Origin of the sequence: Mucilaginibacter sp. SMC90, assembly GCF_022811725.1 — a bacterium.
Lineage (GTDB): Bacteria > Bacteroidota > Bacteroidia > Sphingobacteriales > Sphingobacteriaceae > Mucilaginibacter.
In genome coordinates, this window is record NZ_CP094527.1 from 7,318,698 (window position 1) to 7,375,347 (window position 56,650).

Sequence of the window (56,650 nt, forward strand, 5' to 3'; positions counted from 1 at the left end):
GCTTCTTCGCCTCCAGTTGCTTGAGCACTTTGGGCGTATCCTCGATGAAGAGGAACTGGTTGTAGATATGGTTGCAGTCCAGCAGAAGGTTAAGCTGGCTGGCAAATCCTACCGGGAACTTCGTCTGGTCGGTGCTGTACTTTTCATAAGTGATCCTGCTGCCGCACATCGAGGGCATATCCTCGGCATCCCCCAGCGTATAGATACGCACATGATCATCTCCGATCCGGATGCCGTCTTTCAGGTGTACATCCTTCAGCACAGGCCGTGCCCCGCCATCCAGCAAAAAGCAATATTGTTCCAGCAACCCGGCATGTTCCATCGTACCGGCCAGTTCATCATCTTGGATCCGGCGAAGCGATAATAAACCGCAATCGCTGAGGATCCGCGTAAACTGCCCGGCTTTCTCCTCGAACTCCAGTAATTCCCTGTCGTCGGTAACCTGGCGCGGAACAAGGTGCTTCCGGAACAATCCGGAAAATGCGCTGCTGGCCTGCTTGCGGTCACCGGCTTTTTTGGTCAGCATCAGGTAACAGTCATGGTCGAGATAGGGCCTTCCCCGGAAGTGCCTGTCAGCGGCCCGGTTCAGAAAGCTGCTTTCCGCCAGGCCGTTACCCAGATACTGTTGCTTGATGAACCGGTCCTGTTTGTGAATGATACTTTGCTTCGGTAATACCTTAACGGCACGTATCCAGGCCTGGTGATAGGCTTCGTACTCGTTATCCGCTAACGTAAATATTTCGGGCAGCATCAGTTGATAGGCTATGGTGATGTCGCCCTGCGCGGAAACGAGGCAGTCATGTTCCACTTTATAAACCGGGAATATGCGCGCTGCATGTTGAAATGTCGCCATGGCTTATTGTTTTAAGTGAAGGAATAATTTGCGAGAACTGAACTTCAGGTAGCCGGGAATATAGCGTTTCGCCGTCTTTTTCATCAGGCCATGCTCTCCGTACCGATTACTGAGCTGGAAAACCTGGTAAAACAACCCTCCGCCGGCGGCGGCAAGTACCAGAATGCAGAGATAGACCGGAATGCCCGAAATGTAAAGGATCGCGAAGAGGACCAGCAGGGCCACCAGCCCGCCTCCGAGGTAGCCGATATACTGGGCCTTGAGCCCCTTAAATTCAATGGACCTGTTAATGCCTTTATTGATTTGATAAATCGCCATGTTACTGCTCTCCTTTTCTGTTTAAATCCCGAAAAATGATTTGAGCACAGTGGCTACGACCACCAGGAAAATACAGCTGCCAAACCAGGCGGAAGCCATCTTCCCGGTATCATGTTCGCCGTCGTTCCATTTTTTATAGACCTTGATCGCACCCACCAGTCCGCTGACCGCCCCGATCGCATACATCAGGTTGGTGCCCGTATCGAAATAGCCTTTAACCTGGTTTGTCGCTTCGGAAATACCCGCGTTACCATCCGCCGCCCACAGGTCCTGTATGGAAAGGGCGATAACGGAAATCACCAGGAACGCGATCTTAACAATGGCAGTGATCCTGCCTTTCGCATGTTTTAAAACTGAGATTTTCATATGGATATGTTTAAGGGTTAATGATTCGTCCAGTAACTTTCCAGTTCCCCGGCGCTAAGCTCGAAGGGGAATTGGCCTTCACTTTCTTCCAGCAGCGTTTTGGTCACCTGCTGACGATAAGGGGATTCGCCGAGTTCCGGGTATTTTTCCACCAGGATCCTGAACAGCATTTCGAAATTTTCTTTGCTTTCTCCGGATTCGTTGATCACCCGGATCAGCGTTCTGCACTCGGACATCATCCCGGAGAACGATGCGGCCACTTCTGCGCTTGCCTCTGCCATAGCGGCATTTAAGGTGTTGTCATCCCCATCTTCGTCCGGATTATCAGACGGTCCGAACTGAAGTTCTTCTTCTTCCGCTGCTTCCCGGAGGTTTCGGGCAGATCCCATCACCGTATAAGCCGGCTCGGGGACAAACCCGGTTTTAGCCGGATCGGTCACCGCCTGGCGACCGGAAAGCCGGTACAGGAATGCAAGGATTTCCTTTTTGTAAAAGAAAGCCGCCACATAAGCGTAGTAAAGGCTGAGCAGGATCGCCATACCGGAGATGAATGCTGGCCAGGAGATTTGATTGAGCATATCGTGGTAGATTTTCCGGGGCTCCATTGCCGCCGGGTACGATACAAAATTGGCCAGCCGGCTCCACGGATTGCTCCGAGGTCATCCGACTCGGAGTATGACTTTTTTCATTTTTTTGCAAAAAAAAAGCGGCTAATGCCGCTTTAGGATTCAGTATTTGAGTTTCTTCTGTAGCCTGGTCATAAAGGCTTCCTTCATTTCGTCGATGTAGAGCGTCGGGCTGGGCCTGCCGCATAGCCAGTCATAGGTATCATAGAAATTACCCAGGGAAATATTAAAGGCACGTTCAATGAATTTCACGATACTTTTCAGGTTCTTCTTGCCAAACGCCTCGGTCGCATGCCAGCTATAGACCAGTTCGATCAGCGCGACCTTGGTTTGCTTCCAGTCGAAATCCGTCAATTCCTGGTCTGTACCCGAAATGGCCTCTTTCCGGCTCAGCTTGCAAATGGCCTGTTCCAGATGTTCCTGCAGGAGTGCGCTCGCCAGCACCTGGGCCAGCTTATTGTCATGACTGGTACTGAACGCCGGATCAAAGTCAATGACACACAGGTCCGGATCGAGTTGAACATCATACTCGCCCCGCATAAAATAATGCTGGTCGAGGTACGTAGCCTGGGTGCGGACATATTGAAAAAACGACCGGTTGCTCTCGAAAAAATGATTGAGGATATTGATCTCCTGGCTGTAATAATCACTGATCACTTTGCTGTCCCCGATTGGTTTACGAAGTTCGATGTTCAAAAGCGACTGGTGAAAGATCAGCTGGCATTTGAACTTGGGTTTGATCTTTTTAAAAAACTGGATCTCGTCCTCGGCTGAGCCAGGTTCATGCTGTTTGCAAAACTCCTTCAGCTTTCGGAGGCTCCGCAGACATAGATGGACTGATTGTTCAAGCCTTTTGACCAAATGGTCTTCTTCCAGCAGTAAGGTGTTCAGGTCTTTATTCAGATCTGCATATAACCGCTCACTAAATTTTAAAATCATAATTCACAATGCTAAAATGAACAGGTTTGCCACCCGTCAACCGAAACAGGTGAACCTAGCAATTCCTGCGGGTATCAGTTTTTCATAGGCATCTTATTTAGGAAAATAAACTTTATGGACATAGGCGACCATTCGCTGAAGGTAGTCCAGCACGACAGCCGCAGTAAACTGATCCTTGCTGTAAAAGGCATGGTTGAAACTTTTGATCGAAATCCGCCCTTGCTTTTTTGAAGTAAAGTGCCGGATGAAAAAACGCATGATCGCTGCCGCGTTTTGCTCCGGGAAGCACCCGTTCTTGTGAAAGACACGGACAAACATGGCGAACTGCGGTACGGACAGCACCAGCCGCATTTGCTCATCTGTTCCGGGGTATGCCGCCAGAGGATCGGTTGCGGCATCCGTTACCTGCAGCCGCAACCAGGGCAGGATCTGCTCGTCGATCGACGGAAGCTCCCTGATGAAACGGTCGTCGGGGTTCACATAGATATCGAATAACGCGTCGGCTTCCCGCGCAATCCTGTTTTCCGGTTCGCCGGCCCGGTTTTGGTAGTGGCGCCTGAGCCAGTTGGCGAACCTGTGAGAATTCAGGTTTCGCTTGAATAAGATAAGGACAAGTCGCTCCGTCGTAGCTGCATCACCACGGTTTAGTTCATCAAGGACCAGCGTAAGCAGACCGTCGATCTTCGCCAACCTCCGGTAACTCAGACCGGAGACCTGTCCGTCTGCCAGGTAGTCCTCCACATCCGCGCACAGCAAACTTAAAAGTTCAGGGGCAGCACCCCGCGTGGCCGAAGCGGCTATTTGATCAAGGTATGCCGCGATAACCAGCTTTTCCTGCCTCACCGTATAGGCGGAAACGCGATAATCGAGGTCAAAAAAACGATAACAACGCTCCCGCAGGAACTGGATTAGCTGCTCCAGTTCCGCAAGCATCTCCTGGATGAACAAAGATTTGCCGGCTGCCGGTAGTGCAGGGTTTGCCCGGTCAACCCGGTCGGAAAGCTGCGTAATACCGGCCTGGTGAAACAGAACGTACCGGCTGATCACGTGGTCTTTGGCTGCACTGAAAATCCTGGTCGTCCAGTTGTTCCTGGCCTTTTCACATAAATTCCTTAAACGGAAAAGATCAGGAGGCAGAGTTGGCCCTGCGATCCCGGCGGCATCCTGCAGGGCTAAAAGTATTAAATCCTCGATATCTAATAATTCAGACTTCAGTAACATAAAATACTTTAAGCCGCATAATCATATATGCGTTGATAAAAAATCAAAAAACAAGCAGAAAATCTCTTATTATTGAATTATTTATAATTATTCACACTTTCAAAACAATATGGCTACTAATCGTAGTTATACTGGTAACTGTTGTATTAGTAGGATCCGTCCCCGTGGGCGGATCAGTCTCGCCAAAATGATTTTTGGGGAAAGGTGCCTGGTAATCGCATACCGTACTGACCCTTTTGATCAGTCTTTTTGTTCTTTGCGTTTTCATCGGTTTCAGTTTTCAGGCAAAGCTATCCGAGCGGATGTCCGTGGTTAACTTTATTACGCAAGGAGGCATTTGCGCCATGCAGAAAAAGCTTTGCTTTCAAACTATTCAATCAAGCATCGTGAAACAATGACGTTAAAAAAGAAATTAATGGTCCATGTATTTATCTGGCTGATTTACATCAGCTACGAACTGGGCTTTGTGACGATAACGAGTCGTATCCATATCACCCCCGCACCGCTGCTGATCTACTATGGCCTTAACATATCCCTGTTTTATTTCAATGCGCACGTACTGCTCAGCTTTGCGTTTTTAAAGACACGGAGACGATATTTAAATTCAGCCTGCCTGATCATATTGGAACTGGCGGTATACCTGGCCATCAAATATGTACTGGATAACCTGCTGACGGGCTACTTTACTTTAAGGTCGGGACACCTGCCTGTATCACATCTCTATATTTATGAAAATCTGTATCGTGGCGCAAGTTTTACAGGTCTGAGCATCGCCTACTTCTCGACCCGTTACTTGGCCCGGTTCCGCGAAAAAGCCTACCAGGAAGAAACCGGGAGGCTCAGGGCGATTACGCGGAACCTGGAATTGGAAAATCAGATTTTTTCCGTCGAAAACGCCTACCTCCAGAATCAGATCAGTCCTCACCTACTGTTCAATTCCCTGAGCTTTATCCATAGTGCCGTATACAAACTTTCCGACGCGGCCGGCAAAGGCATCATGCGCCTGGCCGAGCTCATGCGGTATTCACTGGTCAGCGCCAACGGTACCGGAACAATACCGCTGCCCAGGGAAATCGAACAGATGGAAAACCTGATCGCCCTGTGTGCGATGAGGTTCCCCGGAGAATTCTTCGTCCGGGTCCATAAGAAAGGCCGCCTGAAAGGCAGGGAGATCATTCCGCTCGCGCTGATCACACTGGTAGAAAATATGCTGAAACACGGCGACTTAGGGGACAAGAAACATCCCGCCCGTATCAGCCTTGAGTTGGCAGAAAATCGCCTTATTTTTGAAGCATCCAATAAAAAGCGGCAGGTAAGCCTTTATCCCAGCGGCGGGCTCGGGTTGAAAAACATTGAAAAGCGGCTGCAGAATCATTACCAGGACCGCTATTCGATGCTGATCAGGGACGAGAATGAACATTTTACGATAACCTTAACTATTAGTTTATGAACCTGACATGCTACATCGTAGACGACGAATCCGGAGCCATTGATCTGCTGACAGAATATATTGCGCGCATGCCCGGATTGGAACTGACCGGGGCTACCCAGGATCCCATGACCGCGTTGGATCAGCTCACCGGGGAACATGCGCCTGACATAACGTTTATCGACATCGACATGAGATTGCTTTCGGGGCTTGAACTGGCAGGTATGGTCAATCTCTACACTATGGTCGTTTTCACCACCGCATTTCCCCAGTATGCCTTGCAGGCATTTTCGAAAGAAGCGTTTGATTACATACTTAAACCGATAAGTTACGACCGTTTCGCGGACTGTGTTCATCGTGCCAAACGCAAGATAGCCAGGCGTTCTAAAGTTTACCCTGCAGGAATTCAGGATTTCTTTAATATCAAAAGTGAGATCAAGGGCAGGATGGTGAGAATTCAAATGGATGAGGTAGTCTACATCGAAGGGGCCGGGAATTATATTACGATCCATACCCGTGATACCAAACATATGACCTACCTCACGATTAAAGAGATCATACCTCATCTGCCGTCATATTTCGCCAGGATACACCGCTCATTTATCGTTAATATCAATTACATCAGAATAACGGAAAGAGCGCGGGTCAGACTGGAAAATGGCCGGGTATTGGTCATGGGGAATAATTACAAGGAATCTTTCCTGGAAATGATGGATGCCAGACTGATCAAGACCGGCCGGGCATCCTGACCTTTGCTGCGCCTCAGCTTTTGCTGCGGGGCGATGCGGTGAACAGGTCCTCCTAACAGCTAAGAAGCGGGTCTTTCGCCGGTATGCTTTGCCTTTCCTTTCTTAGCCAGCAGAAATTTATAAAGGAGGTAGTAGGTGATCATTTCCTGCTTCCTTGGCTCATCCGTAAATATCCGGTTGACATGCATATGCACGATACTGCTCAGAAATTGATTTCTTTCCGTTGCGTCGCCGGCAGGGTTTTGTGCGAGGTCGCGGACGGTGCGGAGAAAATACCTGGTCGATTTCCATTGTGCGCTCAGGTACTTTACATTGCTTTCGTCAAGTGCCGCTTCGATTTCTTGTTGAAGTTTACGGTATTTCCGGTCCAGTTCCACATGGAGCTTCGTCACCTTAAACTCGGTTAAAAAGAGCGTATAGCTTTGATAACAAAAAACCAGCAGGTCTTCCTCCTCGCGAATGAAATTAAGCAGTATTTCGAAGGTAGATCTTAGTGCAAACAGAAACAGAGCACTTGGTTCAGTAATCGAATCGATCGCCTGCAGCACCAGTTCGCTGCTTGCCCAGAAAAATATCTCCGTTTTCTCGATACCTGCATAATGATAGCGTTCCAGCTCCCTGCTGTAAACATCGACCTGGTATTCCCGGACCACATGCTGCCTGACGCGGTCTTCCAGTTTAACTTTAAATGCGCCTAAAATTTCGTTGATATCCATTTGATCGACCAGCATGCGTACCCGGATATGCGGTGCATGGTCTTCATACCGAACAAAAAACCATCGCCGGATCCTTCCATGGCTGAACTTTTTTCGGAGGATCGGCCGCAATTTCAACAAAAGCCGTGAAGCGCTGATTTTAGGGGCATATATCTTAAGATAAAGCCATTCGGAACCCGGGATATATTTACGGCGGGTTCCTCGCCGTTCTCCTGGATGGTCCTTAAAGATTGCTGATGGCGGAAGTTTGAAACCATCATCGGGCAGCAGGTACGCATTATATTGCCGGGCCGGCTCGTCACCAATAACCTCCTTTAAAACGACCTCACTTTTATTTTGGCTGCAATGGAGAAAAAAAATTGCTTCCGGCTGGTTACCCAAATCGAAATGCAGGTGCTGATCTCCTTCTGCAATTGCAATGACATCGGGTATGCGCAGTTCCTCCCGCAAAATGTGCAGCTGTTGCAGGTTTTTCTCCATAGAATTTGTACCCAACTTATGTAGCTGCGCTTCCCTGATGACCCAGGTCGCTGAAAAAAGGATCGTTCCGCCGAACTCGACCCTCGGGTAAAATCCGAGTCCGGGGAAAAGCTGGCGCAGATCGAGCAGTAAACTACTTTTTCCGTATTGATAAGGAATATCAGCCAAAAAACGAAATAAGGGTAACTTGTTAAAGCTATGATTATAGGCGGAGGTCAGCCGCGGCACCACCACCTTTTGATGCTTTTTGGAGTATAGAAAAACTTGCTGGGCATAAACTGCCACGTACAGGTCGGATAATTCCAATTGCCGCTCTAACGGCAGCAGCGAAACCGCGGTTACCGGTAGTTCAAACTGCCAGATCTGCTCCCGCCTGTTGATGTTATCCGTATGTGGGTCGGAAAGATGGAGGATCTCGGCAAAGATCACTCCGGGGTTCTGTGCTTCCTGCTCCTTTGCCATCGCCTTTGCCGCGCTCGCGATTTCCGGAGCGCCGATCGTAAAACGGCCCAAAAGCGCAGGTGCGTTATTTCCGCCCGCACTTTCGATCACAACCTGTTCACCCGCCAGCCTGAAAAGTACCGACATCCCGAGCGCCGCAGATGGCTTTTGCCCGCTTTGCAACCCTGCCAGGTCATCCGCTTCCAGGTGAATGACACCGGTTTGCCGGTAACGCTCGCCATGCCAGTGCTCCAGCAGCAGGCTTTGTGCGGCCGTCCAAACCATCGAATCTTCAACAGGGATATTGAGCGGAAGGTGTAAAGTTTCCAGTAAAGGGAGATGCGGGTCGGATTCAGGCACATGATAGCCAATACCGGCTTCCGGATCAAGCGCGGCAAGCAACGGAATACATTGCCCTTCAAAATCGTTGTTGAATCGCCTGGCGAATGCCTGCATCGCGGTGTTTTTTACATCCGGCACAAGAACGGTAAGCGCATCGATAGCGGACGCAAGTTGGAATTGAATCGAACTGTTCAGGACTTCCCCGGTTGAAAAACGGTGAAGAATGACGCTCAATTCGTCCTTCACATGCTCCCGGGAGCCCTGCGGAAGATCGGCCCTTAACGCTGCTTTCAACGAACTGAAGTATTGTTCTTCAATAACGTGCGCACGCAAAAGTTTTCGGGAAGCAGCCTGAATCCGTTCATTGGGTTGCCGATCGAGAAAATCAGTACCCGTGATATTGCTGCGGTTCCTGTCCAGCAAGAACTGGGCGTCGATGAGAAACTCCAGATAAGCATCAGCTTCATCAGGCGGGCATCCGGCTTCCGTACCGATATAGGTGACGAGTTCGTTCCCGCTTTTACCGCCCTGGCAGAAAGTTAAGAGGTCGCTGAGCAGCTTTGAAAAGGCGATAGCTTGCAGACTGTAATTGCGGATGCTGAAATTTTCATTAAGACTACTCCTCAGGAACCGGAATTCATGCAGAACCCTGTAGATGCTGGGATTCGGATCGAGAGTACCCACCGCAGCTCTTTGTTCCTTTATCCCTGCCCCTACAAGCGCTGCCTGATAGTGCTGGTCAGCACGGATAACGGGATGATACCTGATCACGGTATCCCCGGAAACAGGTTGATCATCCCATCGCGCAAGCGTAACAGAAGAAAAAAGGCCAAATGGTGTCGGCCGGAAACAAAAGCGGTTGTAATATTTCAGCAAAGTTAACTGCTGTTTATCCGACAAGAGATCCGGACGAAAACGGGATTGCTGAATCCGGCTATAGAAAACCGGCGAGGCCAGCAACACAGCAGTTCGAAAAAGAGGGTCTGCAAGGATTACCGCCAGATCCGTAGTATAATCGGCCTCGCTCCTCCTGGGCATCCGCAGCAGCAAAGCACTGGCAAAACGATATTTCATAAGTAATAGCTAAATCAATCATAAAATATTAAATGTCGCATTGACAATCAATACCTATTTTTCATACCTGCTATACCTTGTCATTTGCTGGGAACATCGTTGCAGGGATGGAGTATACGCATTTCCAAATGTGGAGAATATAGGGCCGTGGCGTCAGCAATGTCCTGCAGGCGAATCAGGGGCAAAGGCATCATGTTACTGCTGCATTTGTATCTTATTGAGTGGAGAATGGCTGTCGGGGATTGATCTGCTGTTTCGCGAGATGCGGATAAAAAGGCCAGCGAAGGGCTGACGCGCGGCGAAAAAAGCCAGTCATCGTCCGCAAAAGACCTTGTGGAGACAATCAATCTGCCTATGAATTTTTTCGGTTATCTGTCACAGGAAAGTTAACCATAGAATTGAAACCAGTAAAGTAACTTTCGCGGCATAAACACGCTGGGCCATTCACAAACAAGTCCATTTATTGCGCGTTCACCTGACATTTGTCACTTTTCTTGTTCTGGTTTACTTACAGAAGGTCCTCAAATATTATGCGCAAGTTATCTGAACAAAACATATCGATTCTTTTACATAAATTTCTTAATTTGAAAAGGGTTATCTAACTTTCCGCATTAATTCAACTTTGCCAAGTTTGGGTTGTAAGGTCAACTAATCATTTACCCTATTCTTCATCCATGTCACTTAAAACACATCAATTGCTACAAAAAAAGAAAAAAAACATCCTTGAACTCTGGATGAAGAACCAACTGGCCGATGAAGGTCTGCGGGAAGATCTGATCAGTAACGATGAACTGAGAAGCCAGTCTGAAGAGTTAGTTCAAGCCTTGGTGAGCAATTTATCAAGCGAGAATTTTACCAACCTTAATTCTGACGAATGGAGCCCGGTCATTGAAATTTTAGGTGGCATTGCCATAACGCGTGCGCGCCAGGGATTCAGCCCCCGCGAAACGGGCAACTTCGTATTTTCACTGAAGGAGGCCTTACTCGAAGTACTCAAGGAAGAAATAGGCAACGATCCGCAGCAATTGTTTACTGAAAGCCTCAAAATAAACCGCCTGATGGATAACCTCAGCGTTGTTACTTTCGAGACCTTTATAAAAGGCCGCGAGGAGGTGATCTTAAGGCAAACTGACGAGATAGCCGAGATATCGACACCGGTGATCCGTGTATGGGATGGTATCCTTGCCCTGCCTATCATAGGTACCCTGGATAGCGCGCGCACACAAATAGTAATGGAAAACCTGCTACAGGAAATAGTGGAGACCGGATCAAGCATAGCCATATTAGATATTTCAGGCGTGCCCGCAGTAGATTCTCTTGTTGCCCAGCATTTGATTAAAACGGTTAGCGCCACCCGGCTGATGGGAGCTGAATGTATTATCAGCGGTATCCGCCCCGAGATTGCCCAGACCGTCGTGCATCTCGGTATCGATCTTTCCAATATCATTACCAAGGCAACTTTAGCAAGCGCTTTATCACATTCTTTTAAGCTGATGAAACTGGAAGTGAGAAAATCAAACATTATCGCTAAATCTTAATATCGCTTTATAATGGATAAAATTCCTATTCTGCGGCTGGGCAATTTTTTACTGGTTACGATCCAGGTTGATCTTTATGACCGCCTTGCACTTAACCTGGAGGCCGACCTTGTCCAGATGGTAAATAAGACGAATGCCAAGGGAGTTTTGATAGATATATCGGCAGTAACGATTGTTGATTCATTTATGGGACGTATTATTGGCAATATCGCCAGCATGTCGAAAATACTGGATGCAGAAACGGTAGTTGTAGGCATGCAGCCCGCGGTTGCCATTACGTTGATAGAACTGGGCCTACCATTAAAAGGTGTGCATACTGCTTTGGACATGGAGCGTGGCATGAGCTTGCTAAAATCGATGATTGATATAGATGAAGAAGACATAGATCAGGAATCGACCGACGATGATATTATCACTCAGTAAAGACACCGTGCAGGTACTAAAAGAGCAGGATGTTGTTTTTTTAAAAAACCGGGTGAAAGAAGTCGCCGTAAGAATTAAAATGGGCTTGGTTAATCAGACCCGTCTGCTTACAGCAGCCAGCGAACTGGTACGCAATATGATGCGCTATGCCAATGGCGGCGTCTGCCAGATCGAGGTTGTTTCTAGCGGCCGTAATAATGGTGTCAGGCTGGTATTTTCTGATAAAGGACCGGGAATCCCTGATATTGAAGCCGCCATGCGCGATGGATTTTCTACAGGTAAAAGCCTTGGGCTGGGATTACCCGGCACAAAACGACTGGTGAACGAGTTTGAAATCAAGAGTAAAGTTGGCGAAGGCACGACTGTTACCATCATAAAATGGGCCAATGGTTGACGCTACGCATATCAGTTTTGCAGCGGACGACCGCAGTTATTTCTCGCTGATCAAAAAAGAAATCCACCGGCTGGCAACTGAGGCCGGGATGAATGCGGGCCGCATCAATGAGCTTGACCTCATTGTAGCCGAAATGACATCTAACCTGTATAAGTACAGTGACGATGGCGAAATATTGATGGGTACTTTTGCCAACGCAGGCTCGCCTTACATTGAACTGATCAGCATTGATAATGGGCCCGGAATGGTTAACCCGGCCCGGATGATGGTTGACGGGGTTTCAACAACAAATACTTTAGGCCATGGTTTAGGTAGCATGAAACGCCTTTCGGATACTTTTGAGCTTTATTCGCAACCAGGCTGGGGGACCATAGTACTTAGCCGTGTTTACAGCGACCCCGAAAAGTCGAAAGCGGACGACAACGTAATCATGCGGCCGATAGTGGTATCCAAGCCGGGCGAAAAAACAAGCGGCGATGGCTTTGTGTATAAAAAAACAGATAAATATTTAAAGATGATGCTGGCAGATGGCTTAGGGCACGGCCCCGAGGCTAACAAGGCTATTAACGAGGCCGCCGCCGCATTCAAAGTATTTCCTGATTACAGTCCTACGGAAACATTGCGATTTATTCATGCGAATATAAAAAAAACCCGTGGAGCGGTAATAAATGTAGTCGGCTATCATTACGGCGAAAAAAAGTGGTCATCTGCAGGCGTAGGTAATATTGCAGCGCGCATGTTTGGACCTATAAACTTCAAAAACCATATGTCGTACAACGGCATCGTGGGCCATAACATACCCAATACCATGAACGACCAGCAGTACCCCGCTGATGAATTCAACCAGGTGATGCTTTGTTCTGACGGGATTAAAACCCGGATCGATATGGCAAAATACCCGTTAATGTATAAATACGATCTTTCCATTTTAGCCGCCGCCATATATAAAGACCATGCACGTAAAAATGACGATATGTCAGTGATCATTGCAAAAGTTAAATAAATGACAGAAATAGTAAGCATCTCGCTAGAGAATGAAATGGACCTGGTGCTTGCTCACAAGCGGTCGATGAAGGTTGCCGAAAAGCTTGGATTAACCGTGGCGACACAAACCACATTTGCCACTGCTGTATCTGAAGTGGCCCGGGCCGTTATTGAATACACCGATAACGGCACGCTCGCTATTGGGATTGAACAAAATAAAACACGGTATGTGTTAAAGGCCAACGTAACCTTCAATAGCGAAATCAAACTAACCTCTGGCGATGAAGGTTTTTACTATGCCCAAAAGCTGGTGCCTGAGTTTGAATTAACCGGCCAGAATGGTGCTTATATTATAGATATGAAGCTGGGGCTGCCACGGTCATTAAAGCTCGACGCGGTTAAGATCAGCATACTTAAAAAATTCTTTCAGGAGGAACAGCCCCTTAATCCTTACGAAGAAATAAAACGACGAAACTCGCACTTGCACAAACTAACCGCGGAGCAGGAAGAGGAATTAAGACGGACAAAACTGATAGACGAAAAGAAAACTGAATTTATCTCCATTGCCAGCCATGAGCTTAAAACACCACTGACTGTTTTAAAAGCCTTCACTCAGATGGCAAAAACCACTAAAGAACCGGTTTCCGATCGATTGAAGGGAATATTAAATAAAATAGACTTGCAGTCTACCAAGCTTAACTCGCTTGTGCAGCAACTGCTTGATATTTCGCGGGCTGAAAATGGCAACTTGCAATACAATTTAAAGCAAGTGAAGCTTAATAGTTTTATCATTGAGCAGTTAGCAGTGATGCAAAGTATTATGCCTAATCATACCATTAACAGCACTCTGGGGGATGATGCTGATGTAATGATCGATACCCTACGGATGGAGCAGGTATTTTCGAATCTTTTGGGCAATGCGGCCAAATATTCAAACATTAATACAGACATAGAAGTTGGTTCAGTTCTTGATAGTGAGGGGTATATTACTATATCAATTAAAGATCAGGGTATAGGTATGTCGGCAGATACCATGACATCCATTTTTGATAAATTTTACCGCGCTGAAGACGTAAGCAAAACGCACGCCGGATTGGGTATGGGGCTTTATATAACTTCGAAAATTGTGACCGACCATGGCGGTAAGATTTGGGTAGAAAGTGAAGAGCATAAAGGTTCGACATTTCATTTCAGTCTACCCAGCTGCTGTATCGTGTAATTAACGGCAAGTATAGATACCCAAACTGCTCTCTCGTCAAAAATTAGACGATTTTCTGGGAAAGATAACGTTACGAACGCGACTCAGTCAAAGTATTTATTATCTGACATCTTCACAAACATAAGTTGTAAAGCCGGGTTATTTAAATAGCATTTGATTTTTCCTGCTTGGCGGAGAACTATTTCCCATTTGCTACAGCTCTTATGGCAGACAATAAAGTTAAACAGATCCACCAACACAAGCAAAGCATATGGCTCGATTTTATCGATCGGAAAATCATGAATACCGGTAAGCTCAAACAAATGATCGATGAGGATGGCCTGCGTGGCGTAACCTCTAACCCGGCAATTTTTGAAAAGGCCATATCCTCGAGTTCGGACTATGACGCCGACATCAAGGCGAAAGCCGATAGTTCGCTAAGCGACGAAGAATTGTTTTTCGAACTGGCTATCGCCGATATTCAGCAGGCGGCTGACCTTTTTGATCCCGTTTATAATGACGATGTGGTGGGCGCTGATGGCTATGTCAGCTTGGAAGTCTCGCCAGCGCTGGCCTTAGATACCGAAGGAACTATCCGCCAGGCCAAGAACTTGTGGCAACGGGTCGACCGAAAAAATGTCATGATCAAGATCCCCGGCACCCTGCCCGGCCTGCCCGCTATCAAAGCGGCGATCGCTGCCGGAATAAACGTCAATGTTACGCTGATCTTCGGCCTGGAGCGTTATGAAGCCGTGGTCGAGGCTTATCTTTCCGGTTTGGAAGACCGGCTCGCCAAGGGAGAGCCCCTTAGCCAGATCGCCTCGGTCGCCAGTTTTTTCCTCAGCCGCATTGATGTGCTCGTCGATCCCATACTGGTAGATAGAGGGTTGAAGGACCTGAAGGGCGAGGTCGCAATCGCTTCGGCTAAAAAAGCTTATGCTATCTATCAAAGGGTTTTTCATTCAGAGCGCTGGCAGAAACTGGCCGATAAAGGTGCTAAACCGCAACGTTTGCTGTGGGCCAGCACCAGCAGCAAAGACCCTTCTGCCCGGGACACCAAGTATGTTGAAGCACTTATCGGGCCCGATACAGTCAATACCGCACCACTGGAAACTATTGACGCCTTCCGCGATCATGGAGTAGTGACTGATACCCTGGAATCGGGACTCCATTCGGCAGACAATACGCTGATTCAGCTACATCATGCGGGCATCGACCTACAGCAAATCACTGCTCATTTGGAACAGGAGGCCATTGAAAAGTTCAACCAGCCTTTCAAAACAATGTTGGCTGCCATCGCTGAGAAACGAAACAGCTGAAGTAAGGAATTGGTAATAGGTGAGTTTGGTGATTAATAATAGCCTTTGCTTTATTGTAATTTTTCCGCTGCAAACAGCTGTCTGATTGTGGATAAAATCAGCCACTGATGACCGATTTATGTCCCTTTTATGCCGAGGCCTATCGTGGCCGAAAGAGGCAATGAATTTATGGCTTTAAGCAAATATAGAAACGTTCCGTTGTATGCCAAAATAAAATTGCCCGGTAAGGCCTGGCTGGAATTTAAGATCGACGAAACGAACGGCGTAGCGCAAAAAATTACCTTTCTTCCACTGGGTTTTGCCTGGGGTCTTACTGATATGCCATGCTGCATTTCATCATTTTATCATCAAAGGCGTGCTCCATAAGATCGTAAAATTTCCATTATTTTGTTTTACTTACCGATTTTGCCGAGGATTTTTTTGCAGCTGGTTTGATTAACACATCCTTCTTATTCGGTTTCCCCGAGCTGCCCGTAACATAACTTTTGCGGCTTTGATAATGCCCCATTTTAATCTGGTGATTCTCCTCCGCCGCATCGATAGAGTGCGTGCAGGTGATATCATCTTCATCAAAAGCCAGCCGGGAAAGTTTCATATAAAACTTGCGTAACTGATCTAATTCCTCTTCACTCAAATCTTCCAAGTTGACCATCCTGTTGCTACTGCCTTCATGCGAAGCGATCAGCTCATTCAGCTTTAAGTGTATTGCCTTGGAGTCTTTATTTTGCGATTTCTGAATCAGAAAAACCATCAGGAAAGTAATGATTGTCGTCCCGGTATTGATGATCAGCTGCCAGGTTTCTGAGTAGTGGGCTAAAGGGCCGGTCGCCGCCCAAATGACAATCGTTAAAGCGGCAACAATAAAAGCAGTTGAACTGCCAGTCGCATTGGTTGCCCAATTTGCAAAACGTTCAAATAGGTTTTTCTTTTTAGTCATAACAAAGATTTTATCATAAAGGATTATATTCTTAAAATGTTTGAAAAATACCATTTCAGTGCCCTATGTCTGCCAAAAATGTTCATGCAGGCTTTTTTAACCTTTGTAATTGTACTGCAAAAATTTATTATCGCCTGAAAGGCCTGTGCGCAAACTCCGTCCGCGACGACTACAGCCCAGCTGGTTGGTCAGGAGTGGTGGGAAACGGCCATAGAAAAAATACGACCGAGACAAGGATCCGCAATATTCTTAGCTGTCGGTAAAGCAATCTTCTTTCTGACTTCAAAATTTGGCTTTGAGCATCGCTTTTCCCGGTCCTTGAATTTGGCCGGACCTTCGGCATTTTCTACAGGTGGCATTCCGCCAGGGCGCTGATGCACATGGAAAACTGCCCGGATAGACCCCGCTTCCCGGAACTCCGCGCGGCGATCAACATGTTTCTCTCAGTGTGTCAGGTCAATGAACGGCATTGGTTCTGACGGCGGGGAAATTATTTGAGGTGGCAACGGAGAAAGATATATTGCCATTACGATGATTACAACTATCATAATTGTTGCCACAGTGGCCAACGCTATAAACATTTTTTTAAAAGGTTGTTCCCTGCTGAAAGTCAATATATTTAACAAATTTTTCCAATTTATGATTTTCAAAGTAAACATATCAAAAATTGCAGCGTTCGATGACGCGATAGTGGAAATCTGCGAGAAAAACGGATTAGATAAACCTGATCATATGGAAATAAATAGCGACGATTCCCCAAACCTTAAAATAACAGTAAGCGATACCTTTATCGCCCGAATATCGAGAGAAAATGTAAAGCTGTTAAAAAGATTCTCCTAAGTAGCCGAAGTATTACGATTTAAAAATAACCGGGATCATAAAATATAGTTCATAGTTCAGTAAAGGTGCAACTTTGAGAAAAAGTAAAAAAACGCTCCTATAACACGATTTACCGGCGCGCCATAGCAGGAGCAAACCGGGCTTGCAGAAAATTTCCATTTTACAGGTACCATTATATTGTGATGAAACCATCATATTTAGCCATTGACCCTGAACATAGCCATTAAATGTTCTGCCGGGACTCTAAAAGGGTCGCGCCCGGCTAACACAGTTGCCCACCAGTAGTTCGTTTTTGCCTGGTTCTTCTTGAGCGCGACATTTTCACAGATCAGGTTGCTCTGGTTGCCGTTGACCTCCCGCCGACAAGCGTAAATATAAAGATTGACGTACCTCGGTTAACGGCCAATGAAAGCGGCAACCGGAATGTTTCCCCCAAAATTGTCTTACAGCGACATTTTATTGATTGGTAGCTGCTTCCTCAGGATTTGCAAATCTTCGACGGCTCTGTCGACATTGATAGTGTTGCTGTCCGAAGGTTTCGTCTATGATCTGCCCGTCCCCGCTGATCGAAGAGGATCAACTGGTAAAACAGGCCAGCCCTGCGGCAACATCATCTTCCTGAGGGGACGCGACTCCCCTTTTTCTATTGTACGTATACAACAATCGCCAGCAGTCCTGCAGGCTGAATTTCGGCAAACGCATCATAGCATTCCTGCATTTGTATCCGAAGGTTTGGAAAATTATAGGACCTACCCGCTGTTTTCGCCAGAAACGGATAAAAAGGCCAGCGAAGGTTTTGCCCGCGGCAATAAGACCTGGTCATCATCCGCAAAAGACTACGGCATAAACGGCCGCCTCCCCAAAGGGTCCCCTCCAATTATTCCGTTTCCTTTTGCCCCGCGCGGGCACCTTTCCGGGCTTTCTTTTTTTCCGTTTTTTCTTTTGAAAACAGCATTCAGGGGCAGGCGGCTAAAGGGAAAAGCAAATTAACGAATTGGTAAAATTTAAAAATTGAACATCATGGAGATAACAGGAAGATTGGTAGCAGATGCTACCGTGAGAACGACAGGTACTGACAAAAAAGTGACCGGGTTCAGGTTGGCGATCAACCGCAGGTACACTTCAAACGGGGAACAAAAAGAGGAAACGACCTATGTGGATTGCTCATTCTGGCGAACCGACAAATTAGCGCCATACCTGACCAAAGGTTTATTGGTACAGCTGTACGGCCACATGAGCGCAAGGCCGTGGGTGAGCAGGGACGGAGAACCGATGGCGAGCCTCAACTTTCACACGAACGAGATCACCCTGTTAGGCGCATCACAGAACAGTGACACCCGAAGCACTTTGCAAAGACAACGCTAATCCATCCATTTTTTAACCCTTAAAAATCAAGATCATGGCACACAACCTTTTTTATAACGAGCAGACCGGAAAAACAAGCTTCTTCAGCGTGAAACAAAAAGCATGGCATGGCCTCGGGCAGATCGTCGCAGATTACCCTACAAGCGCCGAGGCTATCCGCTTTGCAGGATTGGACTATACCGTAGAAAAACGCCCTTTGTTCACCAACGTATTGGAGAATGACCTGAACAACGGCGAGGATTTCGGCAAGATCGCAGTTCCTAATTTTTATGCTACCGTACGCAACGACAACAACAGCGTGCTGGGCGTGGTCGGCAAGGATTACGAAGTGGTGCAAAATGCGGATGCCTTTCAGTTCTTTGATGCCATCGTCGGCGGTGGCAACGGTATACAGTACGAAACCGCAGGCGCTTTGGGCAAAGGGGAACGGGTATTCATTACCGCCAAATTACCGGACTATATGAAGGTGGGCAGGGCGGATTTGATCGAACAATACCTTTTCCTGACCACCTCGCACGATGGCTTCGGCAGCATTTCCGCAGCGTTTACACCCATTCGCATCGTTTGCAACAATACCCTGAATGCTGCACTCCGCAATCAGACGGGAGCGATCAAGATCAGGCATACCGCTTCGGCCAATGACCGCCTGAAACAGGCGCATACGCTTATGGGGATTTCCAATACGATGGCCACCGAACTGGAGGAATTGTTCAATTACTGGACTAAAGTTCGGATTACCGACAAACAGATAAAAAAACTGATACAAGTCGCAATGGCCCCGAATAAGGAGGTCATTACCAATTTGGAACTCGGCCTGCTTGACAAACTGTCAAGCACCTATACCAATATCGTTGACAACGCATTCGCCTATGCGATGGGAAACGAAACGCAGCAGATGGAAACCACTGCCGGGACATTGTTCGGCGCTTACAACGCCATCACCGGCTATTATCAGAACGTCCGCAACTTCAAGGACGGTGACGCCAAATTTAAATCGATCATCGAGGGAACAGCCAAACAACGAGCACAGGTAGCATTCAACCTTTGCGGGGGTTTTGCCCGCCGTGGTGTCGATGCCCTCAGCCTTTCTTAACCTGACAGGGGGAGCGATCCCCCCTTTTTATTCACCTTTTAAAATCAGAACATATGCAGCCTTTAAGAATATTGAACAACGTGCAAAAAGCAAGGCTATTGCACAGCCTGCTGAACGAGGAAATCCCCGCATTCCTTGCCTACCTGAATGAACTCACCGAGACGGTATTGAACAACCGGGAGCAGATCGCCGCGGACTGGAAAGACCAGTTGTTCGGCGTGGAGTTTTGGTTCGGACTGGCCGAAGACGTACAGCGCATCATGGCCAAATATACCCGTGACCTGTATAAAAGCCCGAACGTGTTCGCCGACCAGTTATTCGACGGGTATACGGCCATCTTCTGCGCCCATGCCTTAATGCAGTATGTGGCGCAAGCCAAGCACAGCGACCCGAAATTTAAACCCGCAGTAGAACTTTTATTTAATTGACCATGAACACAGGAGGAAACTATAACAATTCCTATGCTTTATTACTGATCGTAACCGGCCTGCTTATTCGCTGCCTGATCGGCAGGCGCAGGTTTTACCGGCGAAACGTGGCAGGGCTACAGCAATTCCCCTCCTATCGGCGGGCAATCTGTACGACGATATTGGAAACCCTGCTTTCGGTGATCGCCAGTTTATTCCTGTTGGCGGGTATGCTTTGGCTTGCCCTCGCAGTATTGAACCACCTATTTAAATCTTAATCAATATGAAAACGAACTTTTTTGAACAGATCAGCACATTCGCCTTTGAGGGCAATATGCTGTTGAATATCCACAACGACAACAAAGGGCAGCTGACCGTTTCGGTCGTATTGCGCAAAGGCGAAATTTCGGCGACCGCAGGAAATACCCTCCCGCCGATGACCATCGGCGGAACAGCCGCCGAACTGGACGAGGGATTTTTTACGGAACTGGCCACCCCAGTCAAGCAGACCATCGGACTGGTCAATAATCTGGAAACCTATCAGAAAGAACTTGAAAAAGCCAAAAACAAAAACACTGCCAACAGCAAAAAGGTCAAAACTGCTGACGAGGCCGGGGACGACAACGACAGCGACGAAGCAAATGACCTGTTCGCCCAACAGGCTGACGACAAACAGGCGAAAGCGGAAAAGAAACGCCTCTTTGACGAGGCGATGGAAAGGGCGAAAGAACTGGCCAAGCAGATGAAATACACCGAAGCGTTGGCGCAGTTACCCGACCCTACCGACTATCCCGAACAGGTCGAAACCCTCAACAAGAGGCGCAAAGAGATACAGGCAGGTAAGGAAACCTATGACAAGCTAACCCAACAGTTCAACGATTAACAGCAATTGCCATGAAAGTAAACAAATTACAGCGGGTATTCCTGCATAAAGTCAACGGGCAGGATGTCCGACTGACAGACCCGAACGAGAATTTCGCCATTACCGATGTACAGCATTTCTACAGCGGGACATATCCGATATTAACGAATGCCAAGATCACAGGCCCGGAGATCATTGACGGCGAAGCGCAGTACCGCTTCGAAACGACGATGGGAACTAAAGGATAAAGATGAGAACACAGCGAAAGAACAGGATTATACAAATTAAACCCGACAGCCCCCAATGGAAAATACAGCAATTGTTCGGCGCATGGGCAGGCAGCTTAGATCGCCTGCCGGATGCCGGCGAAGTCAGGCGAAACCCGCCAAGAAGCGCCCCTTTGGGCGTAGCGGAAATGGTTTTTTGAGCCATGTTTTCCAACCCTTTTGGGCATTTACCGGAAAACGGGAAGTCATGGAGCTGGAGTTTAATAACTCCCTCCTGAACCTTTCCGCTTATTATGGCCTCCAAATACCGGATATGTCCGCCCTGCCCTTTCCGCAGAATGTTTATGATTCATGGAAAGAAATTGCCGGACAGATCAGTAAGGCCAATCAAAACGATCATTGTATGATCATGGCGGATGAAAGCAGGCAGGCCGTTTTAGCAGTGGTCAGCACATTCGATCTGAAAGGCTGTTTTTTCTATCTCCCGGTTCGCCCCTTTTGGCGGTGGTCGCAATCGGCGCAGCACGAGCGGATTGCCGGATTGCTCACCGTCATTTTCGCCTATCTCTACCAGATTGTTGGACTTCCATTTTATGCAGAGCATGGTACATTCATGGACAGCCAGTATGACTGCCTCGAAAACTGGCTGAACGAAGCGGAGGACGAGGGTTTGGACGACAAAGAAGATAAAGCCTGGCGCGAAAAACGGGAAAATACCATGTACGGGTTAAGGCAGGCGGGTATTCACATCCTGCGCCTTATCCAAAATCCGCAGCAATTGGCACAGATGGAAAAAGTCGTGACCGCCTACCGTCACCGGGATCAGCACGAACTGGAATGGGAATTAATCGGCTTGGATTTCCTGAAGTTACACCGGGACTACCCCGTTCGTTCACTGGCAGATAGTATACACCCCGACCTGCTTTACCCCTATGAGGACGAGCGCATCAAGCCAACTGAATATACAGGCTTTTATTGGAGCGGGACAGACTGCTTTGCCGATGAACTGGATGAACTCATCAACTGCACTTTTCAGGAAATGCCCGTCATGGATGAGCCCGTTTCCGTGAAATGCTTTGACCGGATGCCACCAAAAGAAAACAACGACTTTGATTTTGAGAACAGGTTTTTCCCTTTAATGGAGCGCCTGCGAAACCTTTTAGACGACTACGATCATGAAGAATATAACGGAACAATTTAATACCAGCTTCCAACCCTTTAAAGTCCTGCTTTTGTACAGGCACGACCGGGAAGCGGATATCAGCCAGATCGAGAACACGCCGAGAGAAACGCAGATCTATGTCGAAAGCTATGACATTGGCAGGAACGGGCAACCGGTTAACGCCCATCCGCTGACGATCAAGGAAATGACAGGCTTATCTGAAATTTTAAAGACCTCGCAGGATTTAAAAGATGGCTACCTCAAAAGTAAAGGACTTTTACCCGCTAATCTTTTGTACGTCAATCAGCAAACCAACGGAAACGCCATTTGGTACACGCCACCCACGCAGGTTGATCTGTACTTTGTTGAGAGCCTCGATATCCGGTCAGGAAAATGCGGAATCCCCGGCATGGTATGGAAAGCCAATGCCGAAAAGCTTTCAGTTTTTGCCGTCAGGGGAAAGACCAAACCCAATTTGGACACCCTCCTTTACCATGCCCCTTATCTCAATATTTATCATAACGGGGCGGTTTGTATGGGTACGGTCAGCATCAACATCGGCCAAACGACATCGTTGGAAGATTTTATGGATGCATGGGAAAGTTAGTTTTTCAACAGTTATTTCAGCCATTCCATCAGCGGTAATAACAGCACGAAATCCAATACGACCGATCTGTGGCGCAAACTCTCCGGCGCGGGGAAAGATTTCCCGCAGCAGGAACTGCTCAAAACACCATACACCCTTAAATCCCTGCTCTGATGAAAAAGATCAAAATCAAAAAACCATCAGTACATATCGTGGGAAACGAAATATTACGGCCGTACAACCCCATCACGGTCAACCTGATCGGCGCAGGCGGTACGGGCGGACAGGTGCTTACCGCCCTCGCAAGGATGAACTTGTCATTGATCAATTTGGGTCATCCGGGGCTAATGGTCAGGCTGTTCGATGATGACAAAGTGGAAACGGCCAACCTCGGCAGGCAGTTGTTCACGACCGCAGAACTCGGACAGTTCAAAGCGGTTGCCCTCATCAATCGCATCAACCGCTTTTTTGGGTCGAACTGGAAAGCAGAAACGATGCGGTACGATCAGCACATGGCTGACCGAAACGCTGCGGCATCCGCCACCCTCACCATCAGCTGCGTGGACAAAGTAGAAGCAAGGTTCAGCATCGCAAAAATTTTAATAGAAACTGTACACAATTATCACGGGCGGAACCGCCCGAAATACTGGATGGATTTCGGCAACAGCCGGACAAGCGGGCAGGTTATCCTGTCCACATTGGACAAGATCACACAGCCCCTTTCCAAACAATACGAAACCGTGGATAGCCTGCCCCTCGTGACTGAAGAGTACCGGGATTTATTGCTGTCGTCCGAGGAGGCCGACGACACCCCAAGCTGTTCCCTCGCCGAGGCCCTGACCAAACAGGATTTGTTCATCAACTCCACACTGGCCAATTACGGCGCATCGCTCTTATGGCAGCTCTTCCGAGAGGGCATCCTGTTTAACCGGGGCTGTTTTCTGAACCTGAAAGACTTTATTTCAAAGCCGCTAAAAATTGAACAGCATGGAAATAACCGGCCTCGCAGGTAACAAGATCATTGTAACCGTCCTTAAACTGGCCATCATGCAGGCAGAACGATTTTCGGTACTACCGTAAGGACACCCCACCGAAACCTTACCTTTATATTCAAAATTATTGGGAAGACAGGTATCATAAATTAAACACATGGAACGATCTGCACCCGACATAACCTTAGAGCGGATACCTTATATTTGCGACCTTAAAAACAGTAAAGTTATTCATTCATAACCATATACCCATGCTACGTTACACAACCGGAAATTTGTTAAGTTCAAGTGCGGAAGCACTGGTCAATACCGTGAATACCGTTGGCGTGATGGGCAAAGGTATCGCCTTGCAATTCAAACGGGCCTTCCCCCATAATTTTGAGATTTATAAAGTTGCCTGCCTGAACGGGAGTTTCCGCACCGGGCAGATACTGGCGGTCAGGGACAGCGAACTGATCCTTGGCGAACGGTTGATCATCAATTTCCCGACCAAACAGCATTGGAAATTTCCTTCCAGGTATGAGTATATCGAAAGCGGATTGCAAACGCTTGTAGCCTACCTCAAGGAAAATGCAATAAAAAGCCTGGCCATGCCGGCCTTGGGATGCGGGAACGGCGGACTGGACTGGCTAAAGGTCAAAGCCATGATCGAACAGCATTTGTCCGGCGTGGATACCGATATATGGTTGTATGAACCCACAATCCGTTGAGAGAAATGTCTTTAATTCCCCGGCGGGCGGGCTTTGCCCGCCCCTGAAAACGCGCCATATTTTTGACAGGAAAAACGGGGAGGTAAAAATACGGCGCGCCTCATAGGAGCCGATTAGCGCTCTCAGGTCTTTAAGACCCTCTTGTTTTTCCCGGGCTCATGACGGGTTTCAAAATTCCTGAACCAAATCCTTGAATAAAAAATCAGCAGGACTTACCCTTAACGCTTCAAGTATTTCCAGGAGGAGAGTATAACTGATATTATTGCCCGGTCTTCCCCTGCGAAGCCAAAACCTGCGGATATTTTGTGGGAAAGCGAATTTATCAGATCGCCAACGTCCCTTTTCAAGCCATATCGTCTCAAGACCGTTGCCTATTTTTCCTCAATTATGAATTACTGCATCGTACCCTGTCACCAGATTTAAGATTTCCGGGAGAGGTTGACCTTCGCCCTATCGCCTTCGCCCGGACGCGAAGATTCGTTCTGGCTTCGGAATAGCACGACAACGATACATTCTGGAACATTTCGCAGAAACCTGATTGACCGGGGAAAAGTCGTAGAAACCATTGCGCGGGAGAATGGTTAGTTCGCATGAATCTGATATTTACATCATTCACAAATCAGGGAGACGATTTTCATTTTGTCAATTTTCAGCCAAAAAATAACCAAAATTTCATCCCGCCTGCACAAACAATACAAACTTAATAACTACCTTTATATTGAAATTGTTGGACAGCACTAATATTCCTGATACGGCCCTACATCAACCAAGCCCGCATAGCCGGGCTTTTTTTTTAAAATTAAAAACCTTTTAATTGCTTTCAGCGAATTCATATTGTTATTTTAAAAGGGGTATTAAATAACACAATCCTTAGCCATGCTTTTCAGTAAGCGTGGCTTTTTTATAGCTGAACATGGACAAAGTTTAATTACCTGTTACACTCTTTTCCCGAAAACAATCACCAACCTCTACGGATATAGCGATTACTACAGACAAAAAAACGGGCGCAACTGCGCCCGTTTTGCCAATTTAACCCTTCCTAAACAATCCTAAATAAAGTAGACAAATCCCAATAAAATTTGTTTCAAAAAGCTAAAAATTGAATGATTTCCTGTTTCTGCTTTCTTTGCAAAGTCCAATCCTTTCAAAAACGTTATATACGCCTGCGCTAAATCTATTAAAAGTTAACAGCTAATTAAACCGGCTTGCATCCAGATCTTTAAATGCAAATTCAAATTGTTTCTTACGGGCAATTATTTTAATGAAAATTTCCCCTTTATAGGTAACCGTGAACACTTCTTGAGTTAAATGAGAAGAAACTTGGTAAGAAATGTCTTCCAAGTAAGAGTCTGAATAATTGAAGCTGATCAAAGCGGTGTGTTGCTGTACTCGTCTTCTTAAATCAAATAGGTTGACAATTCCATTGCAGTCTGGATTCAACATCAGTTTTTTACAATAGATCTGCAACTCGAGGATTATCGGGTTATGCGGTAACGTAAAGTCATGATTGATGATTTTCATAAAACCCCTTTTAAAATAGAATGAAAATTTCAGTTGATGGCTGACTCCTTGGAACGCACCAATTCTCGAAATAAACTTTTGAGTTCTTCGACCGGTAAACGTTCATCTGTCGGGCTTTGACAGCTCACGTTGTCAATCGCGTAAAATATAGCATTTTTCTGGTCGACACTGAATGCGTCCCTATTTGAGCCGGCAAACCTCTTTCCTGAAGAGAATTCCTTCTGCGCAATCATACACCCTATTTCTGGCGTGAGTATTGAAACATTAAATTCAAGCCCTTCAGGTTCGTCAAATAAGATCACTTCAAAAATATACCTCTAATTATCAATATTAGCGGTTAATCGCATGGTCGATTTCTTAAATATCAAAATTACTGTTTAATACAACAAATTATTCTTTAAAAGAATAGACTACACGTGTAAATACTTTAAGCTGCCTCTTCAGGTATTCGAGTTGAAAAATGTCATATCGGTGCGGCGCAGCCTAGAGTGCTTGTCAATGTTCACGGATCGCTTTCAACAAGATTGGGGAATTTTTTTCCGATGATCCAATATTCGCATTGCCTGCAACTAAAAAAATTGCAGAGATACAGAAAAAATTAAAGAAAGCCTGGCATCGCGCCGGGCCTAATGTCCGGTACGGACTTTGAAAGTTCCTTCTATTCAATGATATACTCTTTTGGAGAAACGTATTTCTAGAATACTCACTCTAAACGCATTAAAACCTCTTTGAAAAGAAATTTGTCAAATTAAATCGGCGAAGAATTCGTTTATGTCGATGTCAAGAACATTAAGCAGTGATAACATATCTTCTAAAAGAAAGTCTGAAATCCCTTCTTCTATAACGATCACCGTTTCAATCGGAACCCCGGCTCGTTCAGCAACCTGCTCTCTCGTAAGCGAGCGATAAGCCCGCTCAAGTAGAAATTTACGCCCGGATTTGATTCTAAGCTCGCGCGCTCTGGCTTCATCCATAAGGTAAAAGGTTTCGGATAAAGATACGCTGATCATACATCATACAACGAATGGTTGTAGAAAAAAAACAACCATATTGTGAATACAAGGAATTATTTAATTCAGATTAATACAAAAACCGGGCATGAACCCGGCCAAAGGTTTGATCCAATGAATGCAGATTATGCATAATGTCGATGCCATAAACCATCAGTAACACATTCTGAATTATGAAAGATTTTATCTTTAAAAAATAATACAACAGTAGTTGAAAGATCAACAACATCATAAAAGGCCTGAATTTCCGGGCTTTTATTACCTATCTTAAATTTGTTAGGAGTCGATTACACAACTGATCTATGACATTATGCATTCCGTTTGGTTTGATTTAATTTTAGCGAAATGTATCTTATTGCCAAACTTCATCAAGCAATCGTAATGCAAGAATGTTACTGACATCAAGCCAATCCTGTAGTCGTTTATCACTGCATACCCAATTAAAACGCTTCGCATCACGTACGAAAATAAAATAGCGTGTCTCGTCTGGCAGGTATACGAAATGAGGTGTCCATAGGCCTGGTTCTTTACCGGTTGCTATGACAATAACATCAACATGTTCATCATAGTCCGAAGGTAAAATAGTCCGGGCCGTAAGAAATGCGCGTTGCAAATCGGAAATCATGACGAAAGATAAAAAATCTTTGACTTTCAGCTATCTTCAAATGAATTGGTTTATAAAATCACGCATGCTTTTCTGCTTAATACGTTATAACCCAGCTCTATCTTACTGTAAGCATTTTGACTAATTCCAGGTTTTACTGCTAAATATCCTCGCGAATACTTTTTTGTTCGCGAATGGAACATATATTTTTAATTATTGATTTTACCCGCTGTTGTAACGACTGTTGCATGTATTATAAAATACTAATCTTCATATCCGTCCAGAATATGATGCGTAAGCCATAATATACAATTTCAGGGTCTATCTTACCCCTATCAGGAACAATGCAAATTAAAAGCAAAACGCGAACATTTTGCGCATCTTGGGGAGTCAATTACACACTTAAAATACAAAAAATCAGTTTATTAGCTATTCTTGTGTTTTCTGAACGATATCTTAATGCCGTTTTGCCAGTATTTAGCTAGTGTGATGATGCTCAGAAAGTGAATCATATGAATCAATATCTTGAACTTATGGTTATTCATATACAGGCTTTTAACTCCTATTGTACGCGTCGAATTAATAAAGGTTACGATCGCCCGGCAACGATCAAGGGAAGGGTTATTTATGGCTGCCAATTTCGGTCGGAATTAAACTTACAGCTGGGAGAATAGCTTAAGCAGAAAGATTTATCAGAGGATAATGAAGATGATTGGCATACCAGCGTATTACTGCGTGTAATGGTAACAGGTCCTCACACTCATAACGGATCACCCGGAACACGAGCGAGCGCACTCCGATAACCGCGAAAAGTACGAGATCGCCATCCATAGGCGAATAATCGCATTTTTCTATCACGACAAGCCGGCAATCCAGTTCAGGTACGATAATGACATCTATCCCATAGCTAGCTACTAAATGACAGGTACATGCTTCCATACGGTATGATATGCAAAATTTATTCCATTGTGCGAACATAGAAAATCTGTTAGTGCATATTTCACGTGCAATTTCCCTTATTTTTATGATTAATATCATTATTCTAATAGTTGCGGACACTCACCGTAAAGTGCAAAGGGGATGAATGATGGGCAGCAGATCAGTTTCGACGGAATTTAACGCGAGAAAAGAATAATTTGTTCACGGATGGCAGTGTATGGTATTGCGTCCAATTTCTTTCAGACTGATATCACTATGCTACCCTTGCTGATTGCTTTGAAATGTGATTGCGCAAAATAGCTTTGGCCTTACTTGTTTTCCTTTAAAACAACAAGCAAACGTCGTATTGCTTATAGCGGTCCAGCGCCTCGCGCTGACACTCTTTAAAGATTGCCCGGATATTTTTGCATTGAAAAAGCGAATTATATTTGGAACATAAGTTAATTTCTTCAAACCATCGATTTGTTGATTTTATGGGAATCACTTCGATGCTTCATCAACTCCAGGACTTCAACCTCCAGCGCTACCGCTGTGTCGATTAGGCGTTGAACGGAGGGCTTGCCGTTTCTGAGTAAAAGTCGCTGTAAGCGTCTTGGCCAATGTTAAGTTGATATGCCAGGTAATCTTAGGAGTAATGTTTGATTTTCCGTATTTGTCTTATAAATTCGAGAATCAGAATAGTTCGATCTTTAACTCGTTCGATCAATAGCCAATGCAAATAGAGCCAAAAGCTCAAAATCAGGAAACATATGCTTTCATACCGATGAACGTTTTGCAAGTATTTTATAATTATAAATTTCTTCTAAATCACAATTTAGCTCTGTCTACAAAAACCGGGAATCAACCGACTCGTATGTTCTCTAAAATAAACCTAAATGTCTCCTCTTTCAAACTGCCTGGAAGCGCTGAAGCTGTTGGTGCTTGCGAAATGCGCGCTTACGACGATGACGCCTTTTCACGCAGGTCATGTCGCGGCTTCCGTTTTGTCCTTAACGAAGTACCAGCTTTCAGAAACGACAATCCTTAGGCTTTACGGGCATCTGCCATCGAAATTCCCACCCTCCTGCTTTACCAAGGATGTGCTTGCCATATTTTGTGGGTATGCAAATTATGCGGCATTTTGTGAACTGCAAAAGCACAGAGCGGGATAAAGGATATAGCAATCCTCCTTCGTCAAAAACATCATTTCTTAAATTGACAACCCAATTATATATCTCACCGTAAAAGATAGCAGAACAATATTCGCTTTATAGATACTCCGCATTTTAAACGCATGCTTTTTACGACACGATTAGTGTCCACTGGCATTATATTTTCCGATTCACTAATTTTGCGCCCTTGCCTTTTGGCTCGGGCTTGTTTTTTTACAAATACAATTATAGAGATTATAACACAATGACAATCAAGAATCTGCCATCCTAACATATAAAGATTTGTCGATCATGACCTTTTAAATGCATATCAGTCCAAAAAAGAACAATGGCTTCGTACCGAAAAATCGGAAATCGGTCACTATTCCTCAGCGCGTTAATAACCCCACCGGAATATCCAGATATGCCATTTGAAACGAACAAACATATGAACATAAACGTTATAAAAAAAACTCGTTTTACACGCTTATGTCAACAATTCAGAGGTTTTGAAGTTATAAGGGGAAACATTTAAAAGCCCCAATTAACAGTGGACAAGGAATATGCTTTTTTAGCCGGGAGCGGCGAACATCATGATCTAATTAAACGGACCGACTGGGCAGCTACCAGTTTGGGTAAACCAGAGTCGTGGCCGGACAGTCTACGCTCAGCTACCAGCATCGTTCTCAATTCCGGGTTCCCCATAGCCATATACTGGGGTGCCGATTTCAGTTTAATATACAATGAACCCTGGAGCACTATTCCGGGCCAGAAACATCCCTGGGCTTTAGGGAAACCAGGTGCGCAAGTGTGGGCAGAAATATGGGGGGGCTTAAAAGAGGAATTTGAATCGGTTTTATACGAGGGGGCATCTTACCGTCGCCCTGACGCTCCACTTTACATGCATCGGTTCGGTTACACTGAAGAATGTTATTTTGATTATACGCTTTCGCCAATCAAAGCAGCAGATGGGAGCGTTGGCGGTGTCTTTAACGCCGTGATCGAAACCAGCTTCCGCGTTGTCAATGATCGCCGCAATCAGCTACTTGTCACGCTGATGAACCGAAAAAACGAGGCACGCCGGTTGACCGAATCGGTGCAGATCGTCAAAGATATTTTGGAAACGGCCCATGCTGACATCCCATGCTTTGCTATTTATGGCATTCGAAACAACGACCACGCTACAATCCTCGCCGCCGCTGGCTGGGATGTTGATCGTTTGGTACCTGTTCCCGACGGTCATGTACATGACATTCATTTGATTTATCCAGATGAAATCAGTCATTTCTGGCCTGAACCCCTGGTAGAAGCTTATGCTGCACCAATAGCCCACGGGGATGCCGAAATGCAGGGGCAATTCGTTTGCGGGATTTCTGCCCGCAAGCGCTTTGACAAGGATTATTCTTTATTCATCGAAAGTGCAGCCTTGCACATTGGAACGATCCTGAACAACGCGCTCGCTTATGAACTTGGCCAGGAATTTCAAAATCAGCAAACGCTGAATGAAGAACTCGGCGCTGCAAACGAAGAACTCGCGGCCATCAACGAAGAATTAAATTCCACTCAGGAAAATCTTTACCAGCTGAATGCTGAGCTGGAAGGACGTGTTCATGAACGCACCGCTGAACTGCGTATTGAACGCGACAAATTACACCGATTTTTTATGAACGCGCCGGCCGGTATTTGCATTTTGTCCGGCCCGCAGCTCGTTTTCGAGTTGGTTAATGGCCCATACCAGGAATTCTTACCGCAAAGGAAATTACTCGGCCGGCCAATATTTGAGGCCTTGCCGGAGATTGAACATCAACCGATAGGCGATATCATACGGAATGTTTATGTCAGTGGAGAAGCTTACCAGGGGAATGAACTTTTGGTACCGCTGATAAATCCTTCCGGCGATCTGGTAGAAAGGTTTTTTAATTTTACCTATCAACCCCGTACTGACCCATCAGGCGCGACCGATGGCATTATGGTGTTCGCTTACGACGTTACTGAACTTGTTCGCGCACGCAAGCATTCTGAGAAGGTCGAATCCGATCTCCGGGACCTGGTGATGAATTCCCACTATCCGCTGATGATACTGCGCGGCCCCGAATTTATAGTAGAGATCGCCAATCGCCCTTTGGCAGATTTCTGGTATAAAGATCTCGAAGAAATTACCGGACAAAAACTCATGGATATTTTACCGGAATTGATCGACCAACCTTTTCCTGCCCTACTGGCGCATGTTTATAAAACCGGAGAAGCTTACGGGCAGGAAGAGGAAATATTTTATGTGGAAAGTGAAACAGGACGACTGACAAAATATATCAGTTTTTATTATGACCCGATCAAAAGCCCTGACGGGCATGTAAATGGTATCATCGTTACGGCTTCCGACATTACCGAAATGGTGAAATCGCGTCATTTGCTTCAGGAGAGCTACAGTGAACAACAATCCCTGACCGAAGAGGTGGCGGCCACTAACGAGGAACTGGTAACGACCAATGAGGAACTCAGCGAAACACAGCGTTTGTTAGAGCAGACGATTACGGGATTAAAGCAAAGCGAAGAAAGGTTTCGCTTCCTGCTGAACGCTGTACCGCAACAGGTTTGGACTGCCAAACCTGATGGTGCGCTCAATTATGTTAATGACGTTGTTTGCGAAGACTTCGGGGAACACTCCAATGAAACCATCGTGGGTAACGGCTGGCGAAACTATGTTCATCCAGATGATCTGCCAGGTGCCCTGGAAAAGTGGACCCGCTCGCTTCATAATGGCCGTGAATACCTGACCGAATTCCGTTTACTTTTCGCTGACGGGAACTACTACTGGCATTTGTCACGTGCGCTGCCCCTGATCGAAGAAGACCGCATTGTATTATGGGTAGGTACCAATACCAATATCCATCAGCAAAAAACCAATGAGTTCAAAAAGGACGAGTTCATCAGTATTGCCAGCCATGAGCTGAAAACGCCCTTGACTACCATCAAAGCATTTTTTCAATTGACGCAGCGCGAGATCAATCAGCAACCACGCATCCAGCCACTGATCGGCAAAGCACAACGGCAACTGGACCGGCTCGGCCGGCTGATCGAAGACCTGCTTGATGTATCCCGTATCAATGCCGGGAAAATGGTCTACCATAAGGAGGAATTTGACTTTAAGCTCATGTTGCGCGAAGTTGTTGAAAGTATGCAGCATACGACCAACACCCACCAGATTATTTTGGACACCGATTGTCAGATCCTGTATAGCGGTGATCAGCACCGCATGGAACAGGTGATGGTCAATCTGATCGGCAATGCGATAAAATATTCCCCCGATGCAGATCAGGTGATCGTACGTTGTGCGCAGGAAAATCAAAACCTCATTGTTTCGGTAGAGGACTTTGGGATAGGTATCCCTGAAGAACATTTGAAAGGCCTGTTTGATCGTTTCTACCGTGTTGACAATTCATCTGCGAGATTTCAAGGTCTTGGCCTGGGTTTATTTATCGCGTCGGAGATCGTTAAGCGGCATGGCGGCAGTTTCTGGATCGAAAGCAGCCCGGAAAAGGGATCAACTTTTTTCTTCCTACTGCCATTAAGCGGGCAGCAAAAGTTTTCAGACCTCTCGACAGATCAGCAAAGCTACTATGAAGGTAGTTTTATCTCCATCCGCTACCAGCCTGACGGCCACTTTATGGATGTGGACTGGAAAGGCTACCAGAACTATGACTCCGTAGTTCAAGGCTGCGAGATCTTGCTTGATCTGATGAAAAAGAATCAATGTTCACTGGTTTTAAATGATAACACTTCTGTCAAAGGTAACTGGTCGGAAGCGTCAGACTGGGGTGCAGAAGTTTGGTTCCCGGCGATGGCCAAAGCCGGCCTGAAGAAATTCGCCTGGATATATTCTCCAAGTACTTTCAGTCGCATTGCGGCAGGCAAAAGCCTGCCTTCCGAGTATGATACCGTACAGGTTGCCTTTTTTGAAGATAAGGAAACGGCTCTGCAATGGCTGTTATCCCGGTAGACAGTCTTTGCAAAAGTGTATGTTAAAAAGGATGTTTTAAAGCCATATGTATAGTTCATCCACTGGTAAAGCGACTCGTTTGCGTGTATGGTAGTTTGGAATAATTATTGCCCCCGGCATCAGGGAAAATAAGACAATAAAAGTAAAACTATATAGCTTTTTATACATTGGATAGTTTACATAATGGGGAATTTAGTTTTTCAAACAACACCTCTAAACAAGATTTTGAAATATTAACGAAGGCGCTCGATGCATCCCTGTCCGGCATTATAATCACTGATAACAGGCAACCCGACAATCCTATAATTTACTGCAATAAAGCTTTTGAAGATATCACTGGTTACCAACGTTCCGAGATCATTGGCCACAATTGCCGTTTCTTGCAAAAGGACGACCGAGATCAGACAGCACGGCATACTTTGCGTGACGCTATTGATAATGGCTCCAACCTGGTAGTAGACATTCGAAATTATAAAAAGGACGGAACGCTTTTTTGGAATGAATTATATATGTCACCGATCAAAGACGTGGACAACAAGGTAAAGTACTTCATTGGCGTTCAAAATGACGTCACACGCCGCAAAAAAGCAGAAGACGAGGTTAAGTTTAACCAGGCGAAAATGGAACAACGAATCTTGGAACGCACCAGAGACCTGCGTGAAAATGAAGAATATCTGGCCAGTATTGTGCAGACTGTTCGGGAGAGCCTGATCGTGCTTTCGCCACATCTCAAAGTTTTGAGTGTCAACGATCATTTTATCAACACATTTAAAGTCACCCGTGAGGAAACTGAAGGTAAAAATCTGTACGATCTTGGTAACGGACAATGGAATATACCAGAATTAAAAAAGTTGCTAGAACAGATCCTACCTACCAATAACCCGGTAACGGATTTTGAGGTGGCGCATGATTTTCCACATATCGGTAAAAAGCTTATGCTGCTAAATGCGCACCGGATTGAACTGGAGGGTCAATTCAAAGACCGTATCTTGATAGCCATAGAAGATATTACCGACCGGCGCGCTATCGAGCAGCGCAAAGATGATTTCCTGTCCATTGCCAGCCATGAGCTCAAAACTCCGTTGACAACCATCAAGGGCTATGTACAAATTATTAACCGCATCATCAAAAACTACGACGATGAAAGACTTCGCGACTCGGTGGGTAAAACCAGCTTGTACGTGGATCGCCTTAACAACCTGATCGGGGAACTGCTGGATGTTTCGCGCATACAGTCCGGCATGATTGAGTTGCACAAGGCGCAGTTTGACTTTGACCATATGATTCGAGAAACGGTGGAAAGTATCCAGCATGGCAGCCGGACTCATGAGATCGTTTTAACCGGTCAGACAGGAGTCCAGTTTAACGGTGATGAATCTCACATTACCCAGGTGGTGACTAATCTTTTAAGCAATGCTATCAAGTATTCGCCTGATCATAAAGAAATCGGCGTACATCTCTCCGTGCTGAGCGGCTTTATCAAAGTCGCGGTGACCGATCACGGCGTTGGCATTGCCAAGGATGAACAGGCTAAAGTATTTGACCGCTTCTATCGCGTGAGGGATGTGCAGCAAAAATTTCCCGGGATGGGTATCGGGCTTTATATCTGCGCTTCAATCGTCGCCAACCACAATGGTACGCTGTGGGTAGAAAGTGAACCCGGCAAAGGTTCGACTTTTAGCTTCACTTTACCACTGATTTCTAATGACACCAATAATAATGGAGGTAATAATGCCCGCTAAGATACTGATCTGTGATGACGATGAGGGCATACTGGACCTCGTGGAATTAGTATTAAAAGAAGAAGGATATGAAGTGATTCCTGAGATGAACAGTCTTAACGTAGCCGGCCTGGTAGGCAGCGAACACCCTGACCTGGTGGTACTCGACTTGTGGATGCCGGTTTTGTCCGGTGACCAGGTATTAAGGAATCTAAGAAACGATCCTGCTACAAAAAATCTTCCAGTTATGGTTATCTCCGCCAGCGGGGATGGAAAAACGATAGCAATGAATGCGGGTGCTAATGATTTTATACCTAAACCATTTGACCTCGATCATTTACTCGGACGTGTAAAAGCTTTACTTGAAGCAGCTTGACAATGTTTCCAGGACGTATATACCTAATGCCTAAATAACTATTAGATTGAAGTTGTTAAAGCTTACTCAACTATTAACTCATATATTATGACTATTGAAAGTGATTCACTCCAATAACGTTTTGAAGATGATCGATTACCTCATCTTTTTTCCTGCTCCGCATCCTTCCACAGGCTATCAAGCTGATCTTCATTTCAGACACTGCAAATAATCTCCCGGCGCAAACCCATCCCGTCCTGGAAACCGGGATGCTGCGGTTGCTGATCAACCTTTTCATTGGTTTGAGTTTCAGGATCGGGCTTTACAATACCGTCCCCCCCGTATTTGCGTGGATAAAGCCATCTACTCTTGTAATTTCAACTATCTCAACATATGCCTTCACCTTAATTTCTTGAATTTCCTAAAATGTTTCTATCAACTCGATTACTTTGCTGACAAGTGAGGGACCTTGCATGGTTGTGAAAGGTATGAATGTTTTGCGATGAACAAAATCTCTGGAGATAGTTTAATATACAATCAAGGCCGGTGCTGATATTTTATTTTGCTTTTCATCAGCAATCCGTGCATATTATCAGCAATCATAAATATTGTAGATATGGCGCAAAACTGTGAAGCATTTAAAAAACTGACGTAATTAAAATAATTTGAATTAGATTAGTGTCCGCTAATTTTAAAATCATACTTGAGAACACTCGGAGAAAATATTCGTAAACTGCGACGACAACGGAACTGGAGTCAGGAAGATGTGGCGAGACGTCTGAACATCTCAATTCCTGCATTTTCAAAAATTGAAACGGGCGTTACAGACATCAATTTGTCCAGGCTGAAGGCAATCGCGAAAATCTTCGATCTTTCAGTCATTGAATTGCTGAGCTATCATGATCCTGCTTACGGATTCCATAGTACCAGGCTGGACGTGCTCAATAAAAAGTTAAGATCGAGGGAAATCGAGGTCGTTGATCTCCAGAAAAAGGTTATTAGCCTTTTTGAAGAGGTGCGAATTCGAAAAATGGAAGAGTCTCCTAAAAGCCTGGATTCGCAAAAATCTACTGCAAATTATACGGAAGGCAAATTTAACCAGGACATCAAATAGATCAGTTCGATTTTTTACGGTTCAAATCTTATGTTTAAATTAATTTAACCCTGAAGGCTCATATAGAACTGGCTGTATACAAAAATTAATAAAGAGAATTTTTGATTTAGAAAAGTACCTGTCACCGCAGCGCGGACGGCCAAAGCTTATTTTTGTTACAACAAAACATAATGATCAACAAAAGTAAGCAGGTAGTTTTTTTTATGAAAAATGAATTGATCAATATTTTGCGCTTTTCTGTTCCAACCTGCCAATGAAAAGAGATTAGGGTGAAAATCATGGAATGAGCGCTTTGAAGATAAATGTTTTTGTGTTTGAATCTCTAACGATTAGCCCCGCAAATCATCCATCCTTGTAGCCATTAGCACACAGCTGACCTTTTTTTTTGTTCGGATTCGATCGCACTGAACAGGCTGTCAAAGCCGGATGTTGATCCGGCCGCACACGGCACGGATATTGACTGCTTCGGATTATGGATCAATTTTCAAAAACGGCGATAACCGGTATCGCGGGAACTACGGTCATGACAGCCGGCAGCCAGCTCATGTCCGTTTTATTTCAGGAGAACTTCAGAGAACCTGATCACCTGGAAACTTTGATCAGCCGACTGGTACCTCAGTTATCGCATAAAGCGAAAACAATTGCCGGCTGGGGCGCGCATTATGCCATGGGGCTGGTTTTTGCCGCTATCTATGTGGAGTTATGGGAACACCGTAAGATCAAACACACCTTAAGAAACGGGTTGATCCTCGGTACGCTCAGCGGAATACTGGGTTACCTGATCTGGAAAGCAACTTTCAAAGCGCATCCATTGGCGCCCTGGATAAACTATAGCCACTATTACCTGCAAAGGATTCCGGCCCACATCGTTTTTGCTGTGGCTGCCACCATAGCTTATCAAATGACACTGGCTTCTGAAGAAACCAAAACTGCATAAAATTGTCAAAATTTCATTATCTGCACCGGGTGTGCAACCTGAACAATCTATAAGAACGGCTGCAGCAGCATACTGTCCCATGCGGTCCTGCCGGCGGTGGAAAGACACTTATTTTTTGAGAGATCGCGCGCCATTTTATTATCTAATATTCAAAGAAGATTATCTTACTCACCTACCGCGTGATTTGTGCACGCAGACTTCTGGCGCATTAAAAGGCCTTGCATACGTATTAAGGCGACCGGCAAAGTTGTTAAAACTCTCCGCGCGAAAATTATACCTGCCATGTGGCCATGATAGAATCTTTCAATAACCGGATCGACAGCGGTTTCGTTGGTCCCGCCGACATCGGCCTGTTCATTATCGATTAATTACATCATTACTCCTTTCATGAACTATTGAGCAAGTCCAAGCAGATAATGGCGGTAAAAACCCTATTTAAAAAGCTGTGATGAAGATCGTCAACCGCCTCGCCCTGCACCGAATAGCAGGGTCGCCTGTTGATCCTGAAATTTTGACTTTGCTGCTGAAAAAATTGCAGGCGGAAACTGAAAAATTTTCAGTGCCGGGCGGTTGGCACGCTGCTTGATCTCAATACATAGTTTAATTAACAATTGACATTAATTTTTTAGAGTAAAATTTAAAGGAGAAAAGGCCATGACCTTAGTTAAATTCAACAACAACAACCGTAACAACACATTATTGCCAGGCTTTAATGATGTTTTCGAATCGATCTTCAACGACACCTTTTTCAACGACCGCATGATCACCCGCGTACCGGCGGTTAACATCAGCGAGAGCGAGAACAGCTACCATGTTGAACTGGCTGCACCGGGATTGAAAAAAGAAGATTTTAAACTGAACTTGGAACGCAACCAGCTCACCATTTCGGTAGAGCAGCAGTCGGAGCAAAATGACAGCCAAAAGAGCTATAACAAGCGCGAATACAGTTACAGTTCATTCGTGCGTTCCTTCACGCTGCCGGACAGCGCTGATCACAGCCAGATCGACGCATCGTATACCGACGGTATCCTGCACATCGATATTGCCAAACGCGAAGAAGCTAAAGCGGTGCGCCGCCAGATCGAGATCAAATAAGTGTAATAGTTTTTTAATGCAAGAGCTCCTGCGACAGGGGCTCTTGGTGTTTAACACGACTATGAAAACACAATTTTATATCCTGCTGAGCCTGAAAACGCCGCAGGGATTTACAGATTACGGGCAGTACTTTTTCGGCAATGACCGGTCGGCGGCCTACGGCTTGTTCCGGCAGCTGAAAGGGGCTGAGCAGCTCAGGGACGTCTGCCTGCTGCATATTGACCTCATGGAAACGGTAAATGACTTACCGGTAAAGATCAAGACGATCTGCTGCACGCTGGACGAGCTTGGCCACAATTGCAAGCTGATCGCCAGGGAGATCTTCCGGTTAAAAAACCTGGAGGAAATGGCATGAAGAACAAAAATATCCCGGGGGCGCTGGCTGTAGCGCTTGCCTTACTGGCACTGCTGCTGTGGGCCGGAATGCAATGGCTATCTCACCGGCAACTGCCCGCCGGGCTGAAAGACCTGCCGGGTATCAGCTTCATCATTTGGTTCGCTATGATCCTGCTTCGTGGCGGCAGTGACGATGATTGGGCGGGACAAATGTAAGGTAGCAAGATCCAAGAAGCAGAGCATCGGTTTGAGCATTTTGTTTCAAACAATTCCGTAACATACCACCAGCGCTCCGGCGAGATCTTGGGATGTTAACCCAGGTCCAGCACCGGCCATTCGACCGTGGCGGTTTGGCCGATAGAAATCGTGGGCATACCATGCCGGTTGGGTTTACCCGAGCCTTTCGGCAGGTCATCCGCCATCGAGGGCGTAGCCTGCATTTACTGCTCGAAGCGCGCTTTGAGTTTCATCCGCGCTTCAACGATGCGTTCCAATTTTTCAGGATCTTCCATACGCTAATTTAAGCATTTAATGCATCTGCCAGCAAGCGGTAGGATTTAAGCCGTGCCTGCTGGTCGTAAATATGCGATGTAGCCATCAGTTCATTGATGCCGGTGCGGCTGATAAAGTCATTTAATTGTGTTTGCACCGTGGCCTTGCTGCCGAAAAAGGAATAGGCCAGCATCTGCATAGCGGCTTCGCGTTCGGCCGCGCTCCAGATACCGTCCATACTGTCCACCGGTGCCGGTAAAGGCTGCCTTCTGCCGGTAATGATGCCTTTGAACAATTGTTGCAAAGAGGTGGCTAAGTATTGCGCTTCAGCATCGGTATCGGCCGCGACCACATTAACGCAGGCCATCACGTAAGGTTCGGCTAAATGCCGGGAGGGTTTGAAGGTATTTCGGTAAAGCTCGATGGCCTGTAAAAAATAGGCTGGTGCGAAGTGGCTGGCAAAAGCGTAAGGCAGGCCTTTAGCGGCCGCCAGTTTGGCGCTATCCAGGCTGGAACCGAGTATCCAGATCGGGATATCCAGGCCTTCACCCGGAACGGCAGTTTGAGCCAGGACGAAAGGATCAGATGCAGAGTCAGTGATGAAGGGATCGGTGTGCCGGCGGCGCGCCAGCAACTGATCTTTGAAAAGTTTTCACGGGGGCATGACGCCTCGCAAAAATATGCCGGACTGGGCCTCGGCCTTTTTATTTCCCGGCAGATCGTCCGGCGGCACGACGGTGAGATCGGTCTGACCAGTTCCCCCGGCCAGGGTACCACAGCCTGGTTCGAACTGCCGCTTATTCACTTTCGTCAGGCGCCGGGTATTTAGCGATGATCGCCGCGGACTTTTCCGTGATCTGATGGATGACCGCGTCGAGTTCGCCTGCGGAGACCTTAAGATAATCAATGATCTCCGCTTTTTCCTTTTCCTGTGCAGCTTCCGAAAGCATTGGCAGCAGTCCCATGATCCTTGCCAGGGGGGCACGGACCAGGTGCGACTGCATCCAGGAGATCTCTCTGAACGTTTTATTTTGTTCCTCCACCGTCTGCAGGTACAATTTCCGCGCCGTTACATCCCGGCCCGTAATACAGGCACCGGAAACCCGCTGTTAGTCCAGAACCGGTGTGACCGTGTAGCGTATCCAGCTGACGATGCCCCGTGTCCGGAACATGCGGTCGTAGTCGATCGTCTCCCCCTGATAAACCCTGGCCATAATCTCCCTGAAATAGGCGATCCGTGAAGTCTCCACATAGTCAAAAATACTACAGCCAATCTCAAAAGGGCGCTGCCCCTTATTGAAGCGCATGGCATCCAGTGCTTTAGGGTTGAACAATTTGATCACCGCTTTTTCATCCAGCAATACAAAGCCGTCGATCGCACTGTCAAATAAAGCCCGTAATTTAGACTCGGATTCCCTTACCTTCCGGTTAGCCTCGAACACTTCCAGTTGATGTTCCAGTTGGGTGGTAATATCGGCCGCCTGCACCAGCCGCACCTGACGGCCATCGATACTGAGCAGGTTGCTTTCAATATTCACATAGATCATTTCACCGGTCTTTTTTAAATGCTGTGAGACGCCGCCATAGTATTGCCCCGACAGTTTATTGGCGCGCACCAGCTCCGCTGTTTGCCGGACGCTTTCGGCCGGCCGGATATCCATAATGGTCATGGCCAGGAATTCCGGTTTGGAGTAGCCATAATGTTTAAGGGCCGCTTCGTTGACGTCCAGGAACTGAAAGGTATCCGTGTCGAACAACCACATCGGCAGCGGGCTTTTGTAAAAGATCTGCTGGTAACGTTCCTGCAATTGGGTCTTATTGGTGATGGTGAGCTGAAGACCTTTAAAGATACGGTCGATCAGCAAAACGGTTACTGCGCTGGCGAACACGAGATTGGCGCTAAAAGCGACCCACTTGCCGGTGGTATATTCCAGTATCAGCGCAGAATCGAAGAGTTTGAATGCGATCACCGTGCTGAATAAGGCCAGTAAGACCGCGCTGCTGAGCACAGAAAATACCGCGTAGCGTACCGGAAGTAACAGGGCCGCCAGCACCGTAATGAAAAACAGGTAGAACACGCCCGGGCCGAGATAGCCCAGCGTGTTGATCAGAAATACAGCAAGCGTATAAAAGACCGTAATGACCGTTATTTGCGCATACGCAGGGTCAGGCCGGGAACGAACGTGACGAAAAAAACAAGGCTGAAACTGGCCAGGTCGACCGCGGCGATAGCGGGCAGTCCGTCCCGCAGGGCCATACATACACCGGGTACCAGCGCGATCAGACTGATCGGCCAGCAATAGGCCAGGAAATGACAAAATAATTGATCCTGCCAGTAACCAAGCTCCCGGTCATCTGCTTTAGCTGAGCCCAAGATATTGGCGCAGACCCTGCCTTCGTACTTTTTTAAAAGTCTGTTCATATAAAGTATTTAAAGGATTGGCCGCGTTGCTGCGAGGTGTGGCTAACTTAATCAAAATAGCCGGTATACGTTGCTTTATTCGTTAAAGTTTTAAAAGCCTGTCAAAGGCCGGGAACAACAAAATGGCGCGCGCTTAGCGGGCGATAAAGTCAATGGATAGATCGTGGCACTATTAGTGTGGCATCAATAGCGGCGGTAGATTGCCGCCGATAACCTACTACTTAAAAATAATCAAATGGAAAAATTAGCATTACTGGCCCGCCTGGAGGCCAAACCCGGTAAAGAGCAGCAAGTTGCTGACTTGCTTAAAAGCGCTTTGCCCCTGGCCGAAGCCGAACCAGGCACGATCCGCTGGTATGCGCTGCAACTCGGTCCGTCCACTTTTGGCATATTTGATACCTTTGCTGATGAAGCCGGCCGCGAGGCACACTTGGGCGGCGAGATCCCCAAAGCCCTGGCAGCCCGGGCGGATGAATTACTGGCCGCGCCACCGGTGATCGAAAAAGTGGATCTGTTGGCCATTAAATAAGTCTATCAATAAAAGGTCCCCGGCGGTAATCCGGCGGGAACCTTTTGATGCAAACTTTTGTTTTGTGCTTTTAGTAAGACAAATCACTATTGGCTTGCGTTCGCGGATCTTAATTATTGCTTTAAATTCCTTAAACAAGGGTGGATCCCCATGCGCAACCAACTACCAATAATAAAACAGTTATGCCGGAGATACCTGATTTGAATATATTTTGCACGAACCTCGCTGAGCGGCTGGTCGGTAAAAAGCTGAAAGCTATCCGTATCCTCATTGACCGGAGGCTGAAACAACCAGAAGCGGATTTCAAAGCAGCACTCGAAGGCCAGAAGCTGGTAGCGATCAACCGGGTCGGCAAGCAATTATATTTTGGGTTCGCCAATGATCATTTATTAGGCCTTCAGTTAATGCTCTATGGGTCGATGCATTGGTACGAGGAGAAGAACGATAACAAGTTTACGATCGCTGAACTATTGTTTTCGGACGGTCCCGGCCTGGCGATCACCGACTGGCAAAAGGCGGTGATTTTATCCCTTGATCCGGAAGTTTCCAAGGTACCTGATGCACTGCATTTGCCGGCCGGCTACCTGGTGCAGGCGTTAAAAGGTAAAAACAAAGCCATTAAAACGTTACTACAGGCGGGCAAGGTGGTGCAGGGGATCGGAAATGCTTATGTGGACGAGATCCTCTACGCGGCAAACTTATCTCCATTCTCCATAGCTGCCAAAATACCGGAAAAGAAGATCGGCGTCCTGACCAAGGTCATCGAAGAAGTGCTGGTGGAAGCAGAAGCCCATATCCGCAAGAACTTTCCGGATACGATCACCGAAAAGGAACGGGATTTTCTGAAGGTGCACCTGCCCAAACATAAGCTCACACCAAAAGGCGAGCCTATCCTCGTCGCCGAGATCGCCAAACGAAGGACTTATTACACGGCTGGCCAGGACTTATACGATTGAGCAGGCATTACTGCAGAAAAGGTGCTAAATAGGGAGCAGTCCGGCTGTTCCTGACTTTTAAGAGGCCTCGCGGCGTACCAGCGCCAACGATCTTTCCACCATCTTCACCGGCGCCCGGTCCGATATCGACTACCCAGTCGCTGGCCGCGATTACCTGCATATCATGCTCCACCAGGATCACGGTATTCCCCGCGTCAACCAAACGGTTCAATTGCAGCATCAGCCGCTCGACATCCGAAGGATGCAGGCCGGTAGTGGGTTCGTCTAAAATGTAAAGCGTTTGCCCGTGCTGCACGCGCTGCAGTTCGGTCGCCAGTTTGATGCGCTGCGCCTCGCCGCCGGACAGTTCGGTGGCCGGCTGACCTAAGCGCAGGTAGCCGAGTCCTACTTCGTGCACGACTTCCAGCGCCCGGCTAATGGCGGGTTCTTCATCAAAGAAATTGGCTGCTTCGTCTACGGTCAGGGCCAGCACTTCGGCGATGTGTTTGTCCTTATATTTAACTTCCAATGTTTTGGGATTGTAGCGCGTACCGCCACAGGTCGGGCAGGGCGTGTAAACGCTGGGCAGGAACAGCAGTTCTACCATGACAAAACCTTCACCTTCGCAGTGCGGACAGCGGCCCTTGGCCACATTAAAGGAAAAACGGCCGGCGTCATATTTTTTTGCTTTCGCCATTGGCGTAGCAGCGAACAATTTGCGCACATGGTCGAACAGGCCGGTATAGGTGGCCAGGTTGGATCGCGGGGTGCGGCCGATGGGTTTCTGGTCGACCACGACCAGGCGTTTGAGTTGATCCATGCCAGCCGTGATGCGTCCCCCAAGGGTTTGTACGTCCGTTTGTTCGAGCGGGTCCGCGTCGGTTTCACCGTTGATATCCACCTGCACGCCTAAATGTTCGGCGACGAGTTCAACCAGTACCTGGCTGACCAGGCTGCTTTTACCGGAACCGGATACACCGGTCACACTGGTCAGTACACCCAGCGGAAATTCCGCATTTAATTGCTTCAGGTTATTCCGGGTGACGCCTTCCAGTTCTAACCAGCCCTGGGGTGTTCTTTGATCATTTCGGATCTTGGTCCTTGTGTCGTAAATATAGTGGCGTGTCAGTGAAGCTTCGATGTCCTTGAGGCCTTCCGGCAGACCGCTGTAAAGAATGTGGCCGCCTTTTTCGCCGGCTGCGGGGCCGACATCGACGATCCAGTCCGCATGGCGGATGACATCGATCTCGTGTTCCACCACAAAGAGGGAATTACCCGAGGCTTTGAGTTTATCCAGCGCCCGGAGCAAAGCTTCGGTATCGGCTGGGTGCAAACCGGCTGAAGGCTCATCTAAAACATACACCACACCGAACAGATTGGAGCGCACCTGCGTGGCCAGTCTCAACCGCTGCAGCTCACCTGGTGACAAGGTCGGCGTGCTGCGCTCGATGGTGAGATAACCGAGACCAAGGTCAAGCATCACTTGGAGGCGGTCCAGGAAATCTTCCGCGATCCGTTTAGCAACGATCACTTTTTCCGGGTTTTTCGCCTCAAGTTTTATCAAAGCCGGTGCCTCTCCCTTGGCATAAGGCTGGAAGATCGTGGCCAGCTTGTTCAGCGCGAGACCAGACAGTTCGGCAATATCGTAACCGGCAAATTTGACACTGAGTGATTCCTGTTTCAGTCTCTTGCCCTGGCACAGCGGGCATTCACTACTCAGCATATATTGACTGACGCGCTTTTTCATCTGTGCGCTTTGCGAATTGGCAAAAGTGTGGCGAACATAGCGCCGGGCTCCCGTAAAGGTGCCCATGTAATCGGGTTGCCTTTTGTTTTTGATAAATCGCTGGATCTCTGCATGACTGTAACCGGAATAGACCGGCACGACCGGCTGCTCCTCGGTGAACAGTATCCAGTGCCGGTCTTTTTGAGGAATGTCCTTCCATGGAATATCGATATCGTAGCCCAGCGTCGTTAAGATGTCGCGCTGGTTCTGCCCCTGCCAGGCCGAGGGCCAGGCGGCGATCGCCTTTTCTCGGATGGTTAAGGTGTCATCCGGCACCATGGTCTGTTCGGTGATCTCGTAAACCCTGCCCAGCCCGTGGCATTCCGGGCAGGCGCCTTCAGGGGTGTTGGGAGAAAAGGATTCGGCGTAAATAATACCCTGTCCCTCGGGATAATCGCCGGCGCGGGAATAGAGCATGCGCAGCAGGTTGGATAAGGTGGTGACGCTGCCGACCGAAGAACGTGTGCTGGCCGAGCCGCGCTGCTGCTGTAAGGCCACCGCCGGTGGCAACCCATCGATCTCGTCCACTTCGGGTATCGCCATTTGGTTGAACAGGCGACGCGCGTAGGGAGATACCGATTCGAGGTAACGGCGCTGCGCCTCGGCATATAAGGTGCCGAAGGCCAGTGATGATTTACCCGAACCGGAGATACCCGTAAACACGACGAGCGCGTCCCGCGGAATTTCCAGGCTGACATTTTTTAAATTGTGCTCCCTGGCACCTTTCACTCTGACAAATCCTGAAAACTGATCTCTTTCACTCATGTACGAGGAACAGGCTGTTAGGGCCATTGTTTCAGTTGAGTGAAACTAACTTTGCGCAGGCTTGTTCAATTCCCATGAAGATCGCTACTTATAATATCAACGGCATTAACGGGCGGCTGGTCAATTTGCTGCGCTGGCTGGCGGAAGCTAAACCAGATGTGGTATGTTTACAAGAACTCAAGTCAACTAATGAAAAGTTTCCGGAAAAAGCGCTGTTAGGTTTGGGCTATCATGCCATCTGGCAGGGGCAGCAAAGCTGGAACGGAGTAGCTATCCTATCCCGGTACGGCGAAATACAGGAAACACAGCGAGGTCTTGAAGGTGACCCACACGATACGCATAGCCGCTATATCGAAGCATTTATCAATGGAATTGTTATCGGCTGTTTATACCTGCCGAATGGCAATCCATTTCCCGGTCCCAAATTCGATTACAAGCTCAGGTGGATCAGGCGGCTCACCGCTCACGCCAAAAAACTGCAGGGATTTGGTTTGCCGGTGGCCCTTGTTGGTGATTTCAATATTATGCCAACAGACCTCGATACCTACAAACCCGAAAAGTATAAAGACAATGCTTTATTTATCTCACCGGCAACTGCCCGCCGGGCTGAAAGACCTGCTGGATATCAGTTTCATCATTTGGTTCGCTATGATCCTGCTCCGCGGGGATAGTGACGATGATTGGGCGGGACAAATGTAAGGTAGATATATCAGGAGGCGGAGCATCACCCCGCCTCTTTTTATTATTTCAGCTTTTGATCGATAGCCTGGATCTCCATGAGATGATGTTTCAGCACCGGCAGCATTTGCTGGGCAAACGCTTTAACGGCCGGATCCTTGCCCGTAGTCGCATAATTCTCAAATACCTCAACCGTATTCCGATGCCCGCTGACCATACCGTGCACATACAGCTGATCAAATTTTGCGCCGGCATGTGCCAGCATCAGGTCGGGCTTGATGCCCCCGGTCGCTGCTGCCGGCAAAGCAATGCCGCGGCTTTTGGCTAAAGCCAATAATTTTTGCTCCGCATCCCCGTGATCTTTGACCATCATTTGGCCGAACATTTTGACCTCAGGATTCATCCCTTTCTGCACAGCCAACTGACCTGAACTGATTTCCTGCAAATTCTTGATACTGGCCACGATCAGGAAATGTTTGGCCGAAGTATCCGGGTCCGGCTGCGGGATCTGCGCCTTGGCCACTGTGCCAAGGCCCAGCAGAGCGAATAACCATAACTTTCTCATGGCTGCCCCACACCTCCCGATGAACCATAAACCTGGCCGCTGGCAAAACTGGCGTCAGCTGCTGCTAACTGTACATAGATCGACGCCAGCTCCGCCGGCTGTCCCGGCCTGCCCAGCATCGTCCAGCTGCCGAACATCTGCTGTTTTTCCGGCTGCGCGCCGCCGCTGATCTGCAAAGCCGTCCAAACCGGGCCTGGCGCAACACCATTCACCCGGATGCCTTTAGGTCCCAATTGTTTGGCCAGCGACTTCACATAGTTCATCGTTGCAGCTTTGGTTTGCGCGTAAGCATACAGATCCGGTGAGGGATCATAAGCCTGCTCCGAGGTCGTACCAATGATCGCCGAACCTGGCGGCAAATGCGGCAGCGCTTCGCGAATGATCCAGAAGGGCGCATAGATATTGGTCTTCATCGTCGAATCAAATTCCTCTGTTGTTACATCCACAATGGAATTGATCGACTGTTGCCTTCCGGCATTATTGACAATAATGTCCAAACCGCCCAAACCTGCAATCGCTTTTTGCACCAAAGACTTACAAAATTCCTCGCTGCGCAGATCACCGGGAATGGCGATCGCTTTGCGTCCTTCTTTTTTGATCAGGGCGATGACTTCCTGCGCATCCTGTTCCTCAGTCGGGTAATAGTTGATCGCCACGTCTGCGCCCTCGCGTGCATAGGCAATGGCCGCCGCACGCCCCATACCCGAATCACCACCGGTGATCAAAGCCTTGCGTCCCATTAAACGGCCCGAGCCTTTGTAGCTGGTCTCGCCGCAATCCGGTACCGGTTCCATTTTGCTTTGCAGGCCCGGCCAGGGCTGCGGCTGACTTTTAAATGGAGGTTTGGGATGGATCTTGGTGGGATCACTGATCTTGACCGGTCCATCCGCCATTTTCCTATTCAAACCATTAGCGGCAAAGGCCGGCGCTACTGCTGCTGCGGCAAGCGTCGTACCTAACCCGGCCACCACCTGGCGGCGGGTCATTTTATTTTCTTCGTTCATATCAATCTTTCTTTTTAGGGACTTTGGCGCCTTCCTTCCGGGCTTCGGATAACCCGATGGCGATCGCCTGTTTTTTACTGGTTACTTTTTTACCGCTGCGACCGCTTTTAAGCGTGCCTTCTTTTTCTTCGTGTAAAGCCTTGTGGACCTTGTCCTGTGCTTTTTCTGAGTACTTAGCCATAATGATTGCTATTAGTTGTTGTTTGAATTGAATTAACCGTTAACTACCTCCCCGCCATTGACATGGATCACTTGCCCCGTAATAAAGGAAGCATCATCCGACGCCAGGAATACATAAGCCGGACCCAGTTCCGAAGGTTGACCGGCACGTTTCATGGCCGTCTCGCTGCCAAACGATTTGATCTTTTCCTCATCAAACGTCGCCACGATGAGCGGCGTCCAGACCGGACCTGGCGCGACTGCGTTGACCCTGATCTTTTTGTCGGTCAAATTGGTAGCCAGAGAACGGGTAAAGCTCGTGATCGCGCCCTTGGTTGAGGAATAATCGAGCAGGTTGGGTGAGGAACGGTAGGCCGTAACCGAGGTCGTATTGATGATGCAATCGCCTTCCCCCAGATGCTCCAGTGCCTCGTTGGCAAAGTGAAAATAAGCGAAGATGTTGGTACGGAAAGTATCCTCCAGCTGCTTTTCATCGATCTCCTTGGGATCTTTTTGCGGGAACTGCATGCCGGCATTGTTGACCAGGATATTCAGTTTCCCTAGTTTACTGACCGTCTGTGCCACCGCTTTTTTGCAAAAGGCGGCCTTTTTGACATCGCCTTTGATGAGCAAACATTTACGGCCTTCTGCCTCCACCAATGATTTTGTTGTTTTCGCGTCTGTATCCTCGTTCAAATAAACGATCGCCACATCCGCACCCTCGCGGGCGAAATGCACGCTGACCGCGCGGCCTATCCCCGAATCACCGCCCGTGATCAGGGCAACCTTATCCCGCAGCTTGCCCGAACCGGCATAGCTGTTTTTGATATATTCCGGCGCCGGGTCCATCTTCGCTTCGATGCCCGGCTGCCGATTTTGTTTTGCGGGTGTCTTTGCCATTAGTCGCCGGTTTGTTGTTGTTGTTCCTGTTCCACCGGTTTTTGCTGTTCATACATCGTATGCGCTACACTGCTGTCCGGCATCAGATTAGCGGCGTGAACCTCTAAACTGTTCTTCCAGCCCGCGATGACCCGGTCTTTCCCTGCCATTAAAGCTTCATAACCTGCCTTAGCCACATCCGCAGGATCAGAAAGGGCTTCCTTATCCTGCGCGATCTTGCTGTCCTGCATGCCCGCTTTGTTAAAGAAATCCGTATCAGTTGCGCCCGGCATCAGTGAAGTAAATGTGATACCCGAATCTTTCAGTTCTTCCCGGATCGCGGTGGTAAAGGAAAGCACAAAGGCTTTAGTCGCGTGATATACCGCCTGCCATGGCCCCGGCAGTTTACCAGCTACCGAACCAAGATTCAGGATCTTGCCTTCACCGCGACCGGCCATCTGTTGAACGAAATGTTTGGTCAGGATCACCGTGGCGCAGATATTCAGGTGAATAATGCTCAGCTCTTTTTCCAGCTCATTGTCTTTGAACAAGCCATAAACACCCTGGCCCGCATCGTTGACCAGCACATCTACCTGTTCGGTCACTTCACTGCAAAGCGCCTTAGCCTGTTCCATGTCGGACAAGTCTTTCGCAATCGTTTTGACCGTAATACCAAAACTTTGCAATTCATTTTTGGTGCTGTCCAGTTCGGCCTGGTCCCGCGCCACGATGATCAAATTATAGTTGTCTTTAGCGAAAAGTTTCGCCAGCTCTTTGCCGATCCCGCTCGTTCCGCCGGTGATCAAAGCGGTCTTTCGTTGATTTTCCATTAGTTCTCGATCTTTACAGGTTCCTTGTTTTCCGTTTCCCTGCGCTGCTCCCAGGGTTTGAGTACCACCTTCACGCAGTCTTCCTCTTTCTTGTTGAAGATCTCGTAACCGTGGGTCACTTCGCTCAGCGGCAGGGTGTGCGTGATGATATCGTCCAGTACCACTTTTTCAGTTTTCACCAGTTCGATCAGGTGATCGATATAATTCAGTACCGGTGCCTGGCCCATTTTCAGCGTAATGCCCTTATCAAATACCCGGTGCAGCGGGAAGTTATCATAAGTCGAGCCGTAAACGCCCATGATCGAAACCGTGCCCATGCGGCGTACTGCCTTAAAGGCCATATCGAGCACCTTCATGCTGCCGACTTCAAAATTGAACAGCGCTTTGGCTTTGTCCAGGATATCACGTTCCGGTTCAAAACCCACTGCATCCACGCAAACGTCTGCGCCGCGGCCGCCGGTCATGGCGCGGATGGCTTCCACCACATCGACTTCATGCGGGTTCAGCGTTTCCACTTTATTGACCGCTTTGGCTTTTTCCAGCCGGTAGTTCAAAGGGTCAATAGCGATCACCCGGCTGGCGCCGTTGATCCAGGCGGCTTTTTGCGCCATCAGGCCAACCGGACCGGAACCAAAGATGGCCACCACTTCACCGCCTTTTAGCTGCGCCCAGTCGATAGCCGACCAGCCGGTAGGGAAAATATCGGTCAGGAACAATACCTGCTCGTCGCTCACGTTTTCAGGCACCACTCTTGGGCTTATGTCCGCATAAGGTACACGTACATATTCCGCTTGTCCACCGGAATAACCGCCATACAAGTCAGTGTAACCAAATAAGGCTGCTCCTTTTTGATCGGCCATGTCGCCGTTAGGGCCGTAATGTTTGTAATTGGAATTTTCGCAAGCTGGCGAGGCATCATGCTGGCAGAAAAAACAGTGTCCGCAGGAGATCGGGAACGGCACGACCACACGATCACCTTTTTTCAGATTTTTGACGCCCTTGCCCACTTCTTCCACAATGCCCATAAATTCATGGCCCATTACCATGGGTTTGGGTTGCGGCACACCGCCGCTTAAAATATGCAGGTCGGAACCGCAGATCGCTGTTGAGGTGACCTTTAAAATGACGTCGGAATCCTCCAGCAGACGCGGGTCTTCGACCGTGTCATAGCGGATGTCGCCGGGTTTGTGAAATACTGCTGCTTTCATAAGTAGATCGATTAAGTTTTGATGTCTATAATTAACTTGAAGTAAATTTTTTTGTTTAATAATATGTGAGATAGTTTCAAACACAGCGCGCTTGTCTTTGTAGTTAGTATATGGCAACAAAAACGGAACCGATCAACCCGCGCGACGGAAAGCACGAAAGTCCCTGGCAGGCCGGGCTAACTGACATCAAAACAGCCGGAAAAACAATAGGTGAACAAACCTTCGACGCCCTTATTGTAGGAGCGGGTATTACGGGGTTGACCACGGGGCTACTGCTGCAGCAGGCCGGTAAGAAAGTAATTATAGCTGATGCGCATACTCCCGGATTCGGTACCACCGGAGGCACCAGTGCACATATCAATACCTTTGCGGATACGACCTACCCCGAAGCCGAAAGTGCTTTTGGCGAAGATGGCGCACAATTATTCAAGGAAGCGATTGCCGAAGGGTGTCAACTCATCAACGATCAGGCCGCCTCGCTGCAAATAGGCTGCGAACTGGAAAGCAAACCGGGTTATCTATATGCTGAGAAAGATGATGAGGTCAAACAACTAGATGAGATCTATGAAGGGGCGGTAAAAGTCGGCGTAGCCGTTAGCTATGTCGACGAGGTGCCCACGCCGGTGCCTTTTAAAAAGGCGCTTCTCTGGGAGAAACAGGCCCAGTTTCATCCGCTTAAATATCTGCAGGGTCTTCAAAAAGCCTTTTTAACCGCCGGCGGCGTCATCCTGAAAAATATCCTGACCACTGCGGTAGCAACAAAAGACGATATCCACACCGCCAGTCATGCAACAGGAAGTCTAAAAGCTAAAACCGTAGTTTATGCCACCCATATGCCGCCGAACATTAACGTTTTCAATTTTGAATGCGCCCCGTACCGCAGCTATGTAATGGCCGTTAAACTGAAAAGCGGGAAATATCCGGACGCGCTGATCTATGACAGCCAGGAACCATATCATTACGTGCGCTCACATACCATTGACGGCGAACGGTTGCTGATCGCCGGCGGCCTCGACCATAAGACCGGCCACGAACACCCCGAAAAAGCTTTCGCCGAGCTCGAAAAATATATCCGCCGTTATTATAACGTATCCTCGGTTAAATATCGCTGGTCATCGCAATACTACGTCCCGGTGGACGGCCTTCCTTATATCGGACAAATACCGCTGGCGGCTGACGGTATTTACTGCGCCACCGGTTATAATGGTAACGGCATGATGCTGGGCAGCGTGGCCGGGAAGATCCTGAGCGACCTGATTCTCAAAAAAGAAAATCGCTATGAAAAACTCTTCAGCCCTGCACGCGTCAAACCGGTCGACAGCTTCAGCGAATTTGTCAAAGAGAACGCCGACGTTGCCTACCATTTTGTGGCTGACCGCTTCGGTATCCATGAAAGCGATTCCTTGAAAAGATTGCAGCCCGGCACAGGAAAAGTGCTGGAAGTAGCTGGCCAAAAGATCGCCGCTTACCGCGATGAACAGGGAACCATCCATGCACTGAGTCCTGTTTGTACCCATATGGCCTGTATCGTAAACTGGAACGGCGAAGAAAAAAGCTGGGACTGCCCTTGTCACGGGGCGCGCTTTGACGTGGACGGCAAGGTCTTAACCGGCCCTGCCACGCGGCCTTTAGCACCCATCAGCCAGGAAGGAAAAAGCAATTCGTGACCCCCTTATTTATCAAACTGAACGGCGGCCTGGAGCTAATGGTCATACCGGACACCACCGCTCACCTTGACGGCCATACCATACTAACTTATACCTACAGCATCTTTCGCGACATCGGCGCGGGCAACCCGCTGCTAAGCCGGAGCAAGGAAAGTACCCTGCATTTGGAACAAATCGACGACCCGGAGTACTATGGTTTCATTACTTTCGAAAAACCGGGCAAACTATTCAGCTATACGGCCGACGGCCAGCGGGAGCTGGAAAGCTATCAGGTCAATGAACTCATCGAACACCTGAGTGATATCCGGGATAACCCCGCTTCGTGGAACCAACTGCAGGATAATAAAGATTAACCATGAAAGATATCGCCAAACGTTTCCCGGAAAATCCGCTGCTGCTGCCCAAAGACCTGAAGCCAAGCCAGGATGGCTTGCAGGTCATCAGTCTGCTCAACCCCGGCGTTTTCCGTTTTGAGGAAAAAACCTGGCTGCTCGTCCGCGTAGCGGAGGGCGTAGCGCAAAAAGAAGGGGTCATCTTTTTCCCCGCGCTGAACGCTACCGGGAACACCGAGATCATCGAGGTGCCGCTGAACGACCCCAACCTGATCGCCACCGATGCGCGGGTGATCAGTTATAAAGGCCTGGATTATTTGACCACCGTTTCACATTTACGCTTATTGCGCAGCGACGACGGCATCCGTTTTTCGGAGCCCGAGGCAAAAGCCTCGCTGTTCGGCCAGGGCTATCTCGAACGTTTCGGTATCGAGGATTGCCGGGTTACACAGATCGATGATACGTATTACCTGACCTATACCGCTGTGTCCGACAGCGGGGTTGGCGTAGGTTTGAAAACAACCAAAGACTGGCAGCATTTCCAATCCGGCGGTATGATCCTGCCACCCCACAATAAAGATTGCGCCATTTTCGAAGAAACGATACAAGATAAATATTATTGCCTCCACCGCCCGAGCAGTAAGGAGATCGGCGGCAATTATATCTGGCTGGCTGAATCTTCTGATACCCGCCAGTGGGGAAACCACCAGTGTATCATCAAAACCCGTCCCGGAATGTGGGACAGCGCCCGTGTGGGTGCAGGCGCCGCACCAATCCGCACCGAACATGGCTGGCTGGAAATTTATCATGGTGCTAATGCCGAGCACCAATACTGTCTCGGCGCTTTCGTAATGGACCTGAACGATCCGTCGAAAGTAATTGGTCGCACAAAAGATCCGATCATGGTGCCGACCGAAGCCTATGAACTCAGCGGTTTCTTCGGGTATGTCGTTTTTACTAACGGACATATCGTGGACGGGGATCAGCTCACCATTTATTATGGGGCGGCGGATGAATTCGTCTGCGGCGCGCGTTTTTCGGTTCAGGAAATTTTGTCCAAACTAACCTACGATCAATGAGCAAGCAAGAAAAATTACAGGGAAAAACCATCCTTATCACAGGGGCATCCAGCGGTGCAGGACGCGCTGCCGCCCTTGAATTTGCGAAATACCAAACTTATTTGGTACTGGCTTCCCGGAACGAAGCAGCTCTTGAGGAGGTGAAGATCGATTGCGAGGCATTAGGCGCAAAAGTCCTTATCGTGGCGACGGATACCAGCGACAGCAAAGCGATGATCGCTTTGGCAAACGCTGCCAACGACTGGCAGGGAAAAATCGATGTCTGGCTAAATAATGCCGGGGTCCTTGCTGCAGGCGATTTTGATAAAACGCCGATGGCGGTACACGAACAGGTGATTCAAACCAATCTGCTGGGATATATGAACGGGGCGCACGCCGTACTGCCGATATTTAAAGCACAGGGTTATGGCACGATCATCAATAACATCTCTATCGGTGGCTTTCTGCCGGTGCCTTACGGCGCGGGATATACTGCTGCCAAATTCGGCTTACGCGGCTGGTCGGAAGCTTTGAAGGGCGAATTATCGGAATGGCCGGACATTCACGTCTGCGACCTGTTCCCCGCGTTTTTAGATACACCTGGCATTCAGCACGCCGGCAATTATACCGCTAAAGTTTTAAAGCCTGCTCCTCCGGTATATGACCCGTTCCGGCTGGCCCAGGCCATGGTAAAGGTAGCTGCCGATCCGCGTGCTAATACCTATGTCGGCAGCGTATCAATGTTACTGAAAATAGGCCATGCTGCTTTACCGGAATTAATGACCAAAATGACAGGATCGGTCATGCGCAGATACCTAAAGTCGGCTGATCCGATCGCACTCACCGACGGCAATGTGTTCACGACCGTAGATTACGGCCTGAGTACACACGGCGGTTTCGGTTTGCCGGGTAAACCCAAATCGCATCGAAAATATATCGCCGGCGTTTTGGTTGCCGGAATGGCATTAGGCTTCTATTTAATCTGTAAAAAGAAATGATCTTCAACTATACCGAAAGCGACTGTGAAATAACTACGCGCGGACTCACGGCCCGTGGCTCAGTTTTAAACGCGGCTCACCCCGCATTTCGCCTTTAAAAGTACGGCGGGTACTGGCCGAAATTCCTGAAAGCGATTGTCGCCGTAAAAAGCTTGACCTTTAAAAGAGACCGATAACCAGCGCTGCCGTGGCAATGATCGTTTGCTTGATAATCTCTTCGCAGCTGCCTTTAAATTCATAACGACTCGAGACTAAGCGGTCACTGACGAGGGCAGTAACGAACATAGTACCTACCGGCTTTTTGACATTTTCGCTGCCACCTGGCGTAGTTAGTCCTGTCACTGCTACAAAAATGTCTGCCGGGATGAGTTTCCCCAACCGCCGCGCCAGCTCATCGGTGACTTCCTGAGATTCTGGCGTATATTTTTCAAGCAGTTCGCGGGGTACTCCCAGCAGGCTTTCCTTCAGATCTGCATTATAACAGATGATGCCACCCTCGAGTACCTGCCCTGATTCCTCTGTCAGGGCAAATTCCGAACAAAGCCATCCCGCTGTGGCGCTCTCCACGAATGCAATTCGCAATTTCTGTTCCGCCAGCAATTTGGCGCACTCTGCGATCTTTTGTTCCATGATAATATAAATCGTAAAAAAGAAGACGGCGCTGCACGGAGGCGGCGATCAAAAGTATATACTTTGAATAAGTATGTCAAATACGCCTGGATTCAGAGACCTTGTACAAATGATGCTGCACCGGCCCGGTCTTGGCTGCAAATCATTTAAGATCAGTGTATAAAATGGCGGTGGCTTCGATTAGTGGTTTTAAGAAAACGGCCTTGCGGCCGTCCTCTTGCCGGAAAATACTTCCTTTTCTCTTAATAGGTACTCCATTGCGCCACGCCATCGGGTTCTGAGTTTTTTACCTCCCCACTTTTTTCCGCGCTCATTTGCTTATCCGTTTTATCTCTGGTCTTCAACTCCTTCGTGAACTCCTCC

64 protein-coding genes (2 of these 64 only partly in view) are annotated in these 56,650 nt (G+C 47.7%); 38 read left to right on the forward strand and 26 right to left on the reverse strand.

The window, feature by feature from the left end; genetic code table 11:
• The 7 genes from MTO98_RS30560 to MTO98_RS30590 all read right to left on the reverse strand — a co-directional run.
• Positions 1-853 carry the 5' end (the start) of a TraG family conjugative transposon ATPase gene (locus MTO98_RS30560; protein WP_243482989.1) on the reverse strand. 1,604 nt of this gene lie to the left of the window's left edge, so the window shows 853 of its 2,457 coding nt (coding positions 1-853); its start codon is at positions 851-853; the stop codon falls past the left edge of the window.
• Positions 854-856: 3 nt separating this feature from the next.
• Positions 857-1,171 carry a DUF4133 domain-containing protein gene (locus MTO98_RS30565; protein ID WP_243482991.1) on the reverse strand — a complete coding sequence of 105 codons (315 nt, stop codon included), beginning with the start codon at positions 1,169-1,171 and terminating at the stop codon, positions 857-859.
• A gap of 21 nt (positions 1,172-1,192) precedes the next feature.
• Positions 1,193-1,537 (reverse strand): DUF4134 domain-containing protein, encoded by a 345-nt coding sequence (locus tag MTO98_RS30570; protein WP_112575376.1) that lies wholly within the window; start codon positions 1,535-1,537, stop codon positions 1,193-1,195.
• 17 nt (positions 1,538-1,554) lie between these two features.
• On the reverse strand, positions 1,555-2,115 hold the full coding sequence (locus tag MTO98_RS30575; RefSeq protein ID WP_243482993.1) for a hypothetical protein: 561 nt from the start codon (positions 2,113-2,115) through the stop codon (positions 1,555-1,557).
• A gap of 150 nt (positions 2,116-2,265) precedes the next feature.
• Positions 2,266-3,102 (reverse strand): RteC domain-containing protein, encoded by an 837-nt coding sequence (locus MTO98_RS30580; protein WP_243482994.1) that lies wholly within the window; start codon positions 3,100-3,102, stop codon positions 2,266-2,268.
• Positions 3,103-3,195: 93 nt separating this feature from the next.
• The gene (locus MTO98_RS30585) at positions 3,196-4,323 is read right to left on the reverse strand and encodes a hypothetical protein (protein ID WP_243482995.1); all 1,128 of its coding nucleotides are present in this window, start codon (positions 4,321-4,323) and stop codon (positions 3,196-3,198) included.
• A 91-nt stretch (positions 4,324-4,414) separates the two neighbouring features.
• Positions 4,415-4,591, reverse strand: a complete 177-nt coding sequence (locus MTO98_RS30590) for a hypothetical protein (protein ID WP_190295169.1) — start codon at positions 4,589-4,591, stop codon at positions 4,415-4,417.
• Positions 4,592-4,738: 147 nt separating this feature from the next.
• Between MTO98_RS30590 and MTO98_RS30595 the strand changes: the two genes are divergently transcribed.
• Positions 4,739-5,773, forward strand: coding sequence for a sensor histidine kinase (locus tag MTO98_RS30595; protein ID WP_243482998.1), 1,035 nt, complete (start codon positions 4,739-4,741; stop codon positions 5,771-5,773).
• A complete protein-coding gene (locus MTO98_RS30600) occupies positions 5,770-6,501 on the forward strand; it encodes a LytTR family DNA-binding domain-containing protein (RefSeq protein ID WP_112575369.1) in 732 nt (243 codons plus the stop codon). The genes MTO98_RS30595 and MTO98_RS30600 overlap by 4 nt, the downstream gene beginning before the upstream one ends.
• A 59-nt stretch (positions 6,502-6,560) precedes the next feature.
• On the opposite strand, the gene MTO98_RS30605 is transcribed toward MTO98_RS30600, so the two are convergent.
• Positions 6,561-9,554 (reverse strand): lantibiotic dehydratase, encoded by a 2,994-nt coding sequence (locus MTO98_RS30605; RefSeq protein WP_243483000.1) that lies wholly within the window; start codon positions 9,552-9,554, stop codon positions 6,561-6,563.
• A 674-nt stretch (positions 9,555-10,228) separates the two neighbouring features.
• Between MTO98_RS30605 and MTO98_RS30610 the strand changes: the two genes are divergently transcribed.
• From MTO98_RS30610 to MTO98_RS30640, 7 genes are all read left to right on the forward strand, one after another.
• Complete coding sequence (locus MTO98_RS30610) at positions 10,229-11,092, forward strand: STAS domain-containing protein (protein WP_112575367.1); 864 nt, start codon at positions 10,229-10,231, stop codon at positions 11,090-11,092.
• Positions 11,093-11,104: 12 nt separating this feature from the next.
• Positions 11,105-11,515 (forward strand): STAS domain-containing protein, encoded by a 411-nt coding sequence (locus tag MTO98_RS30615; protein WP_243483002.1) that lies wholly within the window; start codon positions 11,105-11,107, stop codon positions 11,513-11,515.
• Complete coding sequence (locus MTO98_RS30620; RefSeq protein WP_091221043.1) at positions 11,496-11,909, forward strand: anti-sigma regulatory factor; 414 nt, start codon at positions 11,496-11,498, stop codon at positions 11,907-11,909. The genes MTO98_RS30615 and MTO98_RS30620 overlap by 20 nt, the downstream gene beginning before the upstream one ends.
• Positions 11,902-12,912, forward strand: a complete 1,011-nt coding sequence (locus MTO98_RS30625) for an ATP-binding protein (protein ID WP_243483005.1) — start codon at positions 11,902-11,904, stop codon at positions 12,910-12,912. The genes MTO98_RS30620 and MTO98_RS30625 overlap by 8 nt, the downstream gene beginning before the upstream one ends.
• Entirely contained in the window at positions 12,913-14,112 is a 1,200-nt protein-coding gene (locus MTO98_RS30630; protein WP_112575365.1) for a sensor histidine kinase, read from the forward strand. It begins immediately after the preceding gene.
• Between the two features lie 203 nt (positions 14,113-14,315).
• Entirely contained in the window at positions 14,316-15,410 is a 1,095-nt protein-coding gene (gene tal / locus MTO98_RS30635; RefSeq protein WP_243483007.1) for a transaldolase, read from the forward strand.
• A gap of 129 nt (positions 15,411-15,539) precedes the next feature.
• Entirely contained in the window at positions 15,540-15,776 is a 237-nt protein-coding gene (locus MTO98_RS30640; RefSeq protein ID WP_112575363.1) for a hypothetical protein, read from the forward strand.
• 16 nt (positions 15,777-15,792) lie between these two features.
• Here MTO98_RS30640 and MTO98_RS30645 read toward each other — a convergent pair whose 3' ends face one another.
• Positions 15,793-16,347, reverse strand: a complete 555-nt coding sequence (locus MTO98_RS30645) for a low affinity iron permease family protein (protein ID WP_112575424.1) — start codon at positions 16,345-16,347, stop codon at positions 15,793-15,795.
• 1,245 nt (positions 16,348-17,592) lie between these two features.
• Here MTO98_RS30645 and MTO98_RS30650 point away from each other — a divergent pair.
• From MTO98_RS30650 to MTO98_RS30705, 12 genes are all read left to right on the forward strand, one after another.
• Entirely contained in the window at positions 17,593-18,177 is a 585-nt protein-coding gene (locus tag MTO98_RS30650) for a hypothetical protein (protein ID WP_243483009.1), read from the forward strand.
• 30 nt (positions 18,178-18,207) lie between these two features.
• Positions 18,208-18,552 (forward strand): single-stranded DNA-binding protein, encoded by a 345-nt coding sequence (locus tag MTO98_RS30655; RefSeq protein WP_243483011.1) that lies wholly within the window; start codon positions 18,208-18,210, stop codon positions 18,550-18,552.
• A 34-nt stretch (positions 18,553-18,586) separates the two neighbouring features.
• Entirely contained in the window at positions 18,587-19,645 is a 1,059-nt protein-coding gene (locus tag MTO98_RS30660; RefSeq protein WP_243483012.1) for a DUF932 domain-containing protein, read from the forward strand.
• A 53-nt stretch (positions 19,646-19,698) separates the two neighbouring features.
• The gene (locus MTO98_RS30665) at positions 19,699-20,073 is read left to right on the forward strand and encodes a hypothetical protein (RefSeq protein WP_243483016.1); all 375 of its coding nucleotides are present in this window, start codon (positions 19,699-19,701) and stop codon (positions 20,071-20,073) included.
• 2 nt (positions 20,074-20,075) lie between these two features.
• Positions 20,076-20,330: a hypothetical protein gene (locus tag MTO98_RS30670; RefSeq protein ID WP_243483018.1), complete on the forward strand. Its 255-nt coding sequence runs from the start codon at positions 20,076-20,078 to the stop codon at positions 20,328-20,330.
• Positions 20,331-20,335: 5 nt separating this feature from the next.
• Positions 20,336-20,935, forward strand: coding sequence for a PRTRC system protein E (locus tag MTO98_RS30675; protein ID WP_243483020.1), 600 nt, complete (start codon positions 20,336-20,338; stop codon positions 20,933-20,935).
• Positions 20,936-20,946: 11 nt separating this feature from the next.
• Positions 20,947-21,162, forward strand: a complete 216-nt coding sequence (locus MTO98_RS30680; RefSeq protein ID WP_243483022.1) for a PRTRC system protein C — start codon at positions 20,947-20,949, stop codon at positions 21,160-21,162.
• A gap of 2 nt (positions 21,163-21,164) precedes the next feature.
• Positions 21,165-21,341: a hypothetical protein gene (locus MTO98_RS30685; protein ID WP_243483024.1), complete on the forward strand. Its 177-nt coding sequence runs from the start codon at positions 21,165-21,167 to the stop codon at positions 21,339-21,341.
• Positions 21,338-22,342 carry a hypothetical protein gene (locus MTO98_RS30690; protein WP_243483026.1) on the forward strand — a complete coding sequence of 335 codons (1,005 nt, stop codon included), beginning with the start codon at positions 21,338-21,340 and terminating at the stop codon, positions 22,340-22,342. The genes MTO98_RS30685 and MTO98_RS30690 overlap by 4 nt, the downstream gene beginning before the upstream one ends.
• Entirely contained in the window at positions 22,317-22,910 is a 594-nt protein-coding gene (locus MTO98_RS30695; RefSeq protein WP_243483028.1) for a prokaryotic E2 ligase family D protein, read from the forward strand. Before MTO98_RS30690 ends, MTO98_RS30695 begins: the two co-directional genes overlap by 26 nt.
• A gap of 152 nt (positions 22,911-23,062) precedes the next feature.
• Positions 23,063-23,902 carry a PRTRC system ThiF family protein gene (locus MTO98_RS30700; protein WP_243483030.1) on the forward strand — a complete coding sequence of 280 codons (840 nt, stop codon included), beginning with the start codon at positions 23,063-23,065 and terminating at the stop codon, positions 23,900-23,902.
• 230 nt (positions 23,903-24,132) lie between these two features.
• Positions 24,133-24,591 carry a macro domain-containing protein gene (locus MTO98_RS30705; protein ID WP_243483032.1) on the forward strand — a complete coding sequence of 153 codons (459 nt, stop codon included), beginning with the start codon at positions 24,133-24,135 and terminating at the stop codon, positions 24,589-24,591.
• Between the two features lie 1,191 nt (positions 24,592-25,782).
• Here MTO98_RS30705 and MTO98_RS30710 read toward each other — a convergent pair.
• From MTO98_RS30710 to MTO98_RS30720, 3 genes are all read right to left on the reverse strand, one after another.
• Positions 25,783-26,112: a hypothetical protein gene (locus MTO98_RS30710; RefSeq protein ID WP_243483034.1), complete on the reverse strand. Its 330-nt coding sequence runs from the start codon at positions 26,110-26,112 to the stop codon at positions 25,783-25,785.
• 743 nt (positions 26,113-26,855) lie between these two features.
• Positions 26,856-27,086: a helix-turn-helix transcriptional regulator gene (locus MTO98_RS30715; protein ID WP_243483037.1), complete on the reverse strand. Its 231-nt coding sequence runs from the start codon at positions 27,084-27,086 to the stop codon at positions 26,856-26,858.
• 388 nt (positions 27,087-27,474) lie between these two features.
• Positions 27,475-27,735 (reverse strand): hypothetical protein, encoded by a 261-nt coding sequence (locus tag MTO98_RS30720; protein WP_243483039.1) that lies wholly within the window; start codon positions 27,733-27,735, stop codon positions 27,475-27,477.
• 2,610 nt (positions 27,736-30,345) lie between these two features.
• On the opposite strand from MTO98_RS30720, the gene MTO98_RS30725 reads away from it, so the two are divergent.
• The 3 genes from MTO98_RS30725 to MTO98_RS30735 all read left to right on the forward strand — a co-directional run bounded on the left by MTO98_RS30725 (position 30,346) and on the right by MTO98_RS30735 (position 35,889).
• Entirely contained in the window at positions 30,346-33,792 is a 3,447-nt protein-coding gene (locus MTO98_RS30725; protein ID WP_243483041.1) for a PAS domain-containing protein, read from the forward strand.
• 167 nt (positions 33,793-33,959) lie between these two features.
• Positions 33,960-35,534, forward strand: coding sequence for a PAS domain-containing protein (locus tag MTO98_RS30730; RefSeq protein ID WP_243483044.1), 1,575 nt, complete (start codon positions 33,960-33,962; stop codon positions 35,532-35,534).
• A complete protein-coding gene (locus MTO98_RS30735) occupies positions 35,524-35,889 on the forward strand; it encodes a response regulator transcription factor (protein WP_243483046.1) in 366 nt (121 codons plus the stop codon). Before MTO98_RS30730 ends, MTO98_RS30735 begins: the two co-directional genes overlap by 11 nt.
• A 91-nt stretch (positions 35,890-35,980) precedes the next feature.
• Here MTO98_RS30735 and MTO98_RS30740 read toward each other — a convergent pair whose 3' ends face one another.
• On the reverse strand, positions 35,981-36,166 hold the full coding sequence (locus tag MTO98_RS30740; RefSeq protein WP_243483048.1) for a hypothetical protein: 186 nt from the start codon (positions 36,164-36,166) through the stop codon (positions 35,981-35,983).
• Positions 36,167-36,571: 405 nt separating this feature from the next.
• On the opposite strand from MTO98_RS30740, the gene MTO98_RS30745 reads away from it, so the two are divergent.
• From MTO98_RS30745 to MTO98_RS30770, 6 genes are all read left to right on the forward strand, one after another.
• Positions 36,572-36,982, forward strand: a complete 411-nt coding sequence (locus MTO98_RS30745; RefSeq protein WP_371825391.1) for a helix-turn-helix domain-containing protein — start codon at positions 36,572-36,574, stop codon at positions 36,980-36,982.
• Between the two features lie 472 nt (positions 36,983-37,454).
• Positions 37,455-37,919 (forward strand): hypothetical protein, encoded by a 465-nt coding sequence (locus MTO98_RS30750; protein WP_243483050.1) that lies wholly within the window; start codon positions 37,455-37,457, stop codon positions 37,917-37,919.
• A 445-nt stretch (positions 37,920-38,364) separates the two neighbouring features.
• Complete coding sequence (locus MTO98_RS30755; RefSeq protein WP_243483052.1) at positions 38,365-38,505, forward strand: hypothetical protein; 141 nt, start codon at positions 38,365-38,367, stop codon at positions 38,503-38,505.
• 68 nt (positions 38,506-38,573) lie between these two features.
• Positions 38,574-39,014, forward strand: coding sequence for an Hsp20/alpha crystallin family protein (locus tag MTO98_RS30760; RefSeq protein WP_243483054.1), 441 nt, complete (start codon positions 38,574-38,576; stop codon positions 39,012-39,014).
• A gap of 61 nt (positions 39,015-39,075) precedes the next feature.
• Entirely contained in the window at positions 39,076-39,369 is a 294-nt protein-coding gene (locus tag MTO98_RS30765; RefSeq protein WP_243483056.1) for a hypothetical protein, read from the forward strand.
• Positions 39,366-39,566: a hypothetical protein gene (locus tag MTO98_RS30770; protein WP_243483057.1), complete on the forward strand. Its 201-nt coding sequence runs from the start codon at positions 39,366-39,368 to the stop codon at positions 39,564-39,566. The genes MTO98_RS30765 and MTO98_RS30770 overlap by 4 nt, the downstream gene beginning before the upstream one ends.
• Before the next feature lie 304 nt (positions 39,567-39,870).
• Here MTO98_RS30770 and MTO98_RS30775 read toward each other — a convergent pair whose 3' ends face one another.
• Positions 39,871-40,476, reverse strand: a complete 606-nt coding sequence (locus MTO98_RS30775; protein ID WP_243483059.1) for an MsnO8 family LLM class oxidoreductase — start codon at positions 40,474-40,476, stop codon at positions 39,871-39,873.
• Between MTO98_RS30775 and MTO98_RS34520 the strand changes: the two genes are divergently transcribed.
• Positions 40,456-40,671, forward strand: a complete 216-nt coding sequence (locus MTO98_RS34520; RefSeq protein WP_371825392.1) for a sensor histidine kinase — start codon at positions 40,456-40,458, stop codon at positions 40,669-40,671. The genes MTO98_RS30775 and MTO98_RS34520 overlap by 21 nt on opposite strands.
• Here the strand turns inward: MTO98_RS34520 and MTO98_RS30780 are convergent.
• The 3 genes from MTO98_RS30780 to MTO98_RS30790 form a co-directional block, all read right to left on the reverse strand.
• Positions 40,640-40,885 (reverse strand): hypothetical protein, encoded by a 246-nt coding sequence (locus tag MTO98_RS30780; protein WP_243483061.1) that lies wholly within the window; start codon positions 40,883-40,885, stop codon positions 40,640-40,642. The two genes, MTO98_RS34520 and MTO98_RS30780, sit on opposite strands and share 32 nt — an antisense overlap.
• A 66-nt stretch (positions 40,886-40,951) precedes the next feature.
• Positions 40,952-42,103 (reverse strand): PAS domain-containing protein, encoded by a 1,152-nt coding sequence (locus MTO98_RS30785; RefSeq protein WP_371825393.1) that lies wholly within the window; start codon positions 42,101-42,103, stop codon positions 40,952-40,954.
• The gene (locus MTO98_RS30790; protein WP_243483067.1) at positions 41,989-42,264 is read right to left on the reverse strand and encodes a hypothetical protein; all 276 of its coding nucleotides are present in this window, start codon (positions 42,262-42,264) and stop codon (positions 41,989-41,991) included. The genes MTO98_RS30785 and MTO98_RS30790 overlap by 115 nt, the downstream gene beginning before the upstream one ends.
• A gap of 235 nt (positions 42,265-42,499) precedes the next feature.
• Between MTO98_RS30790 and MTO98_RS30795 the strand changes: the two genes are divergently transcribed.
• Together MTO98_RS30795 and MTO98_RS30800 are read left to right on the forward strand one after the other, a co-directional pair.
• On the forward strand, positions 42,500-42,793 hold the full coding sequence (locus tag MTO98_RS30795; protein ID WP_243483068.1) for a putative quinol monooxygenase: 294 nt from the start codon (positions 42,500-42,502) through the stop codon (positions 42,791-42,793).
• A 182-nt stretch (positions 42,794-42,975) separates the two neighbouring features.
• Positions 42,976-43,749 (forward strand): DNA-formamidopyrimidine glycosylase family protein, encoded by a 774-nt coding sequence (locus MTO98_RS30800; RefSeq protein WP_243483070.1) that lies wholly within the window; start codon positions 42,976-42,978, stop codon positions 43,747-43,749.
• A gap of 7 nt (positions 43,750-43,756) precedes the next feature.
• Here MTO98_RS30800 and uvrA read toward each other — a convergent pair whose 3' ends face one another.
• Complete coding sequence (gene uvrA / locus MTO98_RS30805; RefSeq protein ID WP_243483072.1) at positions 43,757-46,279, reverse strand: excinuclease ABC subunit UvrA; 2,523 nt, start codon at positions 46,277-46,279, stop codon at positions 43,757-43,759.
• 74 nt (positions 46,280-46,353) lie between these two features.
• Between uvrA and MTO98_RS30810 the strand changes: the two genes are divergently transcribed.
• A complete protein-coding gene (locus tag MTO98_RS30810) occupies positions 46,354-46,950 on the forward strand; it encodes an exodeoxyribonuclease III (RefSeq protein ID WP_243483074.1) in 597 nt (198 codons plus the stop codon).
• A gap of 71 nt (positions 46,951-47,021) precedes the next feature.
• On the opposite strand, the gene MTO98_RS30815 is transcribed toward MTO98_RS30810, so the two are convergent.
• Genes MTO98_RS30815 through MTO98_RS30840 form a run of 6 tightly spaced genes read right to left on the reverse strand, consistent with a single transcriptional unit; the run spans position 47,022 to position 51,602 of the window.
• A complete protein-coding gene (locus MTO98_RS30815) occupies positions 47,022-47,522 on the reverse strand; it encodes a DUF4142 domain-containing protein (protein ID WP_243483076.1) in 501 nt (166 codons plus the stop codon).
• Positions 47,519-48,526 carry an SDR family oxidoreductase gene (locus MTO98_RS30820; RefSeq protein WP_243483079.1) on the reverse strand — a complete coding sequence of 336 codons (1,008 nt, stop codon included), beginning with the start codon at positions 48,524-48,526 and terminating at the stop codon, positions 47,519-47,521. Before MTO98_RS30820 ends, MTO98_RS30815 begins: the two co-directional genes overlap by 4 nt.
• Position 48,527: 1 nt before the next feature.
• Complete coding sequence (locus MTO98_RS30825; RefSeq protein WP_243483081.1) at positions 48,528-48,707, reverse strand: DUF6496 domain-containing protein; 180 nt, start codon at positions 48,705-48,707, stop codon at positions 48,528-48,530.
• A 32-nt stretch (positions 48,708-48,739) separates the two neighbouring features.
• Positions 48,740-49,585, reverse strand: a complete 846-nt coding sequence (locus MTO98_RS30830; RefSeq protein WP_243483083.1) for an SDR family oxidoreductase — start codon at positions 49,583-49,585, stop codon at positions 48,740-48,742.
• On the reverse strand, positions 49,585-50,394 hold the full coding sequence (locus tag MTO98_RS30835; RefSeq protein ID WP_243483085.1) for an SDR family oxidoreductase: 810 nt from the start codon (positions 50,392-50,394) through the stop codon (positions 49,585-49,587). The genes MTO98_RS30830 and MTO98_RS30835 overlap by 1 nt, the downstream gene beginning before the upstream one ends.
• A complete protein-coding gene (locus MTO98_RS30840) occupies positions 50,394-51,602 on the reverse strand; it encodes a zinc-dependent alcohol dehydrogenase (RefSeq protein WP_243483087.1) in 1,209 nt (402 codons plus the stop codon). Before MTO98_RS30840 ends, MTO98_RS30835 begins: the two co-directional genes overlap by 1 nt.
• Positions 51,603-51,712: 110 nt before the next feature.
• On the opposite strand from MTO98_RS30840, the gene MTO98_RS30845 reads away from it, so the two are divergent.
• From MTO98_RS30845 to MTO98_RS30860, 4 genes are read left to right on the forward strand one after another with little or no spacing between them, the layout of a single operon-like run.
• Complete coding sequence (locus tag MTO98_RS30845) at positions 51,713-53,269, forward strand: FAD-dependent oxidoreductase (RefSeq protein WP_243483089.1); 1,557 nt, start codon at positions 51,713-51,715, stop codon at positions 53,267-53,269.
• Complete coding sequence (locus MTO98_RS30850; RefSeq protein WP_243483091.1) at positions 53,266-53,622, forward strand: hypothetical protein; 357 nt, start codon at positions 53,266-53,268, stop codon at positions 53,620-53,622. The genes MTO98_RS30845 and MTO98_RS30850 overlap by 4 nt, the downstream gene beginning before the upstream one ends.
• A gap of 2 nt (positions 53,623-53,624) precedes the next feature.
• Positions 53,625-54,680, forward strand: coding sequence for a glycoside hydrolase family 130 protein (locus MTO98_RS30855; RefSeq protein ID WP_243483093.1), 1,056 nt, complete (start codon positions 53,625-53,627; stop codon positions 54,678-54,680).
• Positions 54,677-55,657, forward strand: a complete 981-nt coding sequence (locus MTO98_RS30860; RefSeq protein ID WP_243483095.1) for an SDR family oxidoreductase — start codon at positions 54,677-54,679, stop codon at positions 55,655-55,657. Before MTO98_RS30855 ends, MTO98_RS30860 begins: the two co-directional genes overlap by 4 nt.
• A gap of 159 nt (positions 55,658-55,816) precedes the next feature.
• On the opposite strand, the gene MTO98_RS30865 is transcribed toward MTO98_RS30860, so the two are convergent.
• Together MTO98_RS30865 and MTO98_RS30870 are read right to left on the reverse strand one after the other, a co-directional pair.
• Positions 55,817-56,287 (reverse strand): CinA family protein, encoded by a 471-nt coding sequence (locus MTO98_RS30865; RefSeq protein WP_243483098.1) that lies wholly within the window; start codon positions 56,285-56,287, stop codon positions 55,817-55,819.
• A gap of 242 nt (positions 56,288-56,529) precedes the next feature.
• Positions 56,530-56,650, reverse strand: the end of a protein-coding gene (locus tag MTO98_RS30870; protein ID WP_243483100.1) for a manganese catalase family protein. It continues 806 nt past the right edge of the window; 121 of the gene's 927 nt are visible here — the last part of the coding sequence; the start codon falls outside the window, past its right edge; the stop codon is at positions 56,530-56,532.

Bases quoted from the DNA above. Each gene is read 5' to 3' on its own strand.
- MTO98_RS30565 (WP_243482991.1), bottom strand. From the start codon at position 1,171: ATGGCGATTTATCAAATCAATAAAGGCATTAACAGGTCCATTGAATTT.
- MTO98_RS30570 (WP_112575376.1), bottom strand. From the start codon at position 1,537: ATGAAAATCTCAGTTTTAAAACATGCGAAAGGCAGGATCACTGCCATT.
- MTO98_RS30575 (WP_243482993.1), bottom strand. From the start codon at position 2,115: ATGCTCAATCAAATCTCCTGGCCAGCATTCATCTCCGGTATGGCGATC.
- MTO98_RS30580 (WP_243482994.1), bottom strand. From the start codon at position 3,102: ATGATTTTAAAATTTAGTGAGCGGTTATATGCAGATCTGAATAAAGAC.
- MTO98_RS30585 (WP_243482995.1), bottom strand. From the start codon at position 4,323: ATGTTACTGAAGTCTGAATTATTAGATATCGAGGATTTAATACTTTTA.
- MTO98_RS30590 (WP_190295169.1), bottom strand. From the start codon at position 4,591: ATGAAAACGCAAAGAACAAAAAGACTGATCAAAAGGGTCAGTACGGTA.
- MTO98_RS30595 (WP_243482998.1), top strand. From the start codon at position 4,739: ATGGTCCATGTATTTATCTGGCTGATTTACATCAGCTACGAACTGGGC.
- MTO98_RS30600 (WP_112575369.1), top strand. From the start codon at position 5,770: ATGAACCTGACATGCTACATCGTAGACGACGAATCCGGAGCCATTGAT.
- MTO98_RS30605 (WP_243483000.1), bottom strand. From the start codon at position 9,554: ATGAAATATCGTTTTGCCAGTGCTTTGCTGCTGCGGATGCCCAGGAGG.
- MTO98_RS30610 (WP_112575367.1), top strand. From the start codon at position 10,229: ATGTCACTTAAAACACATCAATTGCTACAAAAAAAGAAAAAAAACATC.
- MTO98_RS30615 (WP_243483002.1), top strand. From the start codon at position 11,105: ATGGATAAAATTCCTATTCTGCGGCTGGGCAATTTTTTACTGGTTACG.
- MTO98_RS30620 (WP_091221043.1), top strand. From the start codon at position 11,496: ATGATATTATCACTCAGTAAAGACACCGTGCAGGTACTAAAAGAGCAG.
- MTO98_RS30625 (WP_243483005.1), top strand. From the start codon at position 11,902: ATGGTTGACGCTACGCATATCAGTTTTGCAGCGGACGACCGCAGTTAT.
- MTO98_RS30630 (WP_112575365.1), top strand. From the start codon at position 12,913: ATGACAGAAATAGTAAGCATCTCGCTAGAGAATGAAATGGACCTGGTG.
- tal (WP_243483007.1), top strand. From the start codon at position 14,316: ATGGCAGACAATAAAGTTAAACAGATCCACCAACACAAGCAAAGCATA.
- MTO98_RS30640 (WP_112575363.1), top strand. From the start codon at position 15,540: ATGCCGAGGCCTATCGTGGCCGAAAGAGGCAATGAATTTATGGCTTTA.
- MTO98_RS30645 (WP_112575424.1), bottom strand. From the start codon at position 16,347: ATGACTAAAAAGAAAAACCTATTTGAACGTTTTGCAAATTGGGCAACC.
- MTO98_RS30650 (WP_243483009.1), top strand. From the start codon at position 17,593: ATGAAAGCGGCAACCGGAATGTTTCCCCCAAAATTGTCTTACAGCGAC.
- MTO98_RS30655 (WP_243483011.1), top strand. From the start codon at position 18,208: ATGGAGATAACAGGAAGATTGGTAGCAGATGCTACCGTGAGAACGACA.
- MTO98_RS30660 (WP_243483012.1), top strand. From the start codon at position 18,587: ATGGCACACAACCTTTTTTATAACGAGCAGACCGGAAAAACAAGCTTC.
- MTO98_RS30665 (WP_243483016.1), top strand. From the start codon at position 19,699: ATGCAGCCTTTAAGAATATTGAACAACGTGCAAAAAGCAAGGCTATTG.
- MTO98_RS30670 (WP_243483018.1), top strand. From the start codon at position 20,076: ATGAACACAGGAGGAAACTATAACAATTCCTATGCTTTATTACTGATC.
- MTO98_RS30675 (WP_243483020.1), top strand. From the start codon at position 20,336: ATGAAAACGAACTTTTTTGAACAGATCAGCACATTCGCCTTTGAGGGC.
- MTO98_RS30680 (WP_243483022.1), top strand. From the start codon at position 20,947: ATGAAAGTAAACAAATTACAGCGGGTATTCCTGCATAAAGTCAACGGG.
- MTO98_RS30685 (WP_243483024.1), top strand. From the start codon at position 21,165: ATGAGAACACAGCGAAAGAACAGGATTATACAAATTAAACCCGACAGC.
- MTO98_RS30695 (WP_243483028.1), top strand. From the start codon at position 22,317: ATGAAGAATATAACGGAACAATTTAATACCAGCTTCCAACCCTTTAAA.
- MTO98_RS30700 (WP_243483030.1), top strand. From the start codon at position 23,063: ATGAAAAAGATCAAAATCAAAAAACCATCAGTACATATCGTGGGAAAC.
- MTO98_RS30705 (WP_243483032.1), top strand. From the start codon at position 24,133: ATGCTACGTTACACAACCGGAAATTTGTTAAGTTCAAGTGCGGAAGCA.
- MTO98_RS30710 (WP_243483034.1), bottom strand. From the start codon at position 26,112: ATGAAAATCATCAATCATGACTTTACGTTACCGCATAACCCGATAATC.
- MTO98_RS30715 (WP_243483037.1), bottom strand. From the start codon at position 27,086: ATGGATGAAGCCAGAGCGCGCGAGCTTAGAATCAAATCCGGGCGTAAA.
- MTO98_RS30735 (WP_243483046.1), top strand. From the start codon at position 35,524: ATGCCCGCTAAGATACTGATCTGTGATGACGATGAGGGCATACTGGAC.
- MTO98_RS30740 (WP_243483048.1), bottom strand. From the start codon at position 36,166: ATGAAAAGGTTGATCAGCAACCGCAGCATCCCGGTTTCCAGGACGGGA.
- MTO98_RS30750 (WP_243483050.1), top strand. From the start codon at position 37,455: ATGGATCAATTTTCAAAAACGGCGATAACCGGTATCGCGGGAACTACG.
- MTO98_RS30760 (WP_243483054.1), top strand. From the start codon at position 38,574: ATGACCTTAGTTAAATTCAACAACAACAACCGTAACAACACATTATTG.
- MTO98_RS30765 (WP_243483056.1), top strand. From the start codon at position 39,076: ATGAAAACACAATTTTATATCCTGCTGAGCCTGAAAACGCCGCAGGGA.
- MTO98_RS30770 (WP_243483057.1), top strand. From the start codon at position 39,366: ATGAAGAACAAAAATATCCCGGGGGCGCTGGCTGTAGCGCTTGCCTTA.
- MTO98_RS30785 (WP_371825393.1), bottom strand. From the start codon at position 42,103: ATGTATGGCCCTGCGGGACGGACTGCCCGCTATCGCCGCGGTCGACCT.
- MTO98_RS30790 (WP_243483067.1), bottom strand. From the start codon at position 42,264: ATGAACAGACTTTTAAAAAAGTACGAAGGCAGGGTCTGCGCCAATATC.
- MTO98_RS30795 (WP_243483068.1), top strand. From the start codon at position 42,500: ATGGAAAAATTAGCATTACTGGCCCGCCTGGAGGCCAAACCCGGTAAA.
- MTO98_RS30800 (WP_243483070.1), top strand. From the start codon at position 42,976: ATGCCGGAGATACCTGATTTGAATATATTTTGCACGAACCTCGCTGAG.
- uvrA (WP_243483072.1), bottom strand. From the start codon at position 46,279: ATGAGTGAAAGAGATCAGTTTTCAGGATTTGTCAGAGTGAAAGGTGCC.
- MTO98_RS30810 (WP_243483074.1), top strand. From the start codon at position 46,354: ATGAAGATCGCTACTTATAATATCAACGGCATTAACGGGCGGCTGGTC.
- MTO98_RS30815 (WP_243483076.1), bottom strand. From the start codon at position 47,522: ATGAGAAAGTTATGGTTATTCGCTCTGCTGGGCCTTGGCACAGTGGCC.
- MTO98_RS30820 (WP_243483079.1), bottom strand. From the start codon at position 48,526: ATGAACGAAGAAAATAAAATGACCCGCCGCCAGGTGGTGGCCGGGTTA.
- MTO98_RS30825 (WP_243483081.1), bottom strand. From the start codon at position 48,707: ATGGCTAAGTACTCAGAAAAAGCACAGGACAAGGTCCACAAGGCTTTA.
- MTO98_RS30830 (WP_243483083.1), bottom strand. From the start codon at position 49,585: ATGGCAAAGACACCCGCAAAACAAAATCGGCAGCCGGGCATCGAAGCG.
- MTO98_RS30835 (WP_243483085.1), bottom strand. From the start codon at position 50,394: ATGGAAAATCAACGAAAGACCGCTTTGATCACCGGCGGAACGAGCGGG.
- MTO98_RS30840 (WP_243483087.1), bottom strand. From the start codon at position 51,602: ATGAAAGCAGCAGTATTTCACAAACCCGGCGACATCCGCTATGACACG.
- MTO98_RS30845 (WP_243483089.1), top strand. From the start codon at position 51,713: ATGGCAACAAAAACGGAACCGATCAACCCGCGCGACGGAAAGCACGAA.
- MTO98_RS30855 (WP_243483093.1), top strand. From the start codon at position 53,625: ATGAAAGATATCGCCAAACGTTTCCCGGAAAATCCGCTGCTGCTGCCC.
- MTO98_RS30860 (WP_243483095.1), top strand. From the start codon at position 54,677: ATGAGCAAGCAAGAAAAATTACAGGGAAAAACCATCCTTATCACAGGG.
- MTO98_RS30865 (WP_243483098.1), bottom strand. From the start codon at position 56,287: ATGGAACAAAAGATCGCAGAGTGCGCCAAATTGCTGGCGGAACAGAAA.